At 65.0% G+C, this 55,719-nt stretch carries 54 protein-coding genes and 3 pseudogenes (1 of these 57 cut by a window edge); 39 read left to right on the top strand and 18 right to left on the bottom strand.

What is annotated here, in order from left to right; all coding sequences use genetic code 11:
* A pseudogene (locus A5691_RS29175) lies at window positions 1-92 on the bottom strand (hypothetical protein); the annotation flags it as partial.
* A gap of 491 nt (window positions 93-583) precedes the next feature.
* On the opposite strand from A5691_RS29175, the gene A5691_RS28750 reads away from it, so the two are divergent.
* The 3 genes from A5691_RS28750 (at window position 584) to A5691_RS27520 (ending at window position 2,667) form a co-directional block, all read left to right on the top strand.
* Window positions 584-1,114: a hypothetical protein gene (locus A5691_RS28750; protein ID WP_231981002.1), complete on the top strand. Its 531-nt coding sequence runs from the start codon at window positions 584-586 to the stop codon at window positions 1,112-1,114.
* A gap of 88 nt (window positions 1,115-1,202) precedes the next feature.
* The gene (locus tag A5691_RS19140; protein ID WP_082950414.1) at window positions 1,203-1,937 is read left to right on the top strand and encodes an NADP-dependent oxidoreductase; all 735 of its coding nucleotides are present in this window, start codon (window positions 1,203-1,205) and stop codon (window positions 1,935-1,937) included.
* A gap of 103 nt (window positions 1,938-2,040) precedes the next feature.
* Window positions 2,041-2,667, top strand: coding sequence for a GNAT family N-acetyltransferase (locus A5691_RS27520; RefSeq protein ID WP_082950413.1), 627 nt, complete (start codon window positions 2,041-2,043; stop codon window positions 2,665-2,667).
* Between the two features lie 65 nt (window positions 2,668-2,732).
* On the opposite strand, the gene A5691_RS19135 is transcribed toward A5691_RS27520, so the two are convergent.
* A complete protein-coding gene (locus A5691_RS19135) occupies window positions 2,733-3,044 on the bottom strand; it encodes a putative quinol monooxygenase (protein WP_067275652.1) in 312 nt (103 codons plus the stop codon).
* Between the two features lie 520 nt (window positions 3,045-3,564).
* Here A5691_RS19135 and A5691_RS19130 point away from each other — a divergent pair.
* The 4 genes from A5691_RS19130 to tal all read left to right on the top strand — a co-directional run bounded on the left by A5691_RS19130 (window position 3,565) and on the right by tal (window position 6,642).
* Window positions 3,565-4,335, top strand: coding sequence for an SDR family NAD(P)-dependent oxidoreductase (locus tag A5691_RS19130; protein WP_067275649.1), 771 nt, complete (start codon window positions 3,565-3,567; stop codon window positions 4,333-4,335).
* Window positions 4,336-4,363: 28 nt separating this feature from the next.
* A complete protein-coding gene (gene msrB / locus A5691_RS19125; protein WP_068016974.1) occupies window positions 4,364-4,852 on the top strand; it encodes a peptide-methionine (R)-S-oxide reductase MsrB in 489 nt (162 codons plus the stop codon).
* The gene (gene msrA / locus A5691_RS19120; RefSeq protein WP_067275642.1) at window positions 4,849-5,397 is read left to right on the top strand and encodes a peptide-methionine (S)-S-oxide reductase MsrA; all 549 of its coding nucleotides are present in this window, start codon (window positions 4,849-4,851) and stop codon (window positions 5,395-5,397) included. The genes msrB and msrA overlap by 4 nt, the downstream gene beginning before the upstream one ends.
* 156 nt (window positions 5,398-5,553) lie before the next feature.
* The gene (gene tal / locus A5691_RS19115) at window positions 5,554-6,642 is read left to right on the top strand and encodes a transaldolase (RefSeq protein WP_068016970.1); all 1,089 of its coding nucleotides are present in this window, start codon (window positions 5,554-5,556) and stop codon (window positions 6,640-6,642) included.
* 67 nt (window positions 6,643-6,709) lie between these two features.
* On the opposite strand, the gene A5691_RS19110 is transcribed toward tal, so the two are convergent.
* Window positions 6,710-7,309: a sigma-70 family RNA polymerase sigma factor gene (locus A5691_RS19110; RefSeq protein ID WP_082950412.1), complete on the bottom strand. Its 600-nt coding sequence runs from the start codon at window positions 7,307-7,309 to the stop codon at window positions 6,710-6,712.
* Between the two features lie 446 nt (window positions 7,310-7,755).
* Between A5691_RS19110 and A5691_RS19105 the strand changes: the two genes are divergently transcribed.
* The 9 genes from A5691_RS19105 (at window position 7,756) to A5691_RS19070 (ending at window position 14,688) form a co-directional block, all read left to right on the top strand.
* Window positions 7,756-8,181 (top strand): DUF5709 domain-containing protein, encoded by a 426-nt coding sequence (locus A5691_RS19105; RefSeq protein WP_369827093.1) that lies wholly within the window; start codon window positions 7,756-7,758, stop codon window positions 8,179-8,181.
* 52 nt (window positions 8,182-8,233) lie between these two features.
* Window positions 8,234-9,649, top strand: coding sequence for an NAD(P)H-quinone dehydrogenase (locus tag A5691_RS19100; RefSeq protein WP_068016966.1), 1,416 nt, complete (start codon window positions 8,234-8,236; stop codon window positions 9,647-9,649).
* Window positions 9,650-9,943: 294 nt separating this feature from the next.
* Window positions 9,944-11,311 carry an NAD(P)/FAD-dependent oxidoreductase gene (locus A5691_RS19095; protein ID WP_067275626.1) on the top strand — a complete coding sequence of 456 codons (1,368 nt, stop codon included), beginning with the start codon at window positions 9,944-9,946 and terminating at the stop codon, window positions 11,309-11,311.
* A gap of 28 nt (window positions 11,312-11,339) precedes the next feature.
* Window positions 11,340-11,939, top strand: coding sequence for a sulfite oxidase-like oxidoreductase (locus A5691_RS19090; RefSeq protein ID WP_067275623.1), 600 nt, complete (start codon window positions 11,340-11,342; stop codon window positions 11,937-11,939).
* Between the two features lie 53 nt (window positions 11,940-11,992).
* On the top strand, window positions 11,993-12,706 hold the full coding sequence (locus A5691_RS19085; protein WP_369827092.1) for a ferredoxin reductase: 714 nt from the start codon (window positions 11,993-11,995) through the stop codon (window positions 12,704-12,706).
* Window positions 12,706-12,978, top strand: coding sequence for a DUF6510 family protein (locus A5691_RS27515; RefSeq protein WP_197694417.1), 273 nt, complete (start codon window positions 12,706-12,708; stop codon window positions 12,976-12,978). The genes A5691_RS19085 and A5691_RS27515 overlap by 1 nt, the downstream gene beginning before the upstream one ends.
* A gap of 262 nt (window positions 12,979-13,240) precedes the next feature.
* Window positions 13,241-13,669, top strand: a complete 429-nt coding sequence (locus A5691_RS19080) for a Rid family hydrolase (RefSeq protein WP_067275617.1) — start codon at window positions 13,241-13,243, stop codon at window positions 13,667-13,669.
* Between the two features lie 34 nt (window positions 13,670-13,703).
* Entirely contained in the window at window positions 13,704-14,207 is a 504-nt protein-coding gene (locus A5691_RS19075; protein ID WP_067275613.1) for a DUF421 domain-containing protein, read from the top strand.
* A 121-nt stretch (window positions 14,208-14,328) separates the two neighbouring features.
* Window positions 14,329-14,688 (top strand): four-helix bundle copper-binding protein, encoded by a 360-nt coding sequence (locus A5691_RS19070; RefSeq protein WP_067275712.1) that lies wholly within the window; start codon window positions 14,329-14,331, stop codon window positions 14,686-14,688.
* Between the two features lie 18 nt (window positions 14,689-14,706).
* Here A5691_RS19070 and A5691_RS28090 read toward each other — a convergent pair.
* The 11 genes and pseudogenes from A5691_RS28090 to A5691_RS19020 all read right to left on the bottom strand — a co-directional run.
* Window positions 14,707-14,913: pseudogene (locus tag A5691_RS28090) on the bottom strand (FAD-binding protein); the annotation flags it as partial.
* An 83-nt stretch (window positions 14,914-14,996) separates the two neighbouring features.
* Window positions 14,997-16,406, bottom strand: a complete 1,410-nt coding sequence (gene lpdA, locus A5691_RS19065) for a dihydrolipoyl dehydrogenase (protein WP_068016959.1) — start codon at window positions 16,404-16,406, stop codon at window positions 14,997-14,999.
* 450 nt (window positions 16,407-16,856) lie between these two features.
* The gene (locus A5691_RS19060) at window positions 16,857-18,098 is read right to left on the bottom strand and encodes a thiolase family protein (protein WP_068016956.1); all 1,242 of its coding nucleotides are present in this window, start codon (window positions 18,096-18,098) and stop codon (window positions 16,857-16,859) included.
* 119 nt (window positions 18,099-18,217) lie between these two features.
* Window positions 18,218-18,595 carry a tryptophanase gene (locus tag A5691_RS19055; protein ID WP_231981001.1) on the bottom strand — a complete coding sequence of 126 codons (378 nt, stop codon included), beginning with the start codon at window positions 18,593-18,595 and terminating at the stop codon, window positions 18,218-18,220.
* Window positions 18,596-18,860: 265 nt separating this feature from the next.
* Window positions 18,861-19,262 (bottom strand): hypothetical protein, encoded by a 402-nt coding sequence (locus A5691_RS19050; protein WP_068016952.1) that lies wholly within the window; start codon window positions 19,260-19,262, stop codon window positions 18,861-18,863.
* Window positions 19,263-19,361: 99 nt separating this feature from the next.
* Window positions 19,362-19,892: a YkgB family protein gene (locus tag A5691_RS19045; protein WP_067275600.1), complete on the bottom strand. Its 531-nt coding sequence runs from the start codon at window positions 19,890-19,892 to the stop codon at window positions 19,362-19,364.
* A 311-nt stretch (window positions 19,893-20,203) separates the two neighbouring features.
* Window positions 20,204-22,483 carry a LuxR C-terminal-related transcriptional regulator gene (locus A5691_RS19040; protein ID WP_067275596.1) on the bottom strand — a complete coding sequence of 760 codons (2,280 nt, stop codon included), beginning with the start codon at window positions 22,481-22,483 and terminating at the stop codon, window positions 20,204-20,206.
* 1,015 nt (window positions 22,484-23,498) lie between these two features.
* On the bottom strand, window positions 23,499-24,605 hold the full coding sequence (locus A5691_RS19035) for an alpha/beta fold hydrolase (RefSeq protein WP_082950410.1): 1,107 nt from the start codon (window positions 24,603-24,605) through the stop codon (window positions 23,499-23,501).
* 188 nt (window positions 24,606-24,793) lie between these two features.
* The gene (locus A5691_RS19030) at window positions 24,794-27,598 is read right to left on the bottom strand and encodes an AAA family ATPase (RefSeq protein ID WP_156675618.1); all 2,805 of its coding nucleotides are present in this window, start codon (window positions 27,596-27,598) and stop codon (window positions 24,794-24,796) included.
* A 63-nt stretch (window positions 27,599-27,661) separates the two neighbouring features.
* Window positions 27,662-30,469 carry a LuxR family transcriptional regulator gene (locus tag A5691_RS19025; protein ID WP_068016947.1) on the bottom strand — a complete coding sequence of 936 codons (2,808 nt, stop codon included), beginning with the start codon at window positions 30,467-30,469 and terminating at the stop codon, window positions 27,662-27,664.
* A gap of 91 nt (window positions 30,470-30,560) precedes the next feature.
* Complete coding sequence (locus A5691_RS19020; RefSeq protein ID WP_067275583.1) at window positions 30,561-33,359, bottom strand: LuxR family transcriptional regulator; 2,799 nt, start codon at window positions 33,357-33,359, stop codon at window positions 30,561-30,563.
* A 457-nt stretch (window positions 33,360-33,816) separates the two neighbouring features.
* Between A5691_RS19020 and A5691_RS19015 the strand changes: the two genes are divergently transcribed.
* The 19 genes and pseudogenes from A5691_RS19015 to A5691_RS18925 all read left to right on the top strand — a co-directional run bounded on the left by A5691_RS19015 (window position 33,817) and on the right by A5691_RS18925 (window position 47,571).
* The gene (locus A5691_RS19015) at window positions 33,817-34,197 is read left to right on the top strand and encodes a phage holin family protein (protein ID WP_067824197.1); all 381 of its coding nucleotides are present in this window, start codon (window positions 33,817-33,819) and stop codon (window positions 34,195-34,197) included.
* 115 nt (window positions 34,198-34,312) lie between these two features.
* A complete protein-coding gene (gene usfY, locus A5691_RS19010; protein ID WP_067275576.1) occupies window positions 34,313-34,624 on the top strand; it encodes a protein UsfY in 312 nt (103 codons plus the stop codon).
* Window positions 34,625-35,254: 630 nt separating this feature from the next.
* On the top strand, window positions 35,255-35,470 hold the full coding sequence (locus A5691_RS28745) for a hypothetical protein (RefSeq protein ID WP_231965198.1): 216 nt from the start codon (window positions 35,255-35,257) through the stop codon (window positions 35,468-35,470).
* On the top strand, window positions 35,467-35,682 hold the full coding sequence (locus A5691_RS19000) for a hypothetical protein (protein WP_068077068.1): 216 nt from the start codon (window positions 35,467-35,469) through the stop codon (window positions 35,680-35,682). Before A5691_RS28745 ends, A5691_RS19000 begins: the two co-directional genes overlap by 4 nt.
* A 550-nt stretch (window positions 35,683-36,232) precedes the next feature.
* Window positions 36,233-36,664, top strand: a complete 432-nt coding sequence (locus A5691_RS18995) for a cupin domain-containing protein (protein WP_067275569.1) — start codon at window positions 36,233-36,235, stop codon at window positions 36,662-36,664.
* Between the two features lie 56 nt (window positions 36,665-36,720).
* The gene (locus tag A5691_RS28740; RefSeq protein WP_082945768.1) at window positions 36,721-37,236 is read left to right on the top strand and encodes a hypothetical protein; all 516 of its coding nucleotides are present in this window, start codon (window positions 36,721-36,723) and stop codon (window positions 37,234-37,236) included.
* The gene (locus tag A5691_RS18985; RefSeq protein WP_067275567.1) at window positions 37,226-38,704 is read left to right on the top strand and encodes an NAD(P)/FAD-dependent oxidoreductase; all 1,479 of its coding nucleotides are present in this window, start codon (window positions 37,226-37,228) and stop codon (window positions 38,702-38,704) included. The genes A5691_RS28740 and A5691_RS18985 overlap by 11 nt, the downstream gene beginning before the upstream one ends.
* Window positions 38,705-38,780: 76 nt before the next feature.
* Complete coding sequence (locus tag A5691_RS18980) at window positions 38,781-39,722, top strand: NADP-dependent oxidoreductase (RefSeq protein ID WP_231981004.1); 942 nt, start codon at window positions 38,781-38,783, stop codon at window positions 39,720-39,722.
* A 32-nt stretch (window positions 39,723-39,754) separates the two neighbouring features.
* Entirely contained in the window at window positions 39,755-40,141 is a 387-nt protein-coding gene (locus A5691_RS18975; RefSeq protein WP_067275565.1) for a Rid family hydrolase, read from the top strand.
* A complete protein-coding gene (locus A5691_RS18970) occupies window positions 40,138-40,803 on the top strand; it encodes a nitroreductase family protein (protein ID WP_067309135.1) in 666 nt (221 codons plus the stop codon). Before A5691_RS18975 ends, A5691_RS18970 begins: the two co-directional genes overlap by 4 nt.
* Window positions 40,804-40,869: 66 nt before the next feature.
* On the top strand, window positions 40,870-41,073 hold the full coding sequence (locus A5691_RS18965; RefSeq protein ID WP_067275560.1) for a hypothetical protein: 204 nt from the start codon (window positions 40,870-40,872) through the stop codon (window positions 41,071-41,073).
* Between the two features lie 70 nt (window positions 41,074-41,143).
* The gene (locus tag A5691_RS18960) at window positions 41,144-42,613 is read left to right on the top strand and encodes an MFS transporter (RefSeq protein WP_156675617.1); all 1,470 of its coding nucleotides are present in this window, start codon (window positions 41,144-41,146) and stop codon (window positions 42,611-42,613) included.
* A gap of 186 nt (window positions 42,614-42,799) precedes the next feature.
* Window positions 42,800-43,180 (top strand): nuclear transport factor 2 family protein, encoded by a 381-nt coding sequence (locus A5691_RS18955; RefSeq protein ID WP_067275559.1) that lies wholly within the window; start codon window positions 42,800-42,802, stop codon window positions 43,178-43,180.
* A 62-nt stretch (window positions 43,181-43,242) separates the two neighbouring features.
* Window positions 43,243-44,161: pseudogene (locus tag A5691_RS18950) on the top strand (LLM class F420-dependent oxidoreductase).
* A gap of 290 nt (window positions 44,162-44,451) precedes the next feature.
* Window positions 44,452-45,219, top strand: coding sequence for an SDR family NAD(P)-dependent oxidoreductase (locus tag A5691_RS18945; protein ID WP_068016943.1), 768 nt, complete (start codon window positions 44,452-44,454; stop codon window positions 45,217-45,219).
* A gap of 27 nt (window positions 45,220-45,246) precedes the next feature.
* Window positions 45,247-45,777: a cupin domain-containing protein gene (locus A5691_RS18940; RefSeq protein WP_231981000.1), complete on the top strand. Its 531-nt coding sequence runs from the start codon at window positions 45,247-45,249 to the stop codon at window positions 45,775-45,777.
* 70 nt (window positions 45,778-45,847) lie between these two features.
* Window positions 45,848-46,153, top strand: coding sequence for a hypothetical protein (locus tag A5691_RS18935; RefSeq protein ID WP_068016940.1), 306 nt, complete (start codon window positions 45,848-45,850; stop codon window positions 46,151-46,153).
* A gap of 245 nt (window positions 46,154-46,398) precedes the next feature.
* On the top strand, window positions 46,399-47,157 hold the full coding sequence (locus A5691_RS18930; protein WP_068016938.1) for an SDR family oxidoreductase: 759 nt from the start codon (window positions 46,399-46,401) through the stop codon (window positions 47,155-47,157).
* A 3-nt stretch (window positions 47,158-47,160) separates the two neighbouring features.
* Window positions 47,161-47,571 (top strand): cupin, encoded by a 411-nt coding sequence (locus tag A5691_RS18925; protein ID WP_068016935.1) that lies wholly within the window; start codon window positions 47,161-47,163, stop codon window positions 47,569-47,571.
* An 82-nt stretch (window positions 47,572-47,653) separates the two neighbouring features.
* Here the strand turns inward: A5691_RS18925 and A5691_RS18920 are convergent, their stop codons facing one another.
* Window positions 47,654-48,424 (bottom strand): DUF5666 domain-containing protein, encoded by a 771-nt coding sequence (locus A5691_RS18920; protein ID WP_197694416.1) that lies wholly within the window; start codon window positions 48,422-48,424, stop codon window positions 47,654-47,656.
* Between the two features lie 86 nt (window positions 48,425-48,510).
* Entirely contained in the window at window positions 48,511-50,337 is a 1,827-nt protein-coding gene (locus A5691_RS18915; RefSeq protein ID WP_068016932.1) for an acyl-CoA dehydrogenase, read from the bottom strand.
* 198 nt (window positions 50,338-50,535) lie between these two features.
* On the opposite strand from A5691_RS18915, the gene trxA reads away from it, so the two are divergent.
* The 4 genes from trxA to A5691_RS18895 all read left to right on the top strand — a co-directional run bounded on the left by trxA (window position 50,536) and on the right by A5691_RS18895 (window position 53,716).
* Window positions 50,536-50,889 carry a thioredoxin gene (gene trxA / locus A5691_RS18910; RefSeq protein ID WP_068016929.1) on the top strand — a complete coding sequence of 118 codons (354 nt, stop codon included), beginning with the start codon at window positions 50,536-50,538 and terminating at the stop codon, window positions 50,887-50,889.
* A gap of 55 nt (window positions 50,890-50,944) precedes the next feature.
* A complete protein-coding gene (locus tag A5691_RS18905) occupies window positions 50,945-51,754 on the top strand; it encodes an enoyl-CoA hydratase (RefSeq protein ID WP_068016926.1) in 810 nt (269 codons plus the stop codon).
* Window positions 51,755-51,775: 21 nt separating this feature from the next.
* Window positions 51,776-53,413: an ABC-F family ATP-binding cassette domain-containing protein gene (locus A5691_RS18900; protein WP_068016923.1), complete on the top strand. Its 1,638-nt coding sequence runs from the start codon at window positions 51,776-51,778 to the stop codon at window positions 53,411-53,413.
* Window positions 53,414-53,506: 93 nt separating this feature from the next.
* Window positions 53,507-53,716, top strand: coding sequence for a helix-turn-helix domain-containing protein (locus tag A5691_RS18895; protein WP_067890757.1), 210 nt, complete (start codon window positions 53,507-53,509; stop codon window positions 53,714-53,716).
* A 13-nt stretch (window positions 53,717-53,729) separates the two neighbouring features.
* Here the strand turns inward: A5691_RS18895 and A5691_RS18890 are convergent, their stop codons facing one another.
* Both A5691_RS18890 and A5691_RS18885 read right to left on the bottom strand, forming a co-directional pair.
* A complete protein-coding gene (locus tag A5691_RS18890; protein ID WP_067754056.1) occupies window positions 53,730-54,311 on the bottom strand; it encodes a TetR/AcrR family transcriptional regulator in 582 nt (193 codons plus the stop codon).
* A gap of 12 nt (window positions 54,312-54,323) precedes the next feature.
* A protein-coding gene (locus tag A5691_RS18885; RefSeq protein ID WP_197694415.1) for an aconitate hydratase crosses the window boundary here: on the bottom strand, window positions 54,324-55,719 show its 3' end. It continues 1,421 nt past the right edge of the window; the window shows 1,396 of its 2,817 coding nt (coding positions 1,422-2,817); the start codon falls outside the window, past its right edge; it ends in the stop codon at window positions 54,324-54,326.

The raw sequence follows: 55,719 nt of genomic DNA, 5'->3' as shown, positions 1-55,719 counted from the left end.
ACGGGCGGCGGAACGTAGATGAAGGACCCACCGCTCCACACCGCGGTGTTCAACGCGGAGAACTTGTTGTCCCCGGCGCGGGGGGCGGCGCCGCGCTGGGCGGTGGGCTGGGTGCGGCCGCCGCCGGCACCGTCGGCTTGGCGGCATTGCCGGTGTCGGTGTCGCTCGAATGACACATGGCGACGAACCCGAGGATCACCGCGGCCACGGCGACCAGCGCGAGCCTGGCCGTACGGGGTTTGACCGTGGTAGCCATCGGCGCGCTCCGATCGTGATAGCGATGGGTTCGGCCAGGCATACCCGTTCGAAGCGAGATATCACCGGACCGTAACCGAGATCACTAAGGTCGCGAGCCCGCGAATTGGTGTCTTCCCGGGACCGCACGCCGGTTACTCCATAACGTTGGCCCACCCAATGTGCGCTTGTGTCACTCACCCGGGTGAATGATCGGTCGGGGTGATGACTATTCACCCCGACGCGCGTCAAGCTCACTGATGAGCGGACCGCCTAACGGGGTCTCGACGCAGAATCACAGGAGTGCCACGACGTGCCCATCGACTTTGACGCTCAGAGGGTAACGCCGATGCCCAACGGCTACGGCGGATGTCCGCCGACGTCACTCCACTGCGTCCGCGCGGCGAGGTTCGACCGCCAACCGATTGATGCCGCGAACACGAGTTCGCCGGTTCAGATTGGACGGAATGAGTGTCCGCGCGGCGCGGTCGATGGTGCACTTGCCAGCCCAATCGGCACCCCGCTGGTGGGTAACCCGGCAGTGGCTCCCCGTGGCATCGAACATCTTGATTTCGCCCCTCAATGTCAGATCGCATTCTTGGACAACGGATTTCGATGCAAACAACCGGCGGAGGCCTATATCGAATTCCACATGGTCGGTCACTGCAAGCGCTTTGACTGTGACGAGGCCGGCAATGCGTGCGGCTTCGTGTGCGCCGGCCATCTCGACGCGTTGGAATACACGGCCGAGTGCACGGTGCGCGAGTTACGGCCGGCGACGCCGGTGCGGTGGCTTTCCCGCCGCATCGCTCGATGCCCGACCTGCGACCGGTCGATCGTGTTCGTCTCCGACATTCTGCAGGTTGTGGTGATGCTCTAGAAACCCCGACACTGGAGCTGAACCCGAAAAGCTAAGTGCTGTCAGCACTATTCGTTGTGTAATCACAAATCATACGAAGGAGAATTTCATGAGGGCGATACGTCTGTACGCGGACGGACTACGACTAGAAGAGATTGCCCAACCCGAGCCCGGGCCGGACGAGGCGCTTGTGCGGGTCCATGCCGCGGCGATCACACGGGGTGAGTTGGCCTGGCCGACCGATCGGTTGCCGGCGATCCCCTCATATGAGCTGTGCGGTGTCGTCGAATCGACCGGCGAGGAGGTCATCGCGCTGACACCGTTCGACCACGACGGCGTCGCCGCCGAGTGGGCCGCGGTACCGAAATCCCTGCTCGCTCCGAAGCCATCCGCACTGAGCCGCGAGCAAGCCGCGGCGCTTCCGATGACTGGACTGACCGCGTTTCAGGCGCTGGTCGTCCACGGCAAGGTCACGGCCGGGCAGCGCGTGCTCATCACGGGCGTGCATGGCGGCGTCGGGCACATCGCCGCTCAACTCGCACGGCACCTCGGGGCGGTTCTGGTCGGCGAAGGAGAGGACTGCGACCTCCTGTTCGACACCACCGGCGGTGAGGCGCTTGCTCGTAGCGCAGAGCGCGCCGGGCGCATCGTGACGATCGCGGCCGAGACGCCGGGCGCGCAGTACTTCGTTGTGGAACCGAACGGAGCGCAGCTCGCGGCGCTTCCGGAGCTGCATCCGCAGATCGACACGGTCTTTGCGCTGAACCAATTCGAAGAGGCTTTTGCGCGCACCGAGCAGCGCGGGAAGAAGGGGAAGGTTGTGCTTCGCGTCGCCGAGGCATAGGCCAACCGCTCAACTCGGCGACCACTCAATGTCGGTACCACGCCGACCGCGATCGTCACCTTCTTTACCGGCGTTGCTTTCCTAGTGGGTCACTTTTTCCGGTATGAGTTTTCACGATCTGAAGGAGGCGACATTGGATGATCACCGTCACGTCGAATGGGACCCCCACACCCGACGCATCCTGACAGCCCGTCTCCAGTTGCGCCCATGGCAATTCGAAGACGACCGTGCCGCTTACGGGATATACGGAGCGCCGGAGGTTTCGCGTTGGCTGTGTCCGGCGCTGCCGTTGATCGCCGACCGCGCCCACATGCGGCATCTCTTGGGCGAATGGATCCGGCAGAGCGACGGATCCGGCCTGCCCGTGGGACGGTGGGCGATCACCGATAGGTACTCCGGCGACTTAGTCGGGGGAGTGGCACTGCTTCCTCTACCACCCGGCTGCACCGATCTCGAGATCGGCTGGCAAGTTGCGCCGGCTCTATGGGGGCACGGTTTCGGTGCGGAGGCCGGTCATGCGGTGGCGCATCAAGCATTCACAAATATCGGTGTCAGCGAGGTTTTCGCAGTCGTGCGGCCAGGCAATGATCGCGGAGTGGCTACGGCTCGACGAGTGGGCATGGAATGGGTCGGTGAAACCGACAAGTACTACAACCTGACCCTTGAGGTCTATCGACTAAACAAAGCGGACCTTGACCTGCCAGAGCCGGCGTGTGCACAGGCTCCGTAAGCGGCCTAGCCTGGATGTAACCTAAGCAGGAAGTTGGCCAAGCTTTTGTCGCGCCATCTGGAGGCTCACCCACTCACCACCCGGTAGAAGGTGGTCTGGGCCTCGCCGTCCTGAGCAAACTGTGACAACGCTTCCACGCTGAGCGCGAAATGATCGGTTTGAACGTGGAGGTCGACCCCGTGCTGGTTGCGGAACCGCTGATAAAGCGTGAAATGCCCGGGCCGATCGCGATCTTCGTGCAGCCTAAAGGTGCTAACGGCTCCTTCGGCCAGCGACGGAGGAATTAACCCAACGAACGCGCGTCGCAGGTCGTCTCCCTTGCCCGGCAAAGCCACGGCCTCGGTGATCAGCACTACTTCTTCATCTGGCCCGTACATGTTTGACGCTCCTTCACTGTCTTCTCAAGGGATTCGACATCACGGGATCAAGTAACTACCTCGCCGGCGCCATCATTCTTGTACCGCCACGGCGCAATTGATGGTGCGTCACCCGCAATCGAATTGACTGCCGGGGATATGGCGGCCTACTTGGTGAACGACATTCGCCATCGCTTTGCTCCGCATCTTGTCGTGAGCATCGCCAAGACTCTAGGCAAGCCTACCCCCTCGGTGATTGCGGCTGCGCTGAATTACCCACTGCGCGTTCATAACTCAGCAGCCTCGGCCGGCCTCTGAGCGTCCCCGCGGAGTCGATGTTGGCCTCGGGGATGCACAACTCACCCGGGTGAATCGACGCCGGGGTGATGACGGCTCACCCCGCGACGCAGCAGACTCGACGGCAGTTCGACTTTGACATCGGGGCGCCGGACGTCGACGCCAAGGCTACAAATCGCGTTGCCGGGCAAAGGCGATGGCCCAGCGGCGAGCCGTCGAGAACGATTAGCAGAAGGGTCTCACCATGCACTTCGATTCCAAGAAGGTCGTCGTCGTCGGGGGCAGCGCCGGTATGGGCCGGCAGGTCGCCGTTGACGTCATGCGCCACGGCGGTAGCGCGGTGATCATCGGACGGTCGAAAGACCGTGTGGATGACACGGTGACCGAACTGACGGGCGAAGGCGGCCAGGCGTGGGGGATCACCTCGGAGCTGACCGATCGTACCGCGGTCGCCGATGTTCAGCGCGCACTTTCCGAGAACCACAGCGATGCGACGCTGCTCGTCAACGCGGCCGGATTCTTCGTCCCCAAGCCGTTTCTCGAATATGACGCGCCGACCTATGACTCGTACATGGAGCTCAACTATGCCCTGTTCTTCCTGACGCAGACCGTTGTCGCGGGCATGATCGCCAAGGGGGAGGGCGGGTCCATCGTCAACATCGGCAGCATGTGGGCACACCAGGCGATCGGCCTGACTCCTTCGTCGGTTTACTCGATGCAAAAGGCCGGCCTGCATGCGCTCACCCACAACCTGGCCATCGAGCTCGCCGGCCACAACATTCGCGTCAACGCGGTGGCGCCAGCTGTGGTCAAGACCCCGCTCTACGAGGGCTTCATCCCGAAGGACGAGATCGACGCCACGCTTGCCACTTTCGCGCCGCTTCATCCGCTGGGACGAGTCGGGAACCCGGCCGACGTGGCCAACGCAGTGACGTATCTGCTGTCTGATGCGGCCAGCTGGGTCACCGGTGCGATTCTCAACGTCGACGGCGGCATCATGGCCGGGCGCAACTAAACAAGCCTGCCCGAACGAAGGAGACCAGATGTCACACCAATACCGCAAGAATCCTGCCGCGGTCGACGCGCTCAGCCCCCAGCAATACCACGTCACCCAGGAGAGCGGCACGGAGCCTCCGTTCACAGGCGAATACTGCGACAACCATGAACCAGGCATCTACGTCGACATTGTTTCTGGCGAACCGCTTTTCGCCTCGGTGGACAAATTCGACGGCGGAAGTGGCTGGCCCAGCTTCACCCGGCCGATCGACTCGGACAGCCTGGTTGAGAGGCGCGACCTTAGCCACTTCATGCAAAGGGTCGAGGTGCGCTCCGCCCATGCCGACAGTCATCTGGGGCACGTATTCACGGACGGCCCCCGAGAAGCGGGCGGCCTGCGCTACTGCATCAACTCGGCATCGCTGCGATTCATCCACCGCGATGACCTGGAAGCCCAGGGTTATGGACGATATCTGCGATTGTTCGCGAACGACGTATCGGAACAGGCCCAAAGCGTCGGCGAGCGACAATCATGACCGGGCACGACAAGATCGCTATTCTCGCGGGCGGGTGCTTTTGGGGCATGGAGGACCTCTTCCGCGCGCAGCCCGGCGTGGTGACCACCCGTGTCGGCTACACCGGTGGCAGCAACACACACCCCACCTACCGCAATCACCCCGGGCACGCCGAGGCAGTCGAAATCACCTACGACCCAGACCAGACCGATTATCGGGCGCTGTTGGAATTCTTTTTCCAGATCCACGACCCGACCACCAAGAACCGTCAGGGCAATGATGTCGGAACCAGTTACCGGTCGGCAATTTTCTATCTGGACGACGAGCAAAAGCGAATCGCAACGCGAACCATCGCCGACATCGAGGATTCCGGGAGGTGGCCCGGCAGAGTCGTCACCGAGGTGAACCCGGCCGGTGAGTTTTGGGAAGCCGAACCCGAACACCAGAACTACCTGCAGCGCTACCCATCGGGCTACACCTGCCACTACGTCCGCCCCGATTGGACGGTACCCAACCGCGGTGACGGGGCAAAGGCCGCGGCGGCTGGACGCGACAAGCCGGCTTAGCAACGACATGGGCTCGGTAACACAAGACAGGGCGACAGCCCCGCCGCATTGGCAGGTGCTGTTGAGCGCGTACGCGCCGCTGGTGCTTTCTGGCACAGCATGCGCCGTGGGGTGGGTTCTACCGCGGCCCAGCGATGGGCGAGCGGCGGCGACGGGATGACTCAGAACCCGAACCTGGCCGCGTTGTCGGCGGCGGGAGTGTCGGTTTGGCTGGACGACTTGTCCCGCGGTCTGCTGCAATCCGGCAAGCTGCGACAGCTTATCGACACGAGAAGCGTTGTCGGCGTGACCACTAACCCGTCCACCTTTGAGCATGCACTTGCAAACGGCCGCGCCTACGATGGCCAGATCGCCGAGCTGACGGCCCGCGGCACGGACATCGACACCGCGGTCCGCACGGCGATCACCGACGACGTCCGGGCGGCCTGCGATGTCCTGCGTCCACAATGGGAAGGTTCCGGCGGCGTCGACGGAAGAGTGTCCATCGAAGTCGACCCGTCGCTCGCGCACGACACCGATGCGACAGTCACGCAGGCGGTTGAGCTGGCCAAGATTGTCGACCGGCCCAACGTGCTAATCAAAATACCGGCCACCCCCGCCGGTCTGCCCGCAATCACCGCGGCGTTGGCCAAGGGTGTTTGTGTCAACGTGACGCTGATCTTTTCCGTCCAACGCTACCGGGCGGTCATGAACGCTTATCTGGCCGGCATCGAAACCGCCCGGCACGCGGGCACTGACCTATCCCAAATCCATTCGTTAGCATCATTATTCGTATCCCGGGTGGACACCGAAGTCGACAAGCGACTCGAGGCAATCGGGACCGATGAGGCGCTCGCGCTGCGGGGAGAGGCGGGCATCGCCAACGCCCGATTGGCCTACGCCGCCTATCAGCAGGTCTTCGAAGCCGAGCCGCGCTACGCGGCGTTGCGCGCCGCGGGTGCTCGCCTGCAACGACCACTGTGGGCCTCCACCGGAGTGAAAAACCCCGCCTACCCCGACACGATGTACGTCACCGGACTGGTGGCGCCCAACACCGTCAGCACGATTCCAGAGCCCACGCTGGAGGCGGTCGCCGATCACGGCGTCGTCGTCGGTGACATCGTGACCGGCAAGGCGGCGCAGGCCCAGGAGGTGTTCGACCGGCTGACCGCCCTCGGCATCGACCTGCACGATGTGTTCGCTCTCCTGGAACACGACGGGGTGTCCAAGTTCGCTGCGTCCTGGTCGCGGTCGGTTCAACGCTAACCACGCTTGCCGTGTGCTGAGCGCTTGTTGTGGTCATCGGGCCAGCTGATCTACCGGTCGAGCAGCATCAACTCGCTACCCGCGCCTCGTGATTAGTTGGCGAGCTGGATAGCAAATCGCGCAACTGTTTTCGGCCGCGATTGAGCCTGGAACTTACGGTTCCTGGTCCGGTGTCCGTCAGGACGGCGATCTCTTTATACGTGTATCCCGCAATGTCGGCGAAATACACCGCGATGCGAAACTGCTCAGGCAAGAGCATCATTGCAGCCTTGAGGTAGGGGTCTGGCAGCATCTCGAGCGCCTGGTCCTCGGCCGACCGTAGGAACCGATGGGTGCAGGGGGCATTGACCACGAGCTGTTGATCGGTGATCTCACCAGCCGGATGCTGGGCGGGACGGCGCTTTTGCCGCCGATAACTGCTGATATGAGTGTTGGTCATGATCTGCCGCAGCCATGCCTTGAGGTTCGTCCCGGGCTCGAATGACCCGAGACCGGCATACGCGTTGAGCAGCGTTTCTTGCACCAGATCCTCCGCATCCACTCGATTGGAGGTCATTCGAAGAGCGCGCCGATACAGCGGCTCAAGGAGCGGGGTGATGGCGCTTTCAAAGTGAGCGTTCAGCGCGCCGGCTGGCGCCTTCGTCGATTCAGCTCGTACGTAACCCACGTTATTCTCCCGCTACCGCGAAAAGTAGTGGCGTGCAGCGTGGCTCGCCCTCGCGAGCACCAGCCAAGCAGGCCGCGGGCGCGAGGCAAGGCCTGTCCTGCTCGACGGGCCGGCGTCTCACGGACTGCGCCAACCAAGTGCGTGAGCCGCTAGCTGCACGTGCGCCTGTCATCGCATCTAACCTCCACAGCACCTGCGCTTGCCAACTGGTGCCAGCATCGATCACCGCGGGGTGAGCCGTCATCACCCGCCGGGACATTTCATCCGGATGAGCGCCCGCGCCGCTGCCAGGTCAAGTTGGCCGCCAGATCACCCGGGTGATCGACCGAGGTGGACGACGACAGCTCACCCTTCTGCCCGCCATGATCACGACGTCGATGGCTGCGCAGCTGTGTGTTGTTGTCGAAACCTTTGCAGTTACGGAACGGAGACGGTGCCGGGTGGGGATTTCTGAATTCGATGATGTGCAGGCCCATCTGCTCGAGCCAGAAGAAAGCTTGGACTCAGAACAGACGGGCATCGACCTCGACGAAGGTTACTCGCCTCCGGAACGCCCCCGCGAACTGCGAGCGTGGGGACTGACCGCGAGGGAAGCGCGCACCCATGAGAGTCTCGCGCGCCGACTGGCCCGTGAGGTGCCCGACGTGACCGACCAGTGGGATGGCGACGGGATTGGTGATAGCACCGACAGCGACGGTGAGCCCATCGACGATCAGGTCGGCGATGTGCGCGCAGGCCGGCTTGTCGCCTTCGACGTCGATTCAACTGATCCGGGTGCGGATTACCTTGCCCACGACGTCGGCATCGACGGCGGCGCCGCCTCGGCGGAGGAAGCCGCCATGCATATCGTCGTCGACGAGGAGCGCGGGTGAGGTATGGCGTCTCCGATGACCTACCGTGCGGCCAGTGGGTGAAATCTGAGCCGTGGTAACCCGCATTGTGATCCTTGGCGGTGGCCCGGCCGGTTATGAGGCAGCGTTAGTAGCGGCGGCACGAGGTCCTGCCGTAACGCGCGTCACCGTTGTCGATTCCGACGGGGTCGGCGGTGCCGCGGTGTTGTGTGACTGCGTGCCGTCGAAGACCTTTATCGCCTCGACGGGGCTGCGCACCGAACTGCGGCGGGCGACCAGGCTGGGTTTTGACGCCCACGTCGACGACGCCAAGATTTGTTTGGCAGAAGTCCACCAGCGGATCAAGGCGCTCTCCGCTGAGCAATCGGTGGATATCACGGCCCAGCTGCTGGCTATGGACGTTGAGTTGATCGCCGGCCGCGGCGAATTGGTGGATGCGGCTCCCGGTCTGGCACACCACCGCGTCAAAGTCACCGCGCGTGACGGCAGTACGACGGTCCGCGATGCCGATGTCGTGTTGATCGCCACCGGCGCCAGCCCCCGGATCCTGCCGTCGGCACACCCCGACGGCGAGCGGATCTTGACCTGGCGCCAGCTTTATGACCTGGACTCGCTGCCCGACCACCTTATCGTGGTGGGTTGCGGGGTGACTGGTATCGAATTCGCCAATGCCTACACCGAGTTGGGTGTGGCGGTAACGCTGGTAGCGAGCCGCGACCGGGTTTTGCCGCACGAGGACGCCGACGCCGCACAGGTGCTCGAGGAATCTTTCGCCCAACGTGGCGTCGAAGTAATCAAGGGCGCCCGGGCAAAATCCGTGAGGCGCACCGACGGCGGGGTGCTCGTGACAATGGCCGACGGGCGAACGGTCGAAGGCACCCACGCGTTGATGACACTCGGGGCAGTCCCCAACACCGGCCGGCTAGGCCTGCAGCGTGTGGGCATCGGATCAGGGCCCGGCGACTACATTGCAGTCGATCGCGTATCGCGCACATCGGTCGCGGGCATCTACGCGGCGGGGGACTGCACCGGTCTTTTGCCGTTGGCCTCCGTTGCAGCCATGCAGGGCCGCATCGCGATGTATCACGCGCTCGGTGAGGCCGTGAATCCACTGCGATTGCGTACCGTTGCGGCGACGGTGTTCACCCACCCGGAGGTCGCGGCGGTCGGTGTCTCGCAGGCCGCGATCGACCAGGGGTCCATTCAGGCCCGCATCATTATGCTGCCGTTGAAAACCAATGCGCGGGCGAAAATGTCAGAGCTGCATCAGGGATTCGTCAAGCTATTTTGCCGACAGGACAGCGGCGTGATAATCGGCGGCGTGGTGGTCGCGCCGATCGCTTCCGAGTTGATACTACCGATCGCGATCGCTGTTCAAAACCGCATAACCGTCGATGATTTGGCGCAGACGCTTGCGGTATATCCGTCGCTGTCCGGTTCGATCACCGAGGTGGCCCGCCGGCTCGTAGCCCGCTCCGAGCTCGACTGATGCACGAATTCACCAGCTCGACGAGGTCCGCCGCTCGCACTCCCTCGAAGCACGCGTCACTCAGCCCGCACGAGCAGTCGATTCGGTGTAGCCGGATTGCGGATTGAGCATTATCACCCGGGTGAATCGGCCTGAGGAGTGATGACAGATCGTCGGCGTCGGGCGATGCTCGTGCTGGATATCTCCCAGCTGTCCACCGCGCCGCAGTCGCGTGGTCACCGAGGAGCACGACAACGTCGTGCGATCGATCGTCAACACCACGTCGCCACCCAGATGCCAAACAGGAGAAGAGATATGAAGCCGGTCTCGGCCCGCCGTCAACCGCAGAAGGCGCCACCGACCACCTCGGTTGTGATCGTCGGCAGCGGCTTCGCCGGTTTCGAGTGCGCGCGGCGACTGGCCCGACGGCTTGATAAGGCGCGCGCCTCGGATGTGAGGGTGACCATCGTTTCGGCGGTCGATTATCTGCAGTACACGCCGTTGCTGGCGGATGTGGCCGGTGGGCTGGTGGACCCCCGGTTTGTCTGTGTCCCGCTGGCCGGAACGCTGACGGGCGTGCGGGCGGTGCGTGGATTGGTCGATAGCGTTGACTTCGATCGGCGTCTACTGTCGTTCACCGATCCGGAGGGTCGGCGAGGGACGCTGTCGTGGGATCGGCTGGTCTTAACACCGGGCTCGGTGACCCGGCTTTTGGATACGCCGGGTTTGGCCAAATACGCGCACGGTCTGAAGTCGACGGCCGAGGCGCTGTATCTTCGTGATCGTGTGATCGAGCAGTTGGAACTGGCTCAGGTCGACGAAAACGAGGCACGCGCCGCAGCGCGCCGCGCGATTGTCGTTGTCGGTGCGTCGTATTCCGGTTCCGAATTGACGGCGCAGCTGCGCGCGCTCGCCGACGCAGCGGCGAAGCAAATGGGTTTCGATCGGGCCTCTGTGCGGTTTGTGCTGCTCGACTTGGCGGACCGAGTCATGCCCGAGCTGGGGCAGAAGCTCGGCGACGCGGCGATGCGTGTGCTGCGCTCTCGCGGGGTCGACGTGCGGCTGGGGACGACCATCAAGGAGGTCCACGCCGATCATGTTGTGCTCAGCGATGATTCACGCATCGACACTTACACCGTGGCGTGGGTGGCCGGCGTGACCCCGTCACCGCTGATCGCCACACTGGGCTTGGAGACGGAACGGGGCCGGCTGAAAGTGCAGGCCGACTTGCAGGTACCAGGTCATCCCGAGGTCTTTGCCGCGGGCGACGCCGCCGCGGTCCCGGACCTTACCCAGCCGGGCAAGATCGCCCCGCCCACCGCCCAGCATGCGAGTCGGCAAGGTAAGACGTTGGCCCGCAACGTCGCCGCCAGCCTCGGCTACGGTGTGCGGAAGGATTACCGCCACAGCGATCAGGGCATGGTGGTCGACTTGGGTCCACGCTACGCCGTCGCCAACCCACTGGGCATCCACCTATCGGGCTATGCCGCGAAGTTTGTCGCCCGCGCCTACCACCTTTATGCGCTTCCCCGGCTCGTCAACCGCTGGGCAGTCGCGCTGGCGTACCTCACCGATGTCTTCTTCCCCCGCACCGTGTTGTCGATGGGATTCGATCCGGGCACTGACGCCGAATACACGGCCGGCGCAGTCGTCCAGCTACCGAAGGCGGCCGGCGCGGAATGACATTCAGCAAGCAGCGTGGTGAACACCAATGACCATCGTCAACAAGGGCTTTCGCGGACGACGCGGCGAGTCGGTGCGTGAGCTCCCGCCCGGGCAGCATTTGACCGTGGACTTCCCCGTCCTGCAAGCAGGACCCACTCCGCGGATCGATCTTGATGACTGGCGATTCACCATTCGCGACGAGCGCGGCGCTGAACACTCGTGGACCTGGGCCCAGCTCAAACTCCTGCCCAGTGAGCGGCTCACCGTGGACATTCACTGCGTTACCACCTGGTCCAAGCTGGATACCGAGTGGGAAGGCGTCTCCCTGGACACGCTCTTCGAATCTATCGACACCACCGCCAGATTCGCACTGGTCGGTTCCTACGGCGGATACACCACCAATCTTCCGTTGGGCGACCTTCTCGGTGGAAAGGCTTGGATCGTCTATGTCTACCAGGGCGCACCGCTTAGCGCGGTGCACGGCGGGCCGGCACGACTGTTGGTGCCGCACCTGTACTTCTGGAAGTCCGCGAAGTGGGTGAGATCCATCGAGCTGCGCGACCGCGACATACCGGGATTCTGGGAGGGGTTGGGCTACCACAACTACGGCGACCCGTGGCAAGAACAACGCTACGCCGGGGATTGACGACGGTTGTGGATGGTCACCTGAGACCGAAGTTACGGTGGCGAGTCGCGCGTGTGGTGGACTCTGAGCCCGAGACGGAGTCTGCGCACACGATAGAGCTGACCGTGCCGGGCTGGGGCGGCCACTTGGCGGGGCAGCACATTGATCTCAAGCTGACCGCCGCAGACGGGTACACCGCGCAACGCAGCTATTCGCTGAGCAAACCACCCGACGGTGAGCGCATCGAGCTCACCGTGCAGCAGATTCCCGATGGGGAAGTCTCACCCTACCTCGTCGGGCTTGTCGCCGGAGACGAGGTCGAACTCCGAGGACCCATCGGCGGCTGGTTCGTCTGGCAGCCTGACGACGACGCCGCTCGGGTTCTGCTCATCGGCGGCGGATCGGGAATCGTGCCGTTGATGGCTATGCTTCGACAGCGGGTAGTGGCGGGCAGCGCCGACTTTCGGCTGGTCTATTCGGTGCGCAGTCCCGGCGACGTGTACTACGCCCAAGAGCTGAGCCGGCTCGAGCGCGAATGCGGCTGGCTGCAGGTTGGGCTGGTCTACACCCGCGTGGCCCCAGCGGAGGCGACTCGGCCGCCGGGGCGGGTCCGTATCGCCGACATGGCATCCGAGTGGGCGTCCATCGTCGGCACACGCGTATACGTCTGCGGTCCAACGGGATTCGTAGAATCGGTCACCGCGATGCTGATCGAGCGGGGGCATCAACCGTCAGCGATCCGGACCGAGCGGTTCGGGCCGAGCAGCCAATCCGGAAGCGAGGAGTGATGACCGAACCAACGCACGTCGACGGTAACGCGGCCGCGGGCGTCTTCGCAGAAGTACTGGGATTCGACGTCACCACCGCGACGTTGACTTGTGGGAAATGCGGTTGCGCCAGGGCCTTCGCCGAATGTCACGTCTATCAACGCGGACCCGGCATCGTGGTGCGTTGTCCATGCTGCGGAGACATCCTTGCCCGCCTGGTGCGAACGCCCACCGAAGTGTGGCTCGACTTCCGCGGTGCCCAGTCTTGGCGTGTCCCGATCCCGGCCCCCTGATGGGGTCCCTCGACGCACTCGCCCGCCGCGTGGGTACCGCCGACATCGTGGATGCGATGGGGCGACTGCAGCGGCGTACACGCCATGCGCCGGTTTCCATCCGGGTGAATTACCCAGCCGGATGAGGACACCTCACCCCACGCCCACGGATAGTTGTCGTTGGATCCGGCTTGTGGGCCCCGGACCGACGGTCCTGTTCGGGCAAGCAGATCGGTCGCAACGACCTAGGCGGCAACAATCGACGAGGAGAAGAGGCCGAAGCATGGCTGAACTCGAGTTCTTCGACACCCCCGGGTACGGCGAGATAGCCCGCACTCGAAACCACTACCGCCAAGCTCTTCGCATCGGTGATCGCATTGAGATCTCCGGCCAAGGTGGCTGGGACGCGGACTTCGCCATGCCGGGCACACCCCTGGAGGAGGAGATAGTCCGGGCGTGCGACAACGTTGAAAAGACGCTCGCTGAGGCCGGCGCCACCTGGCGCGACGTCGTGAACGTCCACTCCTACCATGTCCCCACGACCCCTGATTCCATTGGGACTGAACATATGGCGGTGATGGTGGACCAGTTCCGCAAGCGATTCGGCGCGAGTATGCCGCTGTGGACCGCGCTAGGCGTTGAGGCGCTCGCATTGCCCGGCCAGCGTGTCGAGATCGAGGTCGTCGCGATCGTCGACTCGGGCAGGAAGTAGACGTCTGCACTCAGTCGCGAGGTCGGAGGCACGGGTGGACCGAATATTTCATTCCCTGATTGGTGACCCGCCCGGCGCGGTCGATGCGGCCGTCAAAGCCTCGGCGCTATTCCTCACCGCTGCAATCCTCTTTCGTTTCATGGAGCGCCGGACCCTCGCCGAATTCGCGCCATTCGACTGGATCGCTGCGGTGGCGGCCGGAGCCATCGTCGGTCGGGCTGCAACCGCCAGCGATAGCTCGTGGCTGACCGCAACCTCGGCGCTCATCAGTCTTCTCGTCGCCCACGCTGTACTAGCGAGATTGCGCTTCATTCCGGCGATTCGACGTGTCATCGATCCGCCTCTCAAAGTGCTGATCCGCAACGGACACGTCGACCGACGCAACCTTCGTCGATGCGGAATGACCACTGCCGATCTCGAGGCTGTGCTACGACAGCACGGACACGAGAGCTCCGATCGTATTCACCTGGCGATCTTCGAAGCCAAGGGCGCAATCTCGATTTTGTTGACGGATGTAAAGGGGAAACCGGCCGGATGAACCGGAGAGCTACGTCCGGCTTCATGAAGAGAGATCTATCGAAGCGCTTTTCACTACAGCGTATTTCGCTGGCGACGTCGCGGACGGACACAGTTCAGGACAGATGAAGAGGAGGGATTCGATGAGCACCGTGAGCAGCATGCTGGCGACCTATCCCGGGCCGCTTGGTGATATCGACAGCGCCAAACTGATCAGATGTATCGAAGTCTGCATAGAGTGCGCTCAAGCCTGCACGGCGTGCGCGGACTCCGACCTTAGCGAGGAGCGGCTCGCGCATCTCACGACATGCATTCGCACAAACCTTGACTGCGCCGACATCTGCGTGACTACGAGCCGCGTATTGTCTCGTTACACGGCATACGACGCAACCGTCACCCAAGCGGTGCTGGAGGCATGCGCGGTTACGTGTAAGGCCTGCGGCGACGAATGTGATCTGCACTCGGCGCATCATGAGCACTGCCGCATCTGCGCCGACGTGTGACCATGCCTGGTCGCGCATCGCAGCCACCAGCGCGCGTCTGCGCACGGACGGACCGATCCCGGGATAGTTCTCCACCAACCCGGCGGACATCAGCGCACCGCCGGGCGTTACGCCCTCCACGACGAGGGTGTCAAGCCCAGCGCGCGCGGCGTAAATCGCCGCGGTGTAGCCGGCGTGGCCTGACCCGACAACGATGACATCACGAAGCCGGTCCGCGGCCCGCATCAATCGGTGGTGCTCGATGGAGCGGACCGGCGTTCGTCGTCCGCGGGGCCGGCGCGGCGTGGGAGCGTCACTCGGTGTCGGCCTCATAGGTTGATGGCGTGTCCGGTGAGTGCATGGAAGCACTCCTGTAGTCCCTCACCCAGAGTGGGATGGGTGTGCACGTTGCGGGCCAGCTCGGTGGCGGTCAGGTCCCAGAGCTGGGCTGCGGTGAGCTCGGGCAGTAGCTCGCTGACTTCGGCACCGACGAGGTGGGCTCCGAGTAGCTCGCCGTGCGCGGCGTCGGCGATGAGTTTGATGAAGCCCGCCCGTTCGCCGAGGCCGTGCGCCTTTGCGCTGGCCTGCATGGGAAACGTGGCGACGCGAATATCGCGGCCGGTGGCGCGGGCCTGGTCTTCGGTGTAACCGAAGCTGGCAACTTGGGGTTGGCAGAACGTCACTCGTGGCATCATGCGGTAGTCCAAGGGCATGGTCGGCGCGCCGGCGATGGTCTCGGCGGCGACGATTCCCTGGGCCGAAGCGACATGGGCCAGTTGAACTTTGGCGGTGACGTCGCCGATCGCGAAGATGTGGGGAGCCGAGGTGCGCATGTAGTCGTCGATGTCGATTGCCCCGCTCGTCGTGAGGTGCACGCCGAGCCTGTCGAGGCCGAGGTTCTCGACGTTGGGGCAGAATCCGATGCAGATGAACGCGCGGGCGGCGTCGACTGAGGTGGTGTGGCCGCTGCCGTCGGTGTGGGTGACGGTGACGCGGTCGCCTTGGTCGATCACCGCGTCCACTCGGGTATTGGTGTGGATGGGGATGCCGCGGCGTCGGTACTGGCGGGTCAGTTCCTTGGAGACGTCGGTGTCTTCGTTGGGGAGTGCGCGGTCAGCGTACTCGAGAATTTGGACGTCGACGCCGTAGCTGTCGAGGATGTAGGCGAATTCCATGCCGATTCCGCCGGCGCCGATGATGATGATGGACTCGGGTGTCGTCGCATCGAGGATCTGCTGTTCGTAGGTCACGATGTTCTCGCTCAGGGTGGTCCCGGGCAGCGTCCGCACTCGTGAGCCAGTGGCGATGATGGCGTTGTCAAAGCGGAGGGTGCTGGTGCCGCCGTCACGCAGCTCGACGTCGAGTGTGTGGGCTCCGGTGAAGCGGCCCCGCCCGTCGATTTCGGTGATCTTGTTTTTGCGCATGAGGAAGTGCACGCCACGCACCCGGGCGTCGGCGACTTCGCGGCTGCGTGACACGGCACGGGCGTAGTCGAGGTGGATGTTGCCGCGGATGCCGAACTCGTCTGCCTGGTGCTTCAGGATGGAGGCGATCTCGGCGTTGCGCAGCAAGGCTTTTGACGGCACGCAGCCGGTGTTGAGGCAGACCCCGCCCCAGTAGCGTTCTTCGATGATGGCGACGGCCAAGCCGAGTTGGGCTGCGCGGATGCCAGCGACGTATCCGCCCGAGCCGGCGCCGACGACCACCAGGTCATATTCCGGGGGTACTGGTGCACTCATCGCGAGGTGCCTTCCTTGGGTGATAAGTAGATCGTCGGTCGCCGGCGCCGAAACCTTCGCAGGCACATCGGCATCCGACTCGGCTGTTCGTCCCACTCAATCGGCTGGGACCGCCACGAAATGTTCGATGGCGATGACATTGCGCGCGACCCGACTGGTGAGACGATGGCGCGGCAACGCTCTATCGCAAAGTCGCAGTGCCGTTCTGGGGTTCACCGGTTAGTGGCCCTTCTAGTTCGTCCGACTTGCTTGCGGTTTGGCCCGCGGTGTCAATGCGAACCATCGGTGAGACACGGCGGCTTGCCCGAGAGCCGCGACCTGCGTAGAAGCATCCGCAACTCTTTATCGACCAGAGTGTCGCCGAGCCGGGCGAGATGTCATCGCCCTCGTCACCGATTCACCCGGGTGAGGGTGACCGCCGGGCGCGGCCGTTCGGTCGTTCGCGCGTTGTTACTCCGCGGCGGCAACGCTTTCCAAGACCACCGCTACTCCCTGGCCCGAGCCAATGCAGACCCCAATCACCCCGTAACGGGCGCCTCTTTCAGCCAATTCGATCGCCAACGTCAGCAGATAGCGAGCTCCGGTAGCCCCGAAGGGGTGTCCGATCGCCACCGCGCCACCATTGGGTGTCAGCTTGTCATCGGGAACCACGAAACCGTCCAGCTGGTTTGGTAATTCCCGCAACACGCCGAGTGCCTGGGCGCTGAACGCCTCATGCACCTCCCACACGTCGATCTGCTCGGGGACAAGCCCGGCCCGGCGGATCGCGGCCGGAATCGCCCATGCGGGGGCCACCCCCATAATGAGGGGATCGATGCCATAGACCGCGCTCGATATCACTCGGGCTAACGGCTCGATGCCGAGTTCGCTGGCTCGCTCTCCGGAAGCGATGACGACGGCACTGGCGCCATCACTCAAAGGCGAGGAGTTGGCCGCGGTCATTTGAGTCGTTCCGGGCTGGGCCGGTAAAGCCGCCAGCACCTCAGCGGTGGTGTCATCGCGGATGAACTCGTCATGTTCTGCTAGGCGGGCGGGCGCCTTCTTTGTCGCTGGGATCGTCACGGTCATAATCTCTTTGGCCAGTCGACCTCGATCACGAGCGGCCTTGGCGCGTCGCTGGGATCGCAGCGCAAAGGCGTCGATCTCCTCGCGGTTCAGCGAGTAGCGGTCGGCGACATTTTGCGCGGTCTCGATCATGCTGATGTAAGCGTTGCGGGCCAGTAGTACCGCATTGGGCGGTCCTCCAGCACCGCTCCACATGGTGTCGAGCATGACAACCGGACCTCGGGGGCTGAACGCGGCTTCGCCCTTCATCAACGCCCACCCCGACCGCGACATCGACTCGACGCCACAGGCGATACCTAGCCCGAGGTCGCCGGCCTTGATCGCATGGCTGATCGTCACCGCCGCGCTGAGCGATGATCCGCAAAATCTGTTCACGGTGGCCCCGGCCGCGGTGTCAGGAAACCCCGCGGCCAACGCCGCCCAGCGGGCGATGTCGCCCATGCCCTCGTGAGCCGGGTTCACGCACCCCGCCACGATGTCCTCGACGGCATCGAGCGGCACACCCAGCCGGTCACACGCGCCCTTCATCGTCATGCCCAGCAGGTCGTCGGCCCGAATACCCGACAGCGTGCCGCCATAGCGGGTGAACGGGGTCCGTACACCCCCCAACACATAGGCCTCAGTCATCGTCGTACTTTTCGAATGCATCGGGTCCGCAAGGCCTCGTGTGGGTGAGGTGAGCCATCCCGCCGGCTCACCCGGCCACGCTTCCCGAGATTATTCGAGGCGATTCTGACGCACACCACCTAAACCGCCTTGAACTGCTGCAGTCGAATGACGTCAAGCATCATGCGCAGTTGTGATTCCTCTGGGTTGGCGGTGTAGCTATTCAGCCAGACCGCCAGCTTCGAGAATATCGATACCGGCAACGGGATCGGGTTTGACAAGAGCGTGGTGAGGATGCGCTTGATCGCGAGATAGCCTTCCCCGCATCCCAACTCGACGAAGACGAGCGTGCGTTCGTAGCCGGTCAGGCCCGACGTCACCGCATCGGCCAGTAGCCACGCCATGTCTTCATCGGAGATGGTCGGCCCGGAATTCGTGGGACGCGATTGCGCACGCGAAATGCAACTCGCCGGGTGAAGAGTCGTCGACGACGCCAATCGGGCCAGGGCACGTTTCATGTCAGAAACCACCTGGGTCGATAGTCTCTTTGGCCTCAAAACCTGTGCCCACGTGGTGGTTTCCTTCCCGGGCTCCGCCGGCGGCGGCTGGACGACTCGTTTTTGGCTATGCTTCCGGTCCAGTCGCCACCTACGTGGGCCTAGGCTGCGCCCCGCTGTGTGGCCATGAACCCGGCGACATCTGCTCTTCGATAAGCATGTCCGCACGCGGGGTGAATCGTCATCACCCAGCTATCTGCTCGCCCGGGTGATTCGTGCGATGCGTTCAGACGGAACGGAACCGGCGTAGCGGCATTCGTCTGGTGACCACTGGTGATTGTGCGGTGAGGCAGACCCCTCCGAAATCATGTTGAAATGTCAAGGTGCGCTGTGTGAATCGGTCTTCGGCCTCGAACCGCAGGGACACCGCGAGCTCAGTGCGTTCGGCGATACCGGTGTAGCGGATAACCACCGTCGGATCACCGCTGATCGTATCCAATCGGATCGGGGCCGTGACCATCTCATACCTGCGTTGAGCGAACCGGGAGCCGGAGGGGGTGGCCCCGATGATATCGACGCAACACTTGGCGATCAGAAGATCGATCTCGCTAACACCTTCGCGGTGACCATGATCGACGCGCTGCCCGTCGGATGCGTCCCGCGCGCCGCGGCGCTCACTAGTGCGCACGCGCCCGTCAATACGACACCCTCACCCATCGTTAATCACGCCCTGGATTCGGCTTTTACCGGTACAGTCGCCAGCGGTAACACCGAGTGAGCGGCAACCTCATCCGCAGAATGTGTCAGTCCGTTTGACCGGCTCCGCCTGTCCGCGGGTGGCGTCGATCGAGTCCGCAAGCAGCCAGAGCGCCAAGCCGATGAGCGCAATGTCCTTCATCAAGAATTCCCCGTCGGCGGACAAAACGGGAAAACCGCCAGCAGACGCCTCGCCGACTCCGGGGGTGGTGATCATGAAACTCAGCGTGATCACGAAGAACAGTGAGGCGAATAGGCCGCCCGCCACGGACGCCTTCGGGAACCACGGCTTGACGGCAAGCAATGCTGCGGTGATCAATTCTATTGATCCGTTCAAGCGACCAAAGGCGTCGATCGACATGATTTCGTACACCCAACTCAGGAGCGGGCTATTGGCCACCCAATGTGAAATGCCGTGGGATTCATAGTAAGTGAACTTCATGGCGCCGAACCAGGCCAGGACTATCACCAGACCGTATCGTGCGGCCACGGGCGCCATGTGAATCGCTCGAAGCCTTGCCCGGCCGCCGGTCAACGTGGTGGTGGCCTCATTGTGTGACATGCGGTCTCCCGTCCTGACTGTGTCGTTTCACCGCATGGCCGGTGCCGAACTGACCGCCTTGGTTGGCGGCGCAGTTGGTCGAGACGTTGATCCAGGCGGTTATCAGTGACCACTATCTCTGCGCAGTGGGCGAGCTGTCTTCATCCGCGCGCACAATTCACCCGGGTGAGACGCCGACGAGGAAAGCTCCTGCGGCACGGATTCTCTTCGATCGCACGGGTGCATCATCCGTCGGCTCGCCGAGGTGATCACTGGAGGCTTTCTCGGATGAGATGATTCCCGGCCGGTGCGGTTTGGGGCGGGAAGGCGGATTACAGCAGGCCGAGTTCTCGCGCCCGGCCGACCGCCGTGCTGCGTTGCTCGACGCCGAGCTTGCGGTAGATGGCGCGCTGGTGGGTCTTCACGGTATTGAGCGAGACGTATAGCCGCTCGCCGATTTCACGTCGCGATAACCGGGTTGCGAGCAGGCGAAGAACCTCGAACTCTTTGGGGGTCAGCTCCTCAGTGACCGGGCACCGCTCATGGCGCGACGTCACCGCGACGCCCGCCCTCCGCTCTGCCGGAGCCAGCAGTGTCGAGGCGATGCCGGTGTCCGTGCAATCGCGCACCAGTGTGCCGACCTCCTCGAGGATTGCCCTGGTGGTCTCGCGGTCGCCGAGATGCTCGATGATCTCCGCTTTGACCGACAGCGCCTTGATCACCTCGGGGATTGCTCCTCCTTGGCGCGCGGACATGACGGCCATGTCGGCGGCGGCGAGTGCTGCAGCCGCGTCACCGCGCACCCGGAGGAGTTTGGCCGTGGCGAGAGACACCATCACGTCGACGAGGTGTTCCGGATCCGCCAGGTCCCGGGCGCTGCCAGAGGCCCGGCGGATCTGACGTTCGGCGTCCGCCAGCTGGCCATCTTCGGCTGAAATCAGTGCCAAATGGCCCAACGCGTATGTGCGGACGCGACGATCGCACACCTTCTCGGCCAGGTGTGCGGCCCGCCGGAAGGCGGCTTGCGCCTCACGGGTGCTGCCAGAGAAGTACAGCGCGGCTCCATATATGCAGTAGGCGCTGGATTGGCCCAGCGGTCCTTCGGCGAGATCGAGGGTGATAGCCCGCCGAGCGGTGTCCAGCGCCGCGCCGACGTCCGCCGTCTTCAGCGAGTGAATCGCGCGCAACACGACGACCTGAGCGCAGACAGCGCTGTCATCCGCGCCGTCGGCCGGCTGTCGGCCTTCAATGGTCCGGATCCACTGGGCCGCGCCGTCGAGTTCACCAACGCTGAGGGCGATCCACGCGCGGGCCACGCTCAGCCTCGGATCCTGTCGAACGGTTTCTTCGGGCAGCAGATCAAGCATGCCCGAGACGGTCGAGACGCCGCCCCCGTTGAATTCGTCGACCCAGTCCGCGGCGATCAGGTCTGCGCTTCGCGCGATATCACCGCCGGCGACCAGGTGGCGGACCGCCTCGTCGATGAGGCCCTCGCTCTCGAACCAGGTTGCGGCTCGTCGGTGCAGATCGGCGACGAGGTCGGGCTCGCTGCGACGCAGTTCGGTGCGCAGCAACTCTCCGAACAGCTGGTGGTAGCGATACCAGTGACGCGAGCTGTCCAGTGGCACCAGAAACAGGTTTTCACGTTCGATCTGCTCCAACACCAATGCTGAGCCAGACGTTTGCAGCAACGCATCGCACAGCGCAGCGCTGAGCCGTCCCAAGATCGACGTGCGTAACAGAAAGCTGCGCAGCTGGAGTGGCTGACCGTCGAGCACCTCGGCCATCAAGTAGTCGACGATATGGCGATTGTCGCCGGCGAACGTCCGGATGAACGCGGCGGCATCAGCGCGACCGGCAAGCGAGAGAGCGGCGAGGTAGAGGCCGGCAGCCCAACCCTCGGTGCGTTGGTGCAACAGTTGAATATCTGCGTGGTCTAAGTCCAGTCCGAGCACGTCATTCATCAGATGGGTCGCCTCGATAGCGCCGAACCGCAAATCGTCGGTGCGGATCTCAGCAAGCTCACCGCTCGCCCTGAGTCGAGCCAACGGCAACGCCGGATCCGATCGGGTGGCCAATACCAAGTGCAGATTCGCCGGCATCCGGCTGATAAAGAACGCAAGCTGTTCATGGACTGCTCGATTTGCCACCAAGTGGTAGTCATCGAGGATGAGCGCCGTCGGGCTTTCGATCGTGTCCAGATCATTCAGCAGCGTAGGCAGAACCACCTGCACTGGGTCGGCGCCCAACGCGAGGAGTTCGACCGCGCGAATCCCCACCCCGGGATTGGTCTTCTGCAGCGCGGCGACCACGTACATCCAAAACCATACTGGGTCGCTGTCAGCGGGATCGAGTGACAGCCAGCCAAATCGCCTGTCCTCACCCGCAGCCAGGGCCCACTGCGCCAGCAATGTCGTCTTGCCCCATCCCGCCGGCGCGCTCAGTAGGGTCAGCTTGCAGCGGCGCCCCGCCGACAGTGCGTCGAGCAAGGCGGTGCGGTGAACGAGCTTGGCCGCAATGGCCGGGACGTGCAGTTTGGTGCCGAGCAGAATCGTGCGGGCGGCGGCGGCTTCTCCGACCCCGTTGTCGCTGTCGTTAGCTGACCCAGTCATGTCCGAACTCCGCGAATGCGTTGAATCCACCAGCCCGGGTGGAAAACTCGGTGTTGATGCCTCCGGAGTGGGCGCTCGCGTCTCGGTATCCCAGTTTGTCCCGGCGGGGGCGGCCAGGCTCGTCGTGACGGGCAGTAGCCGTGAACCCGTTGAGTCAGATGCGTTCCCCGTGATGACCTCTGGCGTGCGTCGCCGGTGGCCGTTTGGGCCGGCGGGCCCTCGTCCCACCACCGGCTCAACGGTTTTCTCGCGAGCCACGCTAATGCTGTGTCCGCTCACCGCAATTTCCCTCTTCTCGCATCGATGCGATGACTCCGTGTCGCGACATGCGGTGACCGAGGTGTCAACATGAAACGCCGTGAGAGCGCCAGGGTGCTCATGGTCGTCGGGTAACCAACACGTATCCACCGACGCCGAATACGACTGGCAACATCATCAGCATCCCCAACACTGTGCTCATCATCGTTTTCTCGATTCCGCTGTGTCGTTTGCTCTCGGCGCCACTTCCTGGTTGAGCGGCCGCGGTCACGGCGTTCCAAGAGTCCACTGACTACGTTGGCAGCGGGGGAGCGCGGTCACCATCGCCCAGCGGGTGATGTTTAGAACCGGGTCGGTGTATACGTAGTGGCTTCGATATTTGACAGCCCTGTCAATCCGACCGCCGCATGAAGGTGAATCACGCCCGACCCCGTCGGCCTAAGTGTGCGTGCAGACGGACGAAGAACCCCATTCGAGACAGCGATGTTGGGACATCCGAGCAACTCTGTGAGACGAAGGCCTGACGCGATCAAAGTCATTGCTGGGAAATGGTTCTCGTTCTTCAGGGCGATCCGTGCGGCGAACAACTGCGGCGATGCGGTCGGCCGGCCGCGGCGGGTCGTGATGTTGGGTACTTTGCATGGTGGTCGGCGGGCTGAGACGCGCTTGCCGCAGCCCCAGCCCGCCGAACGGTCAGCATGAGGATCGCGTAATCCCCGGTGAATCGTGTGCGCAAAGGGGAACCGGACCAACCGGGTCACGACACTCGCTCCTCACCTGCCACGGGTGATGTATTACGCGCCGAAGTGGCATGGCTCATAGGAAAGTCATCGTCTGGCGGCGGGTCTGACGCCGCGCATGCGCCTGCTTCATCGGTCCTGGAATGGTGATAGTCGGCGGCGACGCTGGAGCTGATCGCTTCGGTGACCACCTGCGGGACTTCATGCAAGAGCGTGTGCCCGGCGGCGTGCCGGTGAATGAGAGTCGCCGCCGGGATACCGTCGGCCAACTTGCGGGCATGCCACATCGGCGTGAGCTTGTCCGCTCCTCCGCTGATGATGGTTGTCTTGGCCGTGATGGAGCTCAGGGTCTGAGAGCAGTCGTACTCCCTCAGACCGAGCAGGAAGCCGACTTTGGTCGCCGACGGGGTCGCGTTGACGGCGGCCGCGGACATAGCCACCAACGATTTCGGTGCGGATTCACCGTATCCGCCGTGCCTGGTCAGTGCCGCGCACACCGGACGGGCGAGCAATTGAACAACCTGATCGGTCCCCGCGCGCGGCATGCGGTGTACGAGGTTGTAGATCATGCTTGTCGCCGGGGTGTTCAGCAGCCGACCGAGGCCGTGTGAACCGAGGCTCCCCGCGGCGGTCGCGACGAGAACGAGGCTTTCCGGTTCAACGGGACGCGAGCTGGCTGGCCGGCGTAGATAGGCCAAGGCTGTCATGCCGCCCATCGAGTGTCCCGCCAGGGTGAGAGGGTCTGTAACGCGAAGCGCCACCAGCAGCTCGGCTAGGTCGTCAGCGAGTCGGTCGATCCGGTACGTGTGCATTGGCGCATCGCCGGAGTCGCCGTGGCCGCGATGATCGTAACTGATGATCCGGATGTTGTTGCCCCAGAGGCGAATTAGCTGCGTCATCTGGATATTCCAGGACTCTTTGTTCAGGCAAAAACCATGAAGGAGCACGACCGTATGGCCGGCGGCGTGAGATCCCCAGTCCCGAACGGACAGCGAGACGCCATCGCTCGTGGTAACCGTGCGGTTGCAGGCCAGTGATCGGCGTGTGCCCAGCGTTCGCCTCCGGCCGCGCCGCGTTGCCTGCGTGTGGGACCGTTGCTGCACTCCAAGCGTCGTGTTCAACATTGTCTCGGTCTTTCGCTTGTGTGCTCACCGGCACGGTGTCTGGCCTAGCTGGACCGCCGGGCCGGCGGAGTACGTGATCAGGGTCGACTACTACGGTCGTCGTGCGGCCAGCGCAAAACCATCGCCCGAAGGTTGATGTTTAGGCCCGGATGGATGCAGTACTAGGCGGTCCCGTATTTTGGCGCCGGTCAATCGGAGCCGCGCATCAGCTGCGCCAACTCGCCACGGGAGGCAATTCCCAATTTGGCAAACGCGTTGTGCACGTGTGTCTTCACCGTATGCGGGGAAAGATGCAGTTGCTGCGCGACGGAGCGGTTGGTCGCGCCCTGGGCGATGAGGTTGACTACCGTAAGCTCGGAGTCGGTGAGGCTGTCCCAGCCCCTTTTCGCCCGCGGCTGGGCGACGATGCGCCGTTCCACGCCTAATCGGCGCAACTCGCGGCCGACCCGACGGGCATCTGCAACCGCTTCGCATTGCACAAAGGTGTCGAACGCCTTGTTGAGGCCCTCGATCGCCTCCGCATCGCGTCCGGCGCGCACGAGTTCACCAGCGGCGTCTTCGAGGGCACCGGCGTGGAGAAGCGGACGCCGCGTACTAAGCGCGCCGGCAGCCTCCAAAAGCGCATCGGCGTCACGTTCCAGGATTCCGCGGGCCTGCTGGGCGACCGCCGCGAACAACGCCACACCGGGCCGCTCGCGTTCCAGCACCTCGATGCTCTGCAGCACTCGCGCGCGCAGCCCGGCGTCCCCGGCTGCCGAAGCCACCCGCGCTGTCAGCGTCAGCTGATCGAACACGTTGGGCCACAGCGGTGTGATGACACGCGCGTTCTTGCCCCCGAGCCAACGCGCCGCGTCGCCAACGTCGCCGCGGTCCCACGCGGCAAGGGCGACCACATAAGCCGCGCCGCCGGACAGCAAGGGCGAGGTGCTGGAATACAGGGCTGTCGACTCAGACACCAAGTCTTGCAATAACTTTCGGTCGCCTGTTCGCGTCGCTACCTCAGCCAGAACAAGAATGCGCTCAATGTTGACCTCGGTACCGTTGGCCCATTCACGCCGAGGCAGCGCCTCGATGGTGTCACGCGCCGCGGCCAAGCGACCCGCCGCCGCGTGAACCATCCCGCCGAGATGGGTCCAGCCGGGAAGCGCCATCGCGTTGCGTTCGCGACGGGCCTTCTCGGTGCCCTCGGCGACCTGCACGCTGGCCTCCTCCAAGCTGCCCACGCAAACAATCAGGCCTGCGCGCCGCTTGGCGGCATATATGCCGCCGAGGGTTGCCTTGCCCCCGCGCGTCAGTACATCGACCTCGTCCATGCGCCGAAGTGCGCGCACCGCATAACCGTCCTGGTAGTCGTTCAGGGCAAGCGCGGTAGCGCTGACGATCCGGGCTTCCACATCACCGGTCGCGGCGGCTTCGGCCGCGGCCGCTTCCGCGGCCGAAGCGTCCGCATGCAGGCCGTTGACCACCTCGAAGTAGGCCACCCATGCCTGATGGCGCGCCCTGATGATGTCGTTGATGCCGACCAACTGCAGCGCGCGACGTAGCTCGGCAATGCGTTGCGCCGGATCCTCGGTGCCCGCGGCGATGCCCAGCCGAATCTCGGCTTCGTCGTCTTGGGACAGCTGCGTGGCGAGCGCGCTGTCGGCAAGCGCCTGAGCCTCGTCATAACGGGTCGCTCGATTCAGTAACTCCACCGTTTCGGCGACCAGTGGGCCGCGCTCAGCGTCGTTGGCGGGCAGTAGCTCTAGTGCGCGCTTGCTCAAGTCCGCGGCCCCGCTGGCATCGCCGCGGCCGACCGATTGGGCGGCTAGGCGCAGGGCGTCGATCGCCTCGCGGTCTCCGGGTTCGGCGCTGCGTGCCAGCTGGGTGGCGACCTCGGCTGGGGCCGCGCCCATCCCGAGCATGACCGAGGCGGCTTGGCGCTCCATGGCCCGCCGCAGGGACTGCGGCAACGACTGGCGGGTGGCCTCGCGCAGCAAGTCGTGCCGAAACCTCAACCGCTCGCCGTCTTCGATGAAAAGATCCGCGCGCACCGCCTCCTCGAGCGCCGACAGCAACGAGGCGGGTGAGCGTTCCAGCATCGCGGCCAGCAAGCCAGCCGAGAACCGGTCGGGCAGCACCGCGGCCACCCGCACCACTTCCGAGGCGCCATTGGAGAGCAGGTCAAGTCGCTGCTGCATACCGGCGCCCAGCCGCCGCGGCAACCCCTGTCCGGTGACCATCGCGCGCCCGCCGGAGAGATTGAGCCTGCCCTCCTCGCCGAGCCCCCCGACAAGCTCGCTGACCAAAAACGGGTTCCCGTGCGCTTTGGCGGCCAGATTCAGCAGCGACGCATCCGCCCGCGCCCGCACCGCGTCTTGAACCATGTCGGCGACCGCATCCGGCGTCATGGCCCCTAATCGCAAGAATGTGGCATTCGCGCGTTGCAGCACCGACAACGTCTGCTGCACCGCCGGCCGACTGGCCCCGGTGCGGGCCGTCAATACCCACAACACAGCGACATCGGGCCGCATCGCGGCCAGCGACCGCAGCGCCAACAGAGTGGCGCTGTCGGCCCAGTGAATGTCCTCCAGGACGATGACCAGCGGCGTTTTCGCGGCCGCCGCATGAATGGCTTCGGCCAAATCGTGGACCACCCAGTAGCGGAGATCCGCCGAGGTGCCCAAGCGACGCAACGCCTCCGCATCACCGACCGGGGGCTCCGCGCGCAGGGTTGCCATGAACAGCGAGAAAAACGGCACCGTCTGCTGATATTCGAACGCCTCACCGAACAGTGCCCGAACACCGGCCTTCTCGGCAAGCAACAAGACCTCGGTGAGCAACCGGCTCTTGCCGATGCCCGGTGGGCCCTCGATGACGAGCACACCCCCGCGCCCCCGGGCCACCGCATTGACCCGCGCGCCAACCGTTTTCAGCTCGTCTGCCCGCCCTCGAATCGGCGAGGTGATCAAGCGTTGGCCGCCGACATCAAATAGGCCGGTTGAAGACCCCACGGGAATCCCTGTCTTCCATCTACCGGACTGCCACTGCAGTGCACACCATTCTAGGTGTGCACGTCACCCAGGGTCGCGCATGAGCCGCGCCAGTTGGGAACGGGAAGTGATGCCCAACTTGGCGAAAGCGTTGTGTACGTGGGTTTTCACGGTGTGGGGGGAGAGATGCAGCTGCGTGGCGACGTCGCGGTTGGTCGCGCCCTGTGCGATGAGGTTGATGATCTTGAGTTCGGAATCGGTGAGGCTGTCCCAGCCGGTTTTTGACCGCGGGTGAGCCACGATGCGCCGTTCCACGCCTAATCGGCGCAATGTGCGGCCGACCCGGCGGGCATCGGCAATCGCCTCACACTCGATGTAGGTGTCGAACGCCGCGTTCAGTTGGTCGATCGCCTCGGCGTCGCGCCGTGCGCGAGCCAGCTCGCCGCCGGCGTCCTCGGCAGCACTGGCGTACAGCAGCGGCCGCGGAAACCCGCGAAGCGACTCCGCAACGGCCACCAAGGTTTGGGCATCGTGTTCGAGGATGCCACGGGCATAGGCGGCCACCGCCGCGAACAGCGGCAGCGCGGGCCGTTCACGTTCCAGCACTTCGGTGGCCTGCAGAACCCGCGCGCGCAAGCCGGCGTCACCGGCGGCCGAGGCCACCTTCGCACCCAGGATCAACCGGACCAACGCATGGGGAAAAAACGGCGTCGCCAGCAGGATGACGTCGCCGAGCCAGCGCATTGCGTCATGAACATCGTCCCGCTGCCACGCCGCGCGCGCGAGCACATACGCCGACCCTCGACGTATGCCGGCGGAGCCCGTGGAGTGGGCGGCACGGGCGTCATTTACCATCTGCTGCAGCAAGTTTCGGTCATCGGTGTGTGCCGCCACCTCGGCGAAAATCACCATGCGAAGTACGTCGTGCTCGGTTGCCCCCGTCGGCTGGGGCGGCGGAAGGCGCTCCGTCGCATCGCGAGCGGCTGACAGCCGGCCCGCGGCGAGGTGGACAAGCCCGCTAAAGACGGCCCACATGGCGAGAGCCATCGCATTGCCTTCCCGGCGGGCTTGCTCTGTTCCGTCGGCGATGCGGGCCGTCGCGTCGTCCAACCGGCCGACGACTGCCAGGAGGTTTGCGTTGTACATTCCGGCATACGCATGCGCCAACGCTGTTTCATTCGTGTAAGCAAGCGGGCGGAGCTCTTCGAAACGGCGTAGCGCGCGGGACGCGTACCCCTCACCAGCATCGAGCAAAGCGTGGGTGAGGCCGGCCATGATCGTGGCCTCGATATCACCGGTGACTTTCGCGGCTGCGGCCGCCTCGTCGGCGGCCGCGCGCCGTTGGCCGCCTTCGTCGAATATCAGGTTGTACGCCAGCCAGGCCAGATGCCGGACCCGGGTGACCTCGCTGATGCCGCTCAACTCAAGCGCCCGTCGATTCTCTTCCACCCGCCGCTGGTCGGTGTGCTTGGTGTGCACCGGGAGCCGCAGACGGATCTCGGCCTCTACTTCCGGCGATGCCGCCTCCGCGAGCGCCGAGTCGGCCAATTCTTCGGCCTCGCCGTAGCGGCTGGCCCGGTTGAGCCACCCCACCGTTTCCGCGACCAGCGATCCATATTCGGTGTCGCCGGCGGGCAGTAGTTGCAGTGCGCGCTTGCTCAAGTCCGCGGCCGCGCTGGCATCGCCGCGGCCAACCGCTTGCGCGGCCTGGCGCAGTGCGTCAATCGCCTCTCGATCTCCCGGCTCGGCGCTGCGCGCCAGCTGGGTAGCCACCTCGGCCGGGGCGGCCCCCAGGCCAAGCATGGCCGATGCCGACTGACGCTCCATCGCCCGCCGCAAGGACTGCGGCAACGACTGCCGGGTGGCCTCGCGCAGCAGGTCGTGCCGAAACCTGAGGCGCTCACCGTCTTCGACCAATAAATCCGAGCGCACCGCCTCCTCCAGCGCCGAGAGCAACGACGTCGGTGGCCGGTCTAGCATCGCTGCCAAGAGCTCGGCCGAGAACCGGTCCGGCAGGACCGCCGCCACCCGCACCACCTCCGACGCACTACCGGAGAGCAGATCCAGTCGCTGCTGCATGCCGACTCCCAGACGGCGAGGCAGCCCGTGTCCGGTGGCCACCGCTCGGCCGCCCCTGACGTTCAGTCGGTTCTCCTCATCCAGGCCGCCGACAAGCTCGCTGACCAAGAACGGGTTCCCATGCGCCTTGGCGGCCAGATTCAGCAGTGACACATCGGCTTCCGCACGCACTGCGTCTCGGACCATGTCGGCGACCGCATCAGGTGTCATGGCCCCCACTCGCAGAAATGTGGCATCCGCGCGTTGCAGCACCGACAACGTCTCTTGCACCGCAAAGCCGCCCGCCCCGGTGCGGGCAGTCAATACCCACAACACCGCCGCATCCGGCCGCGCGGTGGCGAGCGACCGGAGCGCCAACAGCGTCCCGTTGTCGGCCCAGTGGATGTCCTCCAACAGAATCGCCAGCGGGGTCCGAGCGGCCGCGGCATTAATCGCGTCGGCCAAATCGTGCACCACCCAATACCGCAGATCGGCCGAGCCACCTAGCTGGCGCAACGCCTCTGCGTCTCCGACCGGGGGATCGGCGTTGAGGGTGGCCATGAACAGCGAGAAAAACGGCACCGTCTGCTGGTATTCGAACGCCTCCCCGAACAGCGCGCGCACGCCCCACTTCTCGGCCAGCACTAACACCTCGGTCAGCAACCGACTCTTTCCGATGCCGGGTGGCCCTTCGATGACCAGCACGCCGCCGCGGCCCTGCGCCACCGCGGTAACCAGTGCGCCGATCTTTTTCAGCTCGTCCGCCCGTCCTCGAATCGGAGGTGTGACCAGGCGTTGGCCGCCGGTGTCGGATAGGCCGGCTGGAGGCCCCATCGGGTGTCCTGTCTAGCGTTTGATTACCGGACTGCCATTGCAGTGCACGTCATTGTAGGCCGTGCACGGCATCAACGAGATTTGCTGTCGATCAATCGGCGCTGCGCATGCGCTGGCTCAGTTGGGCTCGGGAAGTGATCCCGAGCTTGGCAAAGGCATTGTGCACGTGTGTCTTCACGGTGTGCGGGGAGAGATGCAATTGCTGCGCGACTGAGCGGTTGGTCGCGCCCTGTGCGATGAGGTTGATGACCCTGAGTTCGGAATCGGTGAGGCTGTCCCAGCCCGTTGCCGCCCTCGGGTGCGTGACGATGCGGCGCTCCACCCCTAGTCGGCGCAACATCCGGCCGACCCGGCGGGCATCGGCAACCGCTTCGCACGCGACGTAAGTGTCGAAAGCCGCGTTCAGGTGGTCGATGGCCTCAAGGTCGCGCTCTGCGCGACTCAGCTCGGCGCCGGCATCCTCGGCAGCGCCGGCGTAAAGAAGCGGCCGCGCCGACGAGTGAAGCAACTCCGCGGCAGCCACCAATGCTGTGGCGTCACGCCCTAGTATGCCGCGGGCATATCCGGCAACCCCTGAAAACAGCTGGACCGTGGGCTGCTCGCACTCCAGCACCTCGGTGGCCTGCAGGACCCGTGCGCGCAAGCCGGCGTCGCCGGCGGCCGAGGCCACCCGCGCACTCAAGATCAGCCGATCGAAGGCATAGACCTGTAGTGGTGTTCCGAGCAGGGCGATGTCGCCGCCGAGCCAGCGCACCGCTTCATGGACGTCGTCGCGCTGCCAGGCCGCCAGTGCGAGCACATACGCCGCTCCTCGACGGATCGCAGGTGAGCCGGTGAAGTAAGCTATTTGTGCGTCATTGGCCATCTGCTGCAACACGTTTCGGTCATCCGTGTGCACACCCACCGAGGCCATCACCACGATGCGGAGCAGGTCCGGCTCGCTCACGCCCGTCGGCTGTGGGGGCGGCAGGGACTCAGCCGCATCGCGTGCGGCCGACAGCCGGCCCGCAGCGAGGTGAACGATCGCACCAATGACAGTCCACATATTGAGGACCATCGCGTTGCCTTCTCGGCGGGCCTGCCCAATGCCGTCGGCAATCCGGCCCGCCGCGTCGTCCAACCGCCCGAACACTGCCAGCAGGATGGCGTAGTACATCGCCGCATAGTGATGCGCCAAGGCCGCATCATTCGTGTAGCCGAGAGAATGAAGCTGTTCGAGGCGGCCTAGAGCGCGGACCCTGTGCCCTTCGCCAATGTCGAGCAAAGCGAGGGTGACCTCGGCCATGATTGTGGCCTCGAGATCACCGGTGGCCGTCGCGGCGGCGGCAGCCTCGTCGGCTGCGGCGCGCTGTTGCCCTCTCTTGTCCTGCAGCACAAGGTTGTAGGCCAGCCACGCCAGATGCCGTGTACGGGTGAGCTCGCTGATGTCGCCCAACTCGAGCGCTCTGCGATTTTCCTCCGCCCGCCGTTGGGTGCTGTGTTTGGTGTGCGCCGGGAGCCGGAGGCGGATCTCGGCCTCAACTTCGGGCGAGACCGCCTCCGAGAGCGCCACGACGGCCATTTCTTCGGCCTCGCCATGGCGGCCGGCCCGGTTGAGCCACTCCACCGTTTCGGCGACCAGGGATCCACGCTCAGCATCTTCGGCCGGCAACAGCTCCAGCGCGCGCTTGGTCAAGTCCGCGGCCGCGCTCGCGTCGCTGCGGCCAACCGATTGCGCGGCTTGCCGTAATGCCTCGATCGCCTCTCGATCTCCGGGTTCGGCGCTGCGTGCCAGCTGGGTGGCCACCTCGATTGGGGCCGCGCCGATACTCAGCATGACCGACGCCGACTGGCGTTCCATCGCCCGCCGCAGCGATTGCGGCAATGACTGGCGAGTGGCCTCGCGCAACAAGTCGTGCCTAAACCTCAGCTGCTCACCGTCTTCGACGAATAGATCCGCGCGGACCGCCTCCTCCAGCGCCGAGAGCAATGAGACCGGCTGACGGTCCAGCATCGCGGCCAGCAGGCCTGCCGAAAAGCGGTCCGGCAGCACTCCGGCGACCCGCACCACCTCCGAAGCACTGTCGGAGAGCAGGTCGAGTCGCTGCTGCATACCCACGCCCAACCGTCGCGGCAGCTCATTTCCGGTGGCCATGACTCGCCCCCCGGTTGCGTCCAGTCGATCTTCCTCGGCCAGGCCATGCACAAGCTCGCTGACCAGGAACGGATTTCCGTGCGCCTTGGCAGCTAGATTCAATAAAGACTCATCCGCCGGCGCCCGTACCGCGTCGCAGACCATTTCGGCGACCGAGTCCGGCGTCATGGCCCCCAATCGCAAAAATGTGGCATTCGCGCGTTGCAGCACCGACAGCGTTTCTTGCACCGCCGGCCCGCCGGCGCCGGTCCGGGCGGTAAGCACCCACAGCACCGGGGCATCGGGCCGCGTAGCGGCCAGCGACCGCAACGCCAGCAAGGTCGCGTTATCGGCCCAGTGGACGTCCTCGAGAACTATCGCCAACGGTGTTCGGGACGCGGCGGCGTATATGGCGGCCTGCAGGTCGCGCACCACCCAGTAGCTGAGATCGGCCGACGTTCCCAGGCGGCGCAACGCCTCCGCATCACCGACAGGAGGATCCGCACGCAGGGTCGCCATGAACAGTGAGAAAAATGGCACCGCCTGCTGGTACTCGAAAGCCTCGCCGAACAGCGTCCGAACACCGGCCTTTTCGGCCAACGCCAAAACCTCGGTCAACAATCGGCTCTTCCCGATGCCAGGCGGCCCCTCGATCACTAGCACGCCGCCGCGCCCCTGAGTGACCGCGGCGATCAGCTCGGCGATCTCCTTCAGCTCGTCCGCCCGCCCCCGAATCGGCGGTATGCGGAGCTTCCCCGATGGCCTTGCGATGTTCACGCGAACCGGCGCCCCCCGACGTGCAGTAGGCGGGCTGTAGGCCTCTCAGTCGTGTCGTCCACAGATTCTCGCAACCGCTAGCGCTGGTAGTTAGTGTATGCGAGTAGCCGGGACACCGATCGGGCCGTACGTGCCCACCCTCGATGCTGTGCGCTCAGCGACGCCGACACCCACGCGAATCCGCACCGCGAATGGCGATTTGCCCAGCGTGCGCGTTCGGGGAGCCTAGTCATTTCCTCACCCGGGTGATTGACGCCGCGGGGTGAAGACAGCTCACCCGCAGGGCGCCCAAGCTTGACTCCGGCAGGACCTACGCCCCAATGGCCGGGCGAATGCCAGACACGCAGCACGCCCCAGCAGTAGGTGATTCGGGAAAGGACTAAGCGATGTGCGCTGAGTCAGCCGGCAACAACATCGGATTGGGCGGCGGACCCGGCTCGGCGACCTACACCTCGGCATGAGGCAAATCCTGCGGTTCGCCAGCGTGCTCCTGACATCGTGGGGGATCGGACTACTGGTTGCGGCGTGGATTGTTCCCGGAGTCGTGGTCTCGATACCGGGATATGTCGTCGGAGTGCTGGCGTTCACCATAATGCAAGCAAGCCTGTCCTTTTCGATCATGCAGATGTCACGCGAGTACGCGTCATTGCTGCTTGGAGGCGCGGGCTTGGCATTGACGATCGTCGCGTTGACCCTCGCTTCGCAATTGACGCACGGGCTCACCATCGATGGCGCGCCATCCTGGCTGGCGACGACGGTGGTGGTGTGGCTCGTGACCACCATTGGGGCGATTACGCTGCCCGAGCTGCGCAACCGGGCCGGGGCAGGCTCGACCTGAATCGCGCATCCAAGCGGTCGCACGCCCCGGTGGTCCGCATAGAGGTCGGGCATTTCGTGCGGGTCCGCCATGGATGGATTGTTGGTCACCGGCGAGACGACGAAGGGGAGTGCTAATGGGAGACACGCATGATGATCCGACGGATCACTGCCGCACCACGCAACCCCACGCGGGTATCGCCGTGAAGGACAACTTCTTCTGGCCGGGTTTGGTTCTGCTGGCCGTGGCCACGTGCGGGCTGATCAGCTCGGCAGCAGAAGCCGCCTATGGGCGCTACGAATGGCTCTGCACCTCGGTGCTCGTCGCCGTTCTCGCCACCGTCGCCGCGACGCTGTGGCTCACCATAGAGCTTCGTCGCGTCACGCGCATCGATGCGCGGTGGGACGCTGCGCACACAGGGAGTCGTAGACCTCCGCCCATACGCTGATCACCACTTGCGAGCATCCCGGCGACATTGACGGGCAGGGGCGTCCTATCCCGCCGTCATTGTGTCATGTTGCGCAACAACACAAATAGCTCGTCCCTGTCTTGGGTCAAGAAGTTCGCGTGCGCTCGTGACACGAGCAGCACTCATCAAATCGCCCGGGTGAATGAGCCGACCGGGTGATGACCACTCGTCCCGGGTCGATAAATGCTCGCATGACAGATCGCGAGCGGACGTACGTGGAATCGGCCAAATGCCGACCCCAAGGGCCGCATCAGCGAGCAGCGGGTCGCGATGACGGGACGCGCTGCTGCGTGATCGCGCGGAACTCCATAGCCACGAATTGGAGAAGACCAGATGAAGCGCCGCCCATCCCAACGATCACCTGCCGAATACGGCCCGGGTACCGGCCGGTCATCGCGGCTGCTGCAACGAATCTGGGACGCCGCCGCCCTTGCCCGACGGTGGGCGCACCGGAGCGGAGATGACGCGGTGGACGCCGCCCTCGGAATCGAGCAGCAGCTGAACACGTTGCGGCCCATTTGTACTGCCCAGGGGCTGTCGAGCGGCGAAACATGCGGCGCTCCCGCAGTAGCGGTCGCCGAGATACATGCTGTCGACGGATGTGACCAGGTGGGGCTAAACACGGACGGCGACCTCGTTGAGGTGCTGTGTGAGGTCTGCTTGGAGATGGTCCGATGGGCGATGGCGACCTACGTGGACGACAAACGAGAGATGGCTTCCCGACGAGGCGCCAGCCCGGTGTGTGCGACCTGCGGACGTCCCACTGGATACCTGCGCAGCATCCTCGCTGTGCGTCCGATCGGGGCGGAGTGGCTGGCGTTGTGAATCGCCTACGCAACGCTTTCCTGTTCGTTGCTGTGGTCTCCGGTGACTACGCCGTTCTCACGTTGATCGACGGTCAGCCAATCGATTTCGGTGTCACCGCCGCGGGCTGCGCGGGAGCCGTGGCCACGGCGAGGTTGATAGCCCTCGCCGACAGCCGGCGCCGCCGAGCGGTGGCGCGAGGACGCACGGCCGGCTGGCTGCACCGTGGCTAGCGGCTCAGGAGTGGCGCCGACAGGCATGGCCCGTCATGCCGGGGCACACACAACAACGTGCACGACCAGATTCGCTGAGTGCCGGGCGCGCCAGGAATCGGCTCCGGCCCGTGCTTCAGGTCCGGCCGTTGGCAGCCGTTCACAGACGCCGGCCATGGCGTCTCCGCGCTCACCCGGGTGAATCGGCCCGCCGGGTGATGACGACTCACCCCCCGTCAGTGAAGCCTTAGTCAGGAGCTGACGAGCGGAGGCTAAGTGCAGTCGACGATGTATCGAATCTGCATTCGAGGCCGCCTGACGGAGCGCCTCGGGTCCGCTTTAGAAGGGATGCGCCTCCAGTCCGGTGTGCACGAAAGCATGTTCACAGGTGAAATCCGCGACCAATCACAGCTTTACGGGCTTCTCGACCGGGTCCGTGATCTCGGCCTTGAGCTCGTCAGCGTACAGCCCGAGCCCGGGGCTTCCCCGACAACCAAACCCGTACCGGCAAGCGCGTCACTGGCAACACGATCTTGCGTGTAGCGAAAGACGAAAAAGGGAGGCAGCCAAGATGTTTCTGAAAGCAGCACTTGCCGCGCTGACAATCGCTATGACGCTCGCACCCGGGGCCCAGGCCGAGCCGGATCCGGAGAACTTGGATCAAAAACCGGTTGTCCGAACAGTTTTCAACCAACCTACCAATGTCCCGGGCAAATCACTGCAAGCAGTGACCGTCAGCTACCCGCCCGGAGCCAAAAGCGGAGCGCACCACCACGCGAAATCGGCGTTCATCATGGCCTACGTCATCTCCGGGGCGATCCGCAGCCAAGTCGAGGGCGAGCCTGCTCGCGTCTATCACGCCGGTGAGACGTGGCGTGAAGCTCCCGGCGCGCACCACACCATCAGTGAAAACGCCAGTGCCACCGAACCCGCCGAATTGCTAGCAGTTTTCCTGTTAGACACCGGAGACGGACCGCTCACGACCGACGACAACGCAGAATGAGCTTGCCGGGGCGAACCGCCATGAAACCGTTTGGAATGATCCGCTCTTGGCCAATCATGCCCATACATGATCCGATTCGCATTGTCCGAATCGCGCTACGCTTTTCGCTGGCAACGGCCTTCCTGTCGGCCGTAGCCGATCGATTCGGTTGGTGGAAGCCGTTCGGGCAGGGTAGCTGGGGGAGCATGGGCCCCTTCGCCGACTACACCCACCAACTTGTTCCGTTTGCTTCTGGTCGTTTACTGACCGTCATTGTGTGGGCTGCCACCGTAACCGAGGCGACGCTGGGACTCTTGCTCCTGACCGGGTGGCGACCGAAGCTTGTCGGTGCAGCGACTTCCCTGGTACTCACAATATTTGGCATCGCGATGGCTGCATCGCTCGGCGTGGAAGCGCCGCTTAGCTACAGTGTCTTCTCCGCGGCCAGCGCCGCAGCGGCTTACGCGGTCCTCGGCACGTTGAGCCGGTTTGGGAGTGCGTGCCCCGACGCGAGCCACCTCCGTCAGACGGGCGAATCAGCGAAACGCGACCGGACGTACCCATCTTCGGAAATGAGGCGAGATGAAGGCTAGTAAGCAATTTGACGTGATCGTCATAGGCGGCGGGGTGGGCGGTGTGGCCGCCGTGCGGAAGCTGGCTTCGGTTGGACTTTCGGTAGCCCTCGTCGAGGATCGCCTCGTCGGCGGCGAGTGTCATTACTGGGGCTGCAACCCGAGCAAAACCCTACTTCGCCCAATCGAGGTGTTCAACCTCGCGAAGTCGGTTCCTGGTGTGCGAGAAGCTTTCTCGGGAACGAAATTAGATCTTACGGCCGTCTTCGCGAAACGAGACGAACTCATCGAGCACCTCTCGGACCAAGAGCGGACGGCATCATTGCAGCAAGCTGGTGTAGCAGTGTTTCACGGGTTCGGCCGGTTGAGCGGCGAACGAACGGTGCGCGTGGCCTACGCCCTCGGAGATACCACCGAAGTCGTCTTGACTGCACGCCACGCGGTCGTGCTGGCCACTGGCACGCGTCCCTACGTGCCGGGGATACCTGGTCTGGCGCAAGTGCGTGCGTGGACCAATCGGGAGTTGACGACCATGACACGGGTGCCACCACGCGCTCTGGTGGTGGGTGGCGGCCCCGTCGCCGTCGAGTTCGCGACCATCCTGAGCGGGTTGGGGTCATCGGTAACGCTTGTGGTGCGCGAGGACACGCTGCTGTGCAACTGCGAACCCGAAGCTCGCGATCTGGTCGCGCAGTCACTGCGCAGCAGTGGCGTCAACATTCATTTGGAGACACAGTTGTCGGCGGTGGCCCGACCCGTGGCGGGCGGACCCGTCACCGCGACTTTCAACGGCCGCACCATCGAGATAGACGAGGTCGTCCTGGCCGCCGGACGACGCAACAACACCGACGGCATCGGACTGGAAACCATCGGCCTGACGGGCGGCGAAGGCGTTTGCGTCAACGACCATCTCCAGGCGGTCGGTGTCACGGGCGACTGGCTATACGCTCTCGGAGATACCACTGGGCGTGCGCGGTTGTCTCACATCTCCACCTACCACGGACGTCTCGTGGCCGAAATCATCGTCGCGCGGGCCGCGGGACGGGAGCTGGCCGACAACGAATTGGCCGCCCGTGATGCCGGCAGCCTGGCGCAGGTTATCCACACTGACCCTCAGGTCGCCTGGGTGGGCCGCACCGAAGGTCAAGCCCGGGCAGAAGGGTTCGCGGTACGGACGCGAACGGCCCGCTACCCCGGCGCCGTGTCATTCCTCGCCTTATACCGTGATGGCTTTCAAGGCTGGGCGAAACTGGTCATCAACGACGAGACCAACACACTGCTCGGAGCGACATTTGTCGGCCCACAATTCTCCGAACTGGTTCAAGCGGCCACGCTGGCCGTCGTCGCGAAAATCCCGGTCACTCTCCTGCGCCATGCGGTCGCGCCGCATCCGACGGTCAATCAGGTTTGGGATCCGCTACTCGCGGAAGAGTCGGAACTTTCGGCGTTGCTGAGCACCGCGGCGCAGAAAGCGCAGAAAACCGCTTAGGCGCATCAACCCGTCAATCTCGGTGTTCGAGAGGAACCACGATGACCTACAACTGGCCGGTCGTCTGACCGTGACCATGCTGGTAGCGGGGGTCCGCACCCCCGGCGGCAATGTGGAGACGTTCGAAGTGGCCGACCCGCGACCTTTGGCGTCCGACGAGGTTCTGATCGCAACCCGTGGCGCCGGGGTTGGGAACTGGGACAACATCGTTCGCTACGGCGGTTGGGACGTCGGCAGGCCTTCCCCGCTGGCGCTCGGCGTCGAGGCCGCCGGCGTCATCGAGGCCGTCGGTGACAATCGCCAGAACGGATTCAGCGTGGGCGATGCAGTGCTGTGTCACCCCGTGCCGCTGCGCGATCAAGGCACTTGGGCACCGCTTCTGATCGCGCCGGTGGGCTCGCTCGCCCGCAAACCGCGCGAGATTCCGTGGGGGACCGCAGCGATCTTTCCGGTGCCGGCGTTGACCGCTGACCAGGTGGTCGGCGAGGCATTGGGCCTGCACCGCGGAGAAACGTTGCTCGTTCATGGCGCGGGCGGAATCACCGGCGGCCTCATCGTCCAGCTGGCGGCCATGCGCGGGGTCGACGTGCTCGCCACCGCCGGCCCGAGCAGCGCCAACCGCGTCCGCCGGCATGGCGCCCGCGAAGTGCTCGATTATCGCGATCCGCTGTGGCCACAGCACGCGAAGGCGTTGGCGAAGGACTCGATCGACGCCGTCGCCAACGCCGCCCCCGGCGGTGCTGCTGCGGCGATGACCGCGCTTGCCGGCGGCGGCCGGCTGGCGACCATCACCCCCGACCTACCCGCATCGACCCGCGGGATCGGCGTGACGGCGGTTTACGTCCGCTCGGATGGGCCCCAACTCGACCGCCTCACCGCGCTTCTCGCGTCGGGCAGGTTGACCATGCCCACCCCGCGGTCTTGCGGCCTGGATCAGGCCGCCGCCGCCTTGGCGCATGTTGTGGCGGGCCACGAGCCCAGCGGAGTCGTCCTCACGACAGACAACCCCGGAAGCTAACCGAAAATCGCACAACAACAAGGAGTCTCGAGATGACAAGTATTACCCCGATCCTAACCGGAGTGGCGGCACACATCGGACACTACGCCGACGCCATCGCGGTATCCGGCGGGACACAGATCTTCGTTTCCGGAACACCAGGGGTGCGTGAAGACGGCACACTGCCCGAGGACTTCACCGACGAGGCCCGGCAGTGCTGGATCAATGTGGAAAACGCGCTCGGCAAGGCCGGCGCCAAGCTCACCGACATCGTCTACATGCGCCAATGGGTCACCAGCCGTGCGTATGCGTCCGCCTACCTGGCGGTGAGCAAGGAGATCATCCGCCACCAACCCGCCGCCATGTTCAGCATCATCGACGGGCTGGTGTGGCCCAACATCCGCGTGGAAGTCGAAGTCACCGCCATCCTGCCGGCATGACCGATTACCCCGTCGTCGAGTTGTCGATCGACGAGTTGCTGACCACGACCCGCTCGGTGCGCAGACGCCTCGATCTGACCAAACCCGTGCCCATCGGGCTGATCCGGGAATGCCTGGAGATCGCGGTGCAGGCACCGACGTCGGCCAACGTGCAGAACTGGAGTTTCATCGTCGTCACCGACGAAAGACAGCGACGCGCGATCGCCGACGTGTATCGGCGCACATGGGAGCTGATCGTCGCTTCGCCTTTCGCGGTCGCCGATCGATTCAAGGACGACCCTGTGCGCAACCGCGAGCAGCGCAAGGTGTCCGACAGCGCGGCGTATCTCGCCGAGCACATCGGCGAGGTCCCTGTTTTGATGATCCCGTGCGTCGAGGTCATCGACGGTGACGGCGTGCTGACGGCCGAAAACGCCAACCAGTATTGGAGTTCGATCATGCCCGCCACGTGGAGCTACATGCTCGCCGCGCGGTCCCGGGGCTTGGGAACGACGTGGACCGGGGTGACCATCATGGCCGACGGCGACATGCGGGCGATTCTCGGACTACCCGACAACGTCTACCACGCGACGACTGTTCCCACCGCGTACTACACCGGCACCACATTCCGGCGCGCCAAACGGATACCGCTCGACGATGTGCTGCATTTCGACCGGTGGTGAGCACAGCACCGGAATCAAGCCGCGGGACTACCGCCCGTTCGGAAGCGAAATTCCAAGGAGGACAATGTGGAAGGCGACTGCGGCGGTCGAAGCCCCGGCAACCCCCAAAGCTCCAAGCGATCCGTCGGTTCCGGTGACGTCGGCGCCAACGAGGTCGAGGCGACCATCCCCGTCGACGACCACAGCGCGCAAACCAACCGGCACAAGGGGATCACCAGGAGCGACATCGATGCGTTGGCGCAGCTGAAGAGTCTGAGAAAGGCGCTCTGAAACCGCCGATGACCCTCGCAAGCAAGGGATCTGGCGCACCGCCATCGTCACCCGCGGGACGGCCCCGGCGGTGAGCTTGCGCGACGCGGCGCCGACCAGCCGCGCGATGGCGGTCGCGGTGATGGTGTCAATGGTCGCGTTCCTCGACTCCACCGTCATCAACCTGGCGTTGCCTGCCACCGAGCGTGACCTCGGCGGTGGCCTAGCGCTGCAGCAATGGGTCATCGAGGGCTACCTGCTGGCGATGGCGACCGTGATTCTTCCCGCCGGGTCCATCTCGGATCTGTTCGGACGCGTTCCGGTAATGCGGTTTGGGCTGATGACTTTCGGGGCGGGCTCGGTTCTGGCGGCGGTTGCCAATTCACCGGGGATGCTTATCGCCGGGCGCGTAATCCAGGGCCTGGGTGCGGCGTTCCTCGTGCCGGGCTCACTGGCGCTGATCAATACGGTGTTCGACAAGGCGCACCAGTCCGCTGCGATCGGCGTCTGGACCGGGTGGACCGGAACCGCCTTCGCGTTGGGCCCCCTGCTGGGTGGATTGTGCGTCGATTTGCTTGGCTGGCGCTGGATTTTCGTGTTGTCGGCGATCCCCATCGCGGCCGGGTTTGCGCTGACATTCTGGCTGTGCCCGATGTCTCGACGGGTCGCAGGCGCACGCGTCGATGTCGCGGGGGTGGGCCTATCGGCGGTCGGGCTGGCCGGGACCGTGTATGCGTTGATCGGATCGCAACACGACGGCTGGACCGAACCGCGGGTCATCGCGCCGCTGGTGATTGGGGTGGCCGCGCTGGCAGCCTTCGTAAGCTGGCAGCGCCGCAGCAGGAATGCGATGGTTCCGTTGCCGCTGTTCACCTTTCGTAATTTCGGCGCCGCCAATCTCGTCACCGCATTCATCTATGCCGGGTTGACGCTGGCTTCGCTGGCCATCGCCCTCTACACCCAAGAAATCGGCGGCTACTCAGCAACCGCGGCCGGATTGACCACCCTGCCGATTCCGGCGCTGTCGTTGGTGTTCGCCCGCCATGTCGGCCGGATTGCCGCACGGGTGGGCCCGCGCACATTCCTGATCGGCGGGCCCGCCTTGGCGGGCATCGGGCTGCTGCTGATCCGTCCGAAAGCCCAGGATTTCCATGCGATCATCGACGTAATTCCGGGAATAACCGTGCTGGCCATCGGGCTGGTTGCGACTGTCACGCCACTGACATCGCTGACGCTGGCATCGGTGCCGTCAGAGCACAGCGGTCTGGCGTCGGCGATCAACAACGCCGTCTCGCGGCTGGGCGCGCTGATGTCGATTGGGTCCATGGGGCTGATCAGCGTTGGCGCGGCGAGCGCCACCGGATTCGCCCACGTGTTTCAGGTGAGCGCAGCGCTATTCACCATCGGCGCGTTGTGCGCCGCCGTGTTGATCACCAATCCGCCCGACGGATGCCAGCCCGTGCCGGGCGCGATTGCCGCACTGTGCCGCGACCGGCCCGGTGTGCAACCGGCCCTGGCCAGCAGCGCTTCGGCCGCAACCGATCCATCGTCTCCGCGCTAACCGTGCACCGCTCGGTCGCCAGACGTCTGGGCGCGAATTCGTCTTGATGGCAGGTCTGTTCACCCGGGTGAATGCACGTTTCGGGTGATGACAGCTCCTCAAGGCGCTCCAAGGATGCAATTTGGGACCAAGCCCGTCTCGACGACGCCGCCGTCGAGCTGACACCGCACGGAGAGGGAACAGAAGATGCACCATGCCGAGCAACCGGCCGAAGATTTGGCGATCCTCGCGCAGCTCAACAACGACTACGTCCACTCCGACCAGTTCAACGACGTCCGGCGCTTCCGCGAGTTCCTTGCTGAAGACTTCATCGTGCAGACGCCGGGCGTAACCCGAAACCGCGAAGAGTTCCTCGAATACATCGCTGAGCCGCGTCCCTTCAAGGATCTCGCTGTCCACGACGTCAACATCCGCATCCTCAGTGACGTCGCTCTGATCCACGCGCGCGCCACCTACACCATGCTCGCCGATGGCGCGGAGCAGGAAGCTCTGTACACGGACACATATCAAAAGCGTGATGGCACCTGGGTCTGTGTCGCGGCCTGCGCGATCGCCCCGGGCGCTTAACACCACCCGGGATCGATCCGAACAGATCGAAGAGGTCAGTTCAGCCTGCGATTGGATCCACCATGCCGACCGGAATCGTGTTGTTCCCCAATCCTCAAGCAATCAACGTCGTCGATGACGTGGTTGCGCAGGCCGGCCGTGCGCGTTCGCTCGGCGTCCGGCAGGTCTGGCTGGGCCAGCAATTCGATCTTGATGCGATTGCCCTCGCCGCGTTGGTGGGTGCGGCCGTACCGGGGCTCGGGGTCGGTACGGCGGTGGTGCCGATCAACCCGCGTCATCCACTGATCGTCGCGTCGCTGGCGCAGACGGCGCAGGCCGCATCGCACGGCGCCTTTAGTCTTGGTCTCGGGTTTGGGTGCGCACGAGCCGGAGCGACAGGCCTTCCGGACGTCGTGGCCCAACACGATCACACGCCTTCGTGAGCACCTGACGGTGCTGAAGTCCATCTTCGACACCGGCGCGGTGGACTTCAGCGGCAACGAGATCAGCGCGCATCCTGGATGGCCGGTGCAGGTCGCCGGGGGCACGCCCATTCCGGTGTATGTGGCAGCGATGGGCCCGAAGGCGTTGCGGGTCGCCGGCGAGCTGGCCGACGGCACTCTGACATATCTCGCCGGTCCGCGGACAATCGCAGAGTTCATCGAACCGGCCATCGCGAAGTCAGCCGCCGCCGCTGGACGGCCGAAACCCAGGATCATCGCGCAGGTGCCAACACTGGTGTCCGACAACGTCAATTCAGCAAGGAATTTCGTGGCCCAGCAATTAAGCTTCTACGAGACCATTCCGTCTTATCGGAAGGTGATCGCCCGCGAAGGTGTTCGCGATGCGGCAGACCTCGCAGTGGTGGGTTCAGCGAAAACACTCAGGCGTCAGCTTCGGAGTTATCTGGATGCGGGTGCGACCGATGTGGTGCTGAGCGGACTGGGCTGGGCGGACGCTCCGGTGGCCGAAGAGCTATGGGCTGTCGCGGCCTCGTTGTGACGGACCAGTGGCGGCGAAATCTGGCGAGTGTCTCCGGAGCCGCAATGATCAACCCAGGCCGGGAAACGAAACAAACTCGTGCACAGAAAATTTCAGCCAGCCGGGGCTTTCCAAAGCACGATTCGCGCTTAGCGTCGCGCAGTCTCACCCGGGTGAACAGGTGGTGGGGGTGATGACAGCTCACCTCGCTCGACAGCAGTCTCGGTACGACCAGTCCGGTGGAACGCGTTACAGCCGTCGTCACCACGAAGCGGTCCAGCACAGCCGCAACGAGAACCAGGAAGGCGCACATGCATTTTGAGGGCAAGAAGGTTGTTGTCATCGGCGGCAGTGCCGGCATGGGTCGGCAGGTTGCGATCGACATCGTCGATCATGGCGGGAGTGCGGTGATCGTGGGTCTGTCGAAGAACCGCGTCGACGAAACCGTCGCCGAGCTGAGCCGGCGTGGCCATGCTTGGGGTATCTCCGCCGAGCTGACGGATCGCGACGCGGTCGCCGATGTGCAGCGGATGCTTTCTGAGGAGCACGGCCAGGCGACACTGTTGGTCAACGCGGCCGGATTCTTCATCCCCAAGCCGTTTCTCGAGTACGAAGCGCAGGACTACGACTCGTACATGGACCTCAATTACGCCCTGTTCTTCCTGACCCAGACCGTTGTCGCGGGCATGATCGCCCGCGGTGAGGGCGGGGCCATTGTCAACATCGGCAGCATGTGGGCGCATCAGGCGATCGGTGTGACCCCGTCGTGCGGGCACTCCATGCAAAAAGCCGGCCTCCATGCGCTGACCCATAACCTGGCCATCGAGCTTGCCGGCCACAAGATTCGGGTGAACGCCGTGGCGCCGGCCGCCGTCAAAACCCCGGCACTCGGGCGCTGGGTACCCAAGGACGAGATCGATTCGACGCTCGATACTTTCGCGCCCTTTCACCCCTTGGGGCGAGTCGGCACACCAGCCGACGTGGCCAATGCCGTGACATATCTGCTGTCGGATCAGGCCAGCTGGGTCACCGGCGCGATTCTCAATGTCGATGGCGGCGTCATGGCCGGCCGCAATTAGACAGAAAGCCTCAAAGGAGAGATTGCAGTGACAATAAACATCTTCAGGCCCGGCGGGCCGCCGGCCAAGTCTGTCGGGCGCACCGAGGGCAAGTCCGTCTTCAATGGGACCGTCGGTGTGCGCCACATCCTGGATAGATTTGGGGCTGACGGTCGCTTCTCCGTCCTCGAGCATCCCATGTCACCCCGGGCGCTGGCCGCACCCCTTCATCGCCACCACAACGAAGATGAATACAGCTGGATCATCGAGGGGCGCGTGGGCGCCTTGCTCGGCGATGAGGTGCTCGATGGCGGGCCCGGCGACTTCATCTTCAAGCCGCGAGGTCAATGGCACACCTTCTGGAACGCGGGCGACGAGCCGGCCCGCATCCTCGAGATCATTTCCCCCGCGGGATTCGAGCAGTTTTTCGACGAGCTTGCTGATCTCGGCGGTATCGCGACGATATCGCCCGAAATCCTGGATGAGCTCTGTGCGCGCTACGAACTCGAGATGGATGTCGACAGCGTCGCCGAACTCTGCAAACGCTTCGACTTGAAATTCCCAGGTGAACCTCTTTGAGGACGCGGCGGGTTCGCAAATCGCGTGCGTAGGGCGCGCTCGGGCTGAGACCCGCGTGGAGGCGAGGAATATGATCAGCGACGGCGACTACGACGACACCCGGCCCGATGGCACATTAGGGCCCAGCGAGTCGTTGGACTCCGACGAAGTACGCAATGACGATGGCGACATCGTGGTCGATGCGCCGTTGCGCTGGATCTCTGCCGACGAGCATCTGACGCTGGACGAGCGTCTGGCCGCTGAGGAGCCGGAACTTGGCTACCCGGACGGCCTTCCGCTGCGCGCCGGGCGGCACCACGGTCAGATCAGTGGCAGCCCAAACGACGGCATGTCGTTCTACACGGTGGCGCGCGAAGAGTTCGATGCGGACGCTTAGTGGCCGGGCACACGGGGTCCTCACCCGGGTGAAGAGGTGGCCGGGGTGATGACAGATCACCCCGTTCGGCCACAGGCTGAATGGACCGAGACGGATGGCCGGTCTGCTTGCAGGGCGCCTCGGCGAACTAACGTCATCCGGTGGAACGTCGATCGCAGGACCCACGTCCCCGATGCCGGCAAGCGTCTCCGATCGTCCCGGCGGGGCTCGATCACCGGCCAGACTACAACGCTGAAAGGTTCATCATGAAGATCTTAGTCATCGGCGGGCGTGGCCTTATTGGCTCGAAAGTGGTGGCCAAGCTTGGCGCGCAGGGACACGACGTGATCGCCGCTTCACGCCGATCCGGTGTCGACTCGCTCACCGGCGAAGGCCTAGCAGTCGCCGTCACCGGCGCGGATGTCCTTGTCGACGTTGCTGATTCACCAATTTTCGACGACGAGCCTGTGATGCACTTCTTCACGACCGCGACCAAGAACCTTCTTTCTGCCGAGCGGGAAGCGGGAGTCAAACACCATGTCGCGTTGTCCGTCGTCGGATCGCAGAGCATGCCAGACAGCGGCTACAACACCGCCAAAGCGGCTCAGGAGGAGCTGATCAAGGATTCGGGCCGGCCGTACTCGATTGTGCGCGCGACGCCGTTCTACGAGTTCGCGATTGGCTTGGCCGATTCCGCGACAGACGGGGAGATTGTGAGATTGCCACCCGCATCGTTCCGCCCCATCGCCGCCGACGATGTCGCCACCGCCGTGGCTCGTGCGGCGATCGGACCTCCCATCAACGGCGTCGTGGAGATCGCGGGACCCGAAGCAATGGGCATGGACGACTTCGTTCGCGCGGGCCTCGCCGCCAACGGCGATCGACGCCGGGTCGTGACCGATCCCCAGGCTCCGTATTTCGGTGCGGTGATCGACGATCACAGCCTCGCGCCCGACGAGAACGCGACGATCTTCACGACTCGATACTCCGACTGGATCGAAGCACGCCCCGCCAGGACGGGATGACGAATGTCGTTGGAAACGTCCGAGTCCGCACCCGAGTCAACCGTCCAGGTGCTTCAGGAAGTGCGATTACCGACCATTCCCGACGATGCCCATGTCGTGACCGTTCTCATCACCCATCCGCCGGGCGCCTCTGGGTACCCGCCGCACCGCCTTCCCGGGGGCCCCGGATTCGGTTACATGATCGGCGGTGAGATGTTGTTCGAGCTCGAGGGTGAAGCGCCACGCGTGCTCCGTGCTGGAGAGGCTTTTTGGGGGCGCGGCGGCGACGTGATCCACTATCGGGACGCCAACAACCGCACCGATATTCCTTGTAGCTATGTCCTCACCCTGCTGTGCGCGCCCGGGAAACCGATGCGCGAATGGGTGACCGACGGCGAGCTCACGGCGCGAAAACACCTGCGTGTGACGGGCTGATTGCTCGCAGGCCCAGGCGGGCCCGGTGCCGCCACCGCGCCCGCCTGGTAGGAGCGGTTAGCTCAGCCGCCCTGGGCCGCACCTATTTGGGCTTGCCGCACCTGCCGTCGGTGGCCTGCCGGACGTTGATGCTGGTCGCCTGCAGCGTGCCGTTGTCCATCGTTCCGCGGGCCCACAGGCACTTGCCCTGCGTGATCGCGTCGGTGGTGGCGGTTGTCTGCTTGCTGTACTTGGTCTTGTCGTCGACCGTCACCGCGGTCTGCGTGGTGTTGCCACTGGGGTCGGTGCCGCTGACGTTGATGGTGTTACCCGACACGGATGCCACCGAGCCACGGACCGGGGCGGGCTTCGGGGCCGGCGCCGGCGAGCCCGGGGGCGGCGGGGTGGTAGAGCTTGGCGCCGGACCCTGCCCCGCCGGCTTGGCCGGGCACGCGCCGTTGACGGAGGGGCTGACCTTCACCGAGGCGGCGGTGACGGGCTGCCCGGCCTGGGGTGGCGCGGTGGGCCGCACCGTGACGCAGCTACCCGAGGTGACATCGGTCAGCGCGGCGGGGATGGTCTCGGTGATCTTGGTGGTGGAGGTGAAGTTCACGGCGACGGTCGAGTTGTCTTCCTTGGTGACCTGAATGGAGTTGCCCGCCACCGACGCGATCAGGCCGCTGACCCGAGCCTCGCCGCTCGCCGGGGCCGGCGACGTGGTCGTGGAGGTCACCACCGAGGTGGACGTCGAAGTCGAGGTCGTCGGGCTTGACTTGTTGGACGAGCCGCACGCGGCGATGGACAGCGCGGTGACGCCGGTGACGGCGAGGACCGCTGCTCGGGTGAGCCGAGGCGTTGGACAGCTGGCAGACATCAACGTTCTCCAATCGTGGTGGGACCCAACGGAATGGGTATTACCAGTTGGAGCTGTGGCTAACCTGTGCGTAATCGGTGCGGCGGTCAGAACGCTTGCTCGGGGATGCGCATGATTTCGCCGTCGATGGACTCGATGACTTTGCGCAGCGACGTGAGCTTCGGCAGCATGTTCTTGGCGAAAAACGCCGACGTCGCCACCTTGCCCCGATAGAACGCCGCGTCGTTGGAGTCCGCGCCCGCCAGCGCGGCGTGCGCGATCCCGGCCTGCACCAGCAGCCGCCAGCCGATGAGCAGGTCGCCGACCGCGAGCAGGTACCGCACCGAGCCGAGCCCCACCTTGTAAATTTCGGTGGGGTGTTGCGCGGCGGACATCAGGTACCCGGTCAACGCGCCCGTCATCGACATCACCTCGTCGAGCGCCGTCTGCAGCAGCTCGGCCTGCGGTTTGAGCTCGTCGTCGCACGCATCGATCGTCGCGCTGATCTGGGCCGTGACGAACTGCAGGGCCTCGCCGCGGTCGCGCACGATCTTGCGGAAGAAGAAGTCCAGCGCCTGGATGGCCGTCGTGCCCTCGTAGAGCGAATCGATCTTGGAGTCCCGGATGTACTGCTCCAGCGGGTAGTCCTGCAGGAAGCCCGAACCGCCCAGCGTCTGCAGTGACTCGGTCAGGATCTCATAGGCGCGTTCGGAGCTCACGCCCTTGACGATCGGCAGGAGCAGGTCGTCGACGCGGTGAGCCATCTGATGGTCAGCACCCGAAACATGTTGGGCGACAGCGTCGTCCTGGTGCGCGGCGGCGTACATGTACAGGGCCCGCAAACCCTCGGCGTAGGCCTTCTGCGTCATCAGGCTGCGACGCACGTCGGGGTGGTGGATGATCGTGACCCGCGGCGCGGTCTTATCCGACATCTGCGTCAGGTCCGCGCCCTGCACGCGCTCCTTGGCGAACGCCAACGCGTTCAGGTAGCCCGTGGACAGGGTGCCGGCCGCCTTGACGCCGATCGTCATGCGCGCGTGCTCGATCACGGTGAACATCTGCGCAATCCCGTTGTGCACGTCGCCGACCAGATAGCCGACCGCGGGCAGATCCGTTGCGCCGAAAGTCAATTCACACGTGGGGGAGGACTTGATGCCCATCTTGTGCTCCAGCCCCGTGACGAAAACCCCGTTGCGGGGGCCGAGTTCGAACGTTTCGGGGTCGAAAAGATACTCGGGCACGTAGAACAGGCTCAGTCCCTTGGTGCCCGGTCCGGCGCCCTCGGGGCGCGCGAGCACCAGGTGGAAGATGTTGTCGGCGGTGTTGCCCACGTCGCCGCCCGAGATGAACCGCTTGACGCCCTCGATGTGCCAGGTGCCGTCGGGCTGCGCGATGGCCTTGGCGCGGCCGGCCCCGACGTCGGAGCCCGCGTCGGGCTCGGTGAGGACCATCGTGGCCGCCCAGCCGCGCTCCACGCCCTCGGCCGCCCAGCGCCGCTGCTCTTCGTTGCCCTCAACGAACAGGGCCTGGGCCATCAACGGGCCGAGGCAAAAGAAGTTCGCGGACGGGTTGGCGCAGATGATCATCTCGTTGACGCCCCACGCCAGCGGCGGCGGGGCGGCCATGCCGCCGATCTCCTCGTCCAGCATCAGTCGCCACCAGCCGGCCTCCTTGATCGCCTGCACCGTTTTGGCCAGTTCGGGCGCCACGCTGATGGTGTGGGTGGCCGGGTCGAAGACCGGCGGGTGGCGGTCGGCGAAGGCGAAGGATTCGGCCACCGGGCCTTCGGCCAGGCGGGCGGCTTCCTCCAGGATCGTCCGCACCGTTTCCGCGTCGAGGTCGCCGTAGCGTCCGGTGCCCAGCACGGCGCCCATGTCGAGCACTTCGAACAGGTTGAACTCGAGATCACGGACGTTAGCGATGTAGTGGCCCAACGCGATTCCCTCACTGGTCCCTTGACGCGGCGGATCGTCCGCTCAGTGTCTCCGACGTGGGAAAACGTACGCAACCGTAACCTATGGTCGGCCGCCGGCGGGTTACGCGACGGTTGCGGCGGGGAGAAGACGTCCGCGCAACCGCGGCCGGCTTGCCCGCCCGGGAACACCACGCCGCGCCCCCTCGTTACAGCAAACGTGACCACACTCGACCTCACCGCTGAGAAGTTCAACGAAACCATCGAGGGCAACGACATCGTGCTCGTCGATTTCTGGGCGTCCTGGTGCGGCCCATGCCGCCAGTTCGGGCCCACTTTCCAGGCGTCCGCCGAAAAGCACCCCGACATCGTGCACGCCAAGGTCGACACCGAGGCCGAACAACAGCTGGCCGCCGCCGCCCAGATCCGGTCCATCCCCACGCTGATGGCCTTCAAGAAGGGCAAACTGCTGTTCAACCAGGCCGGGGCGCTGCCGCCGGCGGCGCTCGAAGACCTGGTCCAGCAAATCCGGGCATTCGACGTCGACGCCGCCCAGGCCGGCCCGGCCGAATAAGACCGGCGCCGCGGCGCGCGCGGGGCGGCCCTTGGCAACGCGCTAGGTTGCTTGGGTGAGTTTGGTACTGCTAGAGCACCCGCGACCCGGTGTCGCGCTGATAACCCTCAATCGGCCCGAGCGGATGAACTCCATGGCGTTCGACGTCATGGTGCCGCTCAAGGAGGCCCTGGAGAAGGTTACCTACGACAATTCCGTGCGCGTGGTCGTGCTGACCGGGGCGGGCCGGGGGTTCTCCTCGGGCGCCGATCACAAGTCCGCGGGCTCGGTGCCCCACGTCGAGGGGCTGACCCGGCCGACCTACGCGCTGCGCTCCATGGAGGTCCTCGACGAGGTCATCCTGGGCCTGCGGCGCCTGCACCAGCCGGTGATCGCCGCGGTCAACGGCCCGGCGATCGGGGGCGGGCTGTGCCTGGCGCTGGCCGCCGACATCCGGGTCGCCTCGACCGGCGCGTACTTTCGCGCCGCGGGCATCAACAACGGCCTGACCGCCAGCGAACTGGGCCTTTCCTACCTGCTGCCGCGGGCCATCGGCTCGTCGCGGGCGTTCGACATCATGCTGACGGGCCGCGACGTCACCGCCGAGGAGGCCGAGCGCATCGGCCTGGTGTCGTGCCAGGTGCCCGACGAACAGCTGCTCGACACCTGCTACGCGATCGCCGCCCGGATAGCGGCGTTCTCGCGGCCGGGAATCGAATTGACCAAGCGCACACTGTGGAGTGGACTGGACGCCGGTAGCCTGGAGGGGCACATGCAAGCCGAAGGCTTGGGTCAGCTGTTCGTTCGTCTGCTCACCGCCAACTTCGAAGAAGCGGTTGCCGCGCGCGCGGAGCGACGCCCCGCGGTTTTCACCGACGACAAGTAGCCACGACATCAGGGAGTAGATGTGATCACTGCCACGGACCTCGAGGTCCGCGCCGGTGCGCGCATCCTGCTCTCACCCGAAGGGCCGGACCTGCGCGTGCAGCCCGGCGACCGGATCGGGCTGGTCGGGCGCAACGGCGCCGGCAAGACGACCACCCTGCGCATCCTGGCCGGCGAGACCGAACCGTACGCCGGGTCGGTGCTGCGCGCCGGTGAAATCGGTTATCTGCCACAGGATCCCAAGGAGGGCGACCTCGACGTGCTGGCGCGCGACCGGGTGTTGTCGGCCCGCGGCCTGGACGTTCTGCTCACCGACCTGGAAAAGCAGCAGGCGTTGATGGCCGAGGTCGCCGACGACGAGGCACGCGACCGCGCCATTCGCCGGTACGGGCAGCTGGAGGAGCGGTTCGTGGCGCTGGGCGGCTACGGGGCCGAGAGCGAGGCCAGCCGCATCTGCGCGAGTCTCGGCCTGCCGGACCGGGTGCTGACGCAGAAGCTGCGCACGCTGTCGGGCGGGCAGCGCCGCCGGGTGGAGCTGGCGCGGATCCTGTTCGCCGCGTCGGAAGGCGGAGCGGGCGCTTCAGGTTCAGAGACCACCCTGCTGCTCGACGAGCCCACCAACCACCTGGACGCGGATTCGGTTGGCTGGCTGCGCGATTTCCTGCGCGCCCACACCGGCGGGCTGGTGATCATCAGCCACAACGTCGAGTTGCTCGCCGACGTCGTCAACCGGGTGTGGTTTCTCGACGCCGTGCGCGGCGAGGTCGACGTCTACAACATGGGCTGGCAGAAGTATCTGGACGCCCGGGCCACCGACGAGCAACGGCGCCGCCGTGAGCGCGCCAATGCCGAACGCAAGGCCGCCGCGCTGCGCACGCAGGCCGCCAAGTTGGGCGCCAAGGCCACGAAAGCCGTTGCCGCCCAGAACATGCTGCGTCGCGCCGACCGGATGATGGCCGCGCTCGACGAGGAGCGGGTCGCCGATAAGGTCGCCCGCATCAAGTTCCCCACCCCCGCCCCGTGCGGGCGCACGCCGCTGGTGGCCAAGGGACTGAGCAAGTCGTACGGGTCGCTCGAGGTGTTCACCGGCGTGGACCTGGCCATCGACCGCGGCTCGCGGGTGGTGGTCCTCGGCCTCAACGGCGCCGGCAAGACGACGCTGCTGCGACTGCTGGCCGGCACCGAGCAACCGGACACCGGTGGGCTGGAGCCCGGCCACGGCTTGCGGATGGGCTATTTCGCGCAGGAGCACGACACCCTCGACAACAACGCCAGCGTGTGGGAGAACATCCGGCACGCCGCGCCCGACACCGGCGAGCAGGATCTGCGGGGCCTGCTGGGCGCGTTCATGTTCAGCGGACCGCAGCTCGACCAACCGGCGGGCACGCTGTCGGGTGGCGAGAAGACACGGCTCGCGCTGGCCGGGCTGGTGGCGTCGACGGCGAACGTTCTGCTGCTCGACGAGCCGACGAACAACCTCGATCCCGCCTCGCGCGAACAGGTGCTCGACGCGCTGCGCAGTTACCAGGGCGCGGTGGTGCTCGTGACGCACGATCCCGGCGCGGCCGAGGCGCTCGACCCGCAACGGGTTGTGCTGCTGCCCGACGGCACCGAGGACTTCTGGTCCGACGACTACCGAGACCTCATCGAACTGGCCTGACTCCCGGGTGCTTTTCGTCCAAATCGGCCCGCGGCCGACGACGGGTTCCTACTCTTAGGTGCTTGCGATCGTGCTCAGCCGCGGAGGACATCCATGAAAAGGACACCGCAAAGGTCGAAGAAGACCCGCGAGGAGTTGTTGTCCGAGCTACGGAACGCCTACGAGGGCGGGGCCAGCATCCGCACGCTGGTCGCCTCGACCGGCAGGTCCTACGGATCGATTCACAGCCTGCTGCTGCAGGCGGGTGCCACGATGCGCAGCCGCGGCGGCCCGAACCGCACCGCGCGATCCGCACGGGTGTAGCGCCGCGGCGTCGCTACTCCTGCGGGCCAGAGTCGTTGCGGCGCACGGACTTTTCCACCAGGTCGAGCACCGCGGACAATCGCCGCGGATCCTCGCCTGACGCCAGCCGCGCCACCAGGCCGTCGAGCACCAACTCCAGATAGCACTGCAACACGTCGCCGGGAACGTCGTCGCGCACCCGGTGCGCCTCCTTCTGCCGGCGCAACCGGTCGGTTGTCGCCGCCGCCAGTTCCGCGGACCGCTCCGCCCAGCCGCGGCTGAACTCGGGGTCGTTGCGCAGCTTGCGTGCGATCTCCAGCCTGGTGGCCAGCCAGTCGAACTGGTCGGGCGCGGCGAGCATGTCGCGCATCACCTGGATGAGGCCCTCGCGCGACGCCACGTCGGCCATCCGCTCGGCATCCTCGTGCGCCAGCGCGAAGAACAGCGCGTCCTTGTCGCGGAAGTGGTGGAAGATCGCGCCACGCGACATCCCGATGGCCGTCTCCAGCCGCCGCACCGTGGCCTTGTCGTAGCCGTACTCGGCGAAGCAACGGCGGGCACCGTCGAGGATCTGGCGGCGGCGAGCCGCCAGATGATCCTCGCTGACTTTGGGCACAGGCGACGACGGCTACGACTTGAGCATGTTGCGCAGCACGTACTGCAGGATGCCGCCGTTGCGGTAGTAGTCGGCCTCCCCGGGCGTGTCGATGCGCACCACCGCGTCGAACTCGATCGGGTCGCCGCCTTCCTTGGAAGCCTTGACGTGCACCGTCTTTGGCGTCTTGCCGTCGTTGAGCGCCTCGATGCCGGTGATGTCGAACACCTCGGTGCCGTCCAGCCCCAGTTCCTTGGCGGTCTTGCCCTCGGGGAACTGCAGCGGGATCACGCCCATGCCGATCAGGTTGGAGCGGTGGATGCGCTCGAACGACTCGGCGATCACCGCCCGCACGCCCAGCAGCAGCGTGCCCTTGGCGGCCCAGTCCCGAGACGAACCGGAGCCGTACTCCTTGCCGCCCAGCACCACCAGCGGAATGTCCTGCGCCGCATAGTTCTGCGCCGCGTCGTAGATGAACGCCTGCGGGGCGCCGTCCTGGGTGAAGTCGCGCGTGTAGCCACCCGAGACGTCGTCGAGCAACTGGTTGCGCAGCCGGATGTTGGCGAATGTGCCGCGAATCATCACCTCGTGGTTGCCGCGCCGGGAGCCGAAGGAGTTGTAGTCCTTGCGTTCGACGCCGTGCTCGTCCAGGTACTGCGCGGCCGGGGTGCCCGGCTTGATGGCGCCCGCGGGGGAGATGTGGTCGGTGGTCACCGAGTCGCCCAGCAGCGCCAACACCCGGGCGCCCGTGATGTCACCGACGGGCTCGGGCTCCGCCGCCATCCCCTCGAAATACGGGGGCTTGCGGACGTACGTCGAATCCTGGTTCCACTCAAACGTATTGCCACTCGGGGTGGGCAGGTTGCGCCACCGCTCGTCGCCCTTGAAGACGTCGGCGTAGTTCTTGGTGAACATCTCCTGGCTGATCGCCGAGGCGATGGTGTCCGAGACGTCCTTCTGCGACGGCCAGATGTCTTTCAGGAAGACGTCGTTGCCGTCCTTGTCCTGACCCAGCGGCTGCGACTCGAAGTCGAAGTCCATGGTCCCCGCCAGCGCGTAGGCGACCACCAGCGGCGGGGACGCCAGGTAGTTCATCTTCACGTCGGGGTTGATGCGGCCCTCGAAGTTCCGGTTGCCGGACAGCACCGCGGACACCGACAGGTCGTTGTCGTTGATCGCCTTGGAGATCTCGTCGGGCAGCGGGCCGGAGTTCCCGATGCACGTCGTGCAGCCGTAGCCGACCAGGTAGAAGCCGAGCTTCTCCAGATACGGCCACAGGCCGGCCTTGTCGTAGTAGTCGTGGACCACCTGGGAGCCCGGTGCCATCGTGGTCTTCACCCACGGCTTGGACGCCAGCCCCTTCTCGACGGCGTTGCGGGCCAGCAGCGCCGCGCCCAGCATCACCTCGGGGTTGGAGGTGTTGGTGCAC

The sequence above is a fragment of the Mycobacterium sp. E183 genome (genome assembly GCF_001667735.1).
GTDB lineage: Bacteria > Actinomycetota > Actinomycetes > Mycobacteriales > Mycobacteriaceae > Mycobacterium.
Note: the sequence above shows the minus strand (reverse complement) of the source record. Positions and strands in the feature narration are given on the sequence as shown.

What these genes read in the sequence shown, in the direction of transcription:
- A5691_RS28750 (WP_231981002.1), top strand. Translation starts at nt 584, where the DNA reads ATGCCCAACGGCTACGGCGGATGTCCGCCGACGTCACTCCACTGCGTC.
- A5691_RS19140 (WP_082950414.1), top strand. Translation starts at nt 1,203, where the DNA reads ATGAGGGCGATACGTCTGTACGCGGACGGACTACGACTAGAAGAGATT.
- A5691_RS27520 (WP_082950413.1), top strand. Translation starts at nt 2,041, where the DNA reads ATGAGTTTTCACGATCTGAAGGAGGCGACATTGGATGATCACCGTCAC.
- A5691_RS19135 (WP_067275652.1), bottom strand. Translation starts at nt 3,044, where the DNA reads ATGTACGGGCCAGATGAAGAAGTAGTGCTGATCACCGAGGCCGTGGCT.
- A5691_RS19130 (WP_067275649.1), top strand. Translation starts at nt 3,565, where the DNA reads ATGCACTTCGATTCCAAGAAGGTCGTCGTCGTCGGGGGCAGCGCCGGT.
- msrB (WP_068016974.1), top strand. Translation starts at nt 4,364, where the DNA reads ATGTCACACCAATACCGCAAGAATCCTGCCGCGGTCGACGCGCTCAGC.
- msrA (WP_067275642.1), top strand. Translation starts at nt 4,849, where the DNA reads ATGACCGGGCACGACAAGATCGCTATTCTCGCGGGCGGGTGCTTTTGG.
- tal (WP_068016970.1), top strand. Translation starts at nt 5,554, where the DNA reads ATGACTCAGAACCCGAACCTGGCCGCGTTGTCGGCGGCGGGAGTGTCG.
- A5691_RS19095 (WP_067275626.1), top strand. Translation starts at nt 9,944, where the DNA reads ATGAAGCCGGTCTCGGCCCGCCGTCAACCGCAGAAGGCGCCACCGACC.
- A5691_RS19090 (WP_067275623.1), top strand. Translation starts at nt 11,340, where the DNA reads ATGACCATCGTCAACAAGGGCTTTCGCGGACGACGCGGCGAGTCGGTG.
- A5691_RS27515 (WP_197694417.1), top strand. Translation starts at nt 12,706, where the DNA reads ATGACCGAACCAACGCACGTCGACGGTAACGCGGCCGCGGGCGTCTTC.
- A5691_RS19080 (WP_067275617.1), top strand. Translation starts at nt 13,241, where the DNA reads ATGGCTGAACTCGAGTTCTTCGACACCCCCGGGTACGGCGAGATAGCC.
- A5691_RS19070 (WP_067275712.1), top strand. Translation starts at nt 14,329, where the DNA reads ATGAGCACCGTGAGCAGCATGCTGGCGACCTATCCCGGGCCGCTTGGT.
- lpdA (WP_068016959.1), bottom strand. Translation starts at nt 16,406, where the DNA reads ATGAGTGCACCAGTACCCCCGGAATATGACCTGGTGGTCGTCGGCGCC.
- A5691_RS19060 (WP_068016956.1), bottom strand. Translation starts at nt 18,098, where the DNA reads ATGACTGAGGCCTATGTGTTGGGGGGTGTACGGACCCCGTTCACCCGC.
- A5691_RS19055 (WP_231981001.1), bottom strand. Translation starts at nt 18,595, where the DNA reads ATGAAACGTGCCCTGGCCCGATTGGCGTCGTCGACGACTCTTCACCCG.
- A5691_RS19045 (WP_067275600.1), bottom strand. Translation starts at nt 19,892, where the DNA reads ATGTCACACAATGAGGCCACCACCACGTTGACCGGCGGCCGGGCAAGG.
- A5691_RS19040 (WP_067275596.1), bottom strand. Translation starts at nt 22,483, where the DNA reads ATGACTGGGTCAGCTAACGACAGCGACAACGGGGTCGGAGAAGCCGCC.
- A5691_RS19035 (WP_082950410.1), bottom strand. Translation starts at nt 24,605, where the DNA reads ATGTTGAACACGACGCTTGGAGTGCAGCAACGGTCCCACACGCAGGCA.
- A5691_RS19025 (WP_068016947.1), bottom strand. Translation starts at nt 30,469, where the DNA reads ATGGGGCCTCCAGCCGGCCTATCCGACACCGGCGGCCAACGCCTGGTC.
- A5691_RS19015 (WP_067824197.1), top strand. Translation starts at nt 33,817, where the DNA reads ATGAGGCAAATCCTGCGGTTCGCCAGCGTGCTCCTGACATCGTGGGGG.
- usfY (WP_067275576.1), top strand. Translation starts at nt 34,313, where the DNA reads ATGGGAGACACGCATGATGATCCGACGGATCACTGCCGCACCACGCAA.
- A5691_RS18995 (WP_067275569.1), top strand. Translation starts at nt 36,233, where the DNA reads ATGTTTCTGAAAGCAGCACTTGCCGCGCTGACAATCGCTATGACGCTC.
- A5691_RS28740 (WP_082945768.1), top strand. Translation starts at nt 36,721, where the DNA reads ATGCCCATACATGATCCGATTCGCATTGTCCGAATCGCGCTACGCTTT.
- A5691_RS18985 (WP_067275567.1), top strand. Translation starts at nt 37,226, where the DNA reads ATGAAGGCTAGTAAGCAATTTGACGTGATCGTCATAGGCGGCGGGGTG.
- A5691_RS18980 (WP_231981004.1), top strand. Translation starts at nt 38,781, where the DNA reads ATGCTGGTAGCGGGGGTCCGCACCCCCGGCGGCAATGTGGAGACGTTC.
- A5691_RS18975 (WP_067275565.1), top strand. Translation starts at nt 39,755, where the DNA reads ATGACAAGTATTACCCCGATCCTAACCGGAGTGGCGGCACACATCGGA.
- A5691_RS18970 (WP_067309135.1), top strand. Translation starts at nt 40,138, where the DNA reads ATGACCGATTACCCCGTCGTCGAGTTGTCGATCGACGAGTTGCTGACC.
- A5691_RS18955 (WP_067275559.1), top strand. Translation starts at nt 42,800, where the DNA reads ATGCACCATGCCGAGCAACCGGCCGAAGATTTGGCGATCCTCGCGCAG.
- A5691_RS18945 (WP_068016943.1), top strand. Translation starts at nt 44,452, where the DNA reads ATGCATTTTGAGGGCAAGAAGGTTGTTGTCATCGGCGGCAGTGCCGGC.
- A5691_RS18935 (WP_068016940.1), top strand. Translation starts at nt 45,848, where the DNA reads ATGATCAGCGACGGCGACTACGACGACACCCGGCCCGATGGCACATTA.
- A5691_RS18930 (WP_068016938.1), top strand. Translation starts at nt 46,399, where the DNA reads ATGAAGATCTTAGTCATCGGCGGGCGTGGCCTTATTGGCTCGAAAGTG.
- A5691_RS18925 (WP_068016935.1), top strand. Translation starts at nt 47,161, where the DNA reads ATGTCGTTGGAAACGTCCGAGTCCGCACCCGAGTCAACCGTCCAGGTG.
- A5691_RS18920 (WP_197694416.1), bottom strand. Translation starts at nt 48,424, where the DNA reads ATGTCTGCCAGCTGTCCAACGCCTCGGCTCACCCGAGCAGCGGTCCTC.
- A5691_RS18895 (WP_067890757.1), top strand. Translation starts at nt 53,507, where the DNA reads ATGAAAAGGACACCGCAAAGGTCGAAGAAGACCCGCGAGGAGTTGTTG.